General features: G+C 36.7%; 68 protein-coding genes, 1 tRNA gene and 1 pseudogene (1 of these 70 cut by a window edge). 43 read left to right on the forward strand and 27 right to left on the reverse strand.

Annotated features, from left to right (window positions below):
* From V6M85_RS13560 to V6M85_RS13585, 6 genes are all read left to right on the forward strand, one after another.
* Window positions 1-334: the 3' portion of a hypothetical protein gene (locus V6M85_RS13560; protein ID WP_338601200.1), read on the forward strand. Its footprint begins 68 nt before the window's first position; only the last 334 of its 402 coding nucleotides appear in the window; the start codon falls outside the window, past its left edge; the stop codon is at window positions 332-334.
* Complete coding sequence (locus V6M85_RS13565; protein WP_338601203.1) at window positions 331-1,182, forward strand: hypothetical protein; 852 nt, start codon at window positions 331-333, stop codon at window positions 1,180-1,182. Before V6M85_RS13560 ends, V6M85_RS13565 begins: the two co-directional genes overlap by 4 nt.
* Before the next feature lie 154 nt (window positions 1,183-1,336).
* The gene (locus V6M85_RS13570; RefSeq protein WP_338601205.1) at window positions 1,337-1,579 is read left to right on the forward strand and encodes a hypothetical protein; all 243 of its coding nucleotides are present in this window, start codon (window positions 1,337-1,339) and stop codon (window positions 1,577-1,579) included.
* 118 nt (window positions 1,580-1,697) lie between these two features.
* Complete coding sequence (locus tag V6M85_RS13575; protein WP_338601208.1) at window positions 1,698-1,973, forward strand: hypothetical protein; 276 nt, start codon at window positions 1,698-1,700, stop codon at window positions 1,971-1,973.
* 73 nt (window positions 1,974-2,046) lie between these two features.
* Complete coding sequence (locus V6M85_RS13580; RefSeq protein ID WP_338601210.1) at window positions 2,047-2,652, forward strand: hypothetical protein; 606 nt, start codon at window positions 2,047-2,049, stop codon at window positions 2,650-2,652.
* Window positions 2,642-6,229 carry a hypothetical protein gene (locus tag V6M85_RS13585; protein WP_338601213.1) on the forward strand — a complete coding sequence of 1,196 codons (3,588 nt, stop codon included), beginning with the start codon at window positions 2,642-2,644 and terminating at the stop codon, window positions 6,227-6,229. The genes V6M85_RS13580 and V6M85_RS13585 overlap by 11 nt, the downstream gene beginning before the upstream one ends.
* A 321-nt stretch (window positions 6,230-6,550) precedes the next feature.
* Here the strand turns inward: V6M85_RS13585 and V6M85_RS13590 are convergent, their stop codons facing one another.
* The 3 genes from V6M85_RS13590 to V6M85_RS13600 form a co-directional block, all read right to left on the reverse strand.
* Complete coding sequence (locus V6M85_RS13590) at window positions 6,551-6,796, reverse strand: ArsR family transcriptional regulator (protein ID WP_338601215.1); 246 nt, start codon at window positions 6,794-6,796, stop codon at window positions 6,551-6,553.
* Window positions 6,797-7,192: 396 nt separating this feature from the next.
* Entirely contained in the window at window positions 7,193-7,399 is a 207-nt protein-coding gene (locus tag V6M85_RS13595; RefSeq protein ID WP_338601218.1) for a hypothetical protein, read from the reverse strand.
* 8 nt (window positions 7,400-7,407) lie between these two features.
* Window positions 7,408-7,599, reverse strand: a complete 192-nt coding sequence (locus V6M85_RS13600; RefSeq protein ID WP_338601220.1) for a hypothetical protein — start codon at window positions 7,597-7,599, stop codon at window positions 7,408-7,410.
* A gap of 133 nt (window positions 7,600-7,732) precedes the next feature.
* Here V6M85_RS13600 and V6M85_RS13605 point away from each other — a divergent pair, with 133 nt between their 5' ends.
* The 6 genes from V6M85_RS13605 (at window position 7,733) to V6M85_RS13630 (ending at window position 14,499) form a co-directional block, all read left to right on the forward strand.
* Entirely contained in the window at window positions 7,733-9,628 is a 1,896-nt protein-coding gene (locus V6M85_RS13605) for a VirB4 family type IV secretion system protein (RefSeq protein WP_338601223.1), read from the forward strand.
* Window positions 9,629-9,633: 5 nt separating this feature from the next.
* Entirely contained in the window at window positions 9,634-9,783 is a 150-nt protein-coding gene (locus V6M85_RS13610) for a ribbon-helix-helix domain-containing protein (protein ID WP_338601225.1), read from the forward strand.
* Window positions 9,770-10,321, forward strand: a complete 552-nt coding sequence (locus V6M85_RS13615) for a hypothetical protein (RefSeq protein WP_338601228.1) — start codon at window positions 9,770-9,772, stop codon at window positions 10,319-10,321. The genes V6M85_RS13610 and V6M85_RS13615 overlap by 14 nt, the downstream gene beginning before the upstream one ends.
* 747 nt (window positions 10,322-11,068) lie before the next feature.
* Window positions 11,069-12,247 (forward strand): hypothetical protein, encoded by a 1,179-nt coding sequence (locus tag V6M85_RS13620; RefSeq protein ID WP_338601243.1) that lies wholly within the window; start codon window positions 11,069-11,071, stop codon window positions 12,245-12,247.
* A 36-nt stretch (window positions 12,248-12,283) separates the two neighbouring features.
* On the forward strand, window positions 12,284-14,044 hold the full coding sequence (locus V6M85_RS13625; protein WP_338601244.1) for a hypothetical protein: 1,761 nt from the start codon (window positions 12,284-12,286) through the stop codon (window positions 14,042-14,044).
* Between the two features lie 11 nt (window positions 14,045-14,055).
* Window positions 14,056-14,499, forward strand: coding sequence for a hypothetical protein (locus V6M85_RS13630; RefSeq protein WP_338601246.1), 444 nt, complete (start codon window positions 14,056-14,058; stop codon window positions 14,497-14,499).
* 46 nt (window positions 14,500-14,545) lie between these two features.
* Here the strand turns inward: V6M85_RS13630 and V6M85_RS13635 are convergent, their stop codons facing one another.
* Window positions 14,546-14,839 carry a winged helix DNA-binding protein gene (locus V6M85_RS13635; RefSeq protein WP_338601249.1) on the reverse strand — a complete coding sequence of 98 codons (294 nt, stop codon included), beginning with the start codon at window positions 14,837-14,839 and terminating at the stop codon, window positions 14,546-14,548.
* A gap of 55 nt (window positions 14,840-14,894) precedes the next feature.
* Here V6M85_RS13635 and tnpA (V6M85_RS13640) point away from each other — a divergent pair, with 55 nt between their 5' ends.
* The 3 genes from tnpA (V6M85_RS13640) (at window position 14,895) to V6M85_RS13650 (ending at window position 17,238) form a co-directional block, all read left to right on the forward strand.
* Window positions 14,895-15,305, forward strand: coding sequence for an IS200/IS605 family transposase (tnpA, locus tag V6M85_RS13640; protein WP_338601252.1), 411 nt, complete (start codon window positions 14,895-14,897; stop codon window positions 15,303-15,305).
* Complete coding sequence (locus tag V6M85_RS13645) at window positions 15,292-16,596, forward strand: RNA-guided endonuclease InsQ/TnpB family protein (protein WP_338601254.1); 1,305 nt, start codon at window positions 15,292-15,294, stop codon at window positions 16,594-16,596. The genes tnpA (V6M85_RS13640) and V6M85_RS13645 overlap by 14 nt, the downstream gene beginning before the upstream one ends.
* A 114-nt stretch (window positions 16,597-16,710) precedes the next feature.
* Entirely contained in the window at window positions 16,711-17,238 is a 528-nt protein-coding gene (locus tag V6M85_RS13650) for a hypothetical protein (RefSeq protein ID WP_338601256.1), read from the forward strand.
* Window positions 17,239-17,296: 58 nt separating this feature from the next.
* Here V6M85_RS13650 and V6M85_RS13655 read toward each other — a convergent pair whose 3' ends face one another.
* From V6M85_RS13655 to V6M85_RS13665, 3 genes are read right to left on the reverse strand one after another with little or no spacing between them, the layout of a single operon-like run.
* On the reverse strand, window positions 17,297-18,910 hold the full coding sequence (locus V6M85_RS13655) for a helicase C-terminal domain-containing protein (protein ID WP_338601258.1): 1,614 nt from the start codon (window positions 18,908-18,910) through the stop codon (window positions 17,297-17,299).
* On the reverse strand, window positions 18,901-20,289 hold the full coding sequence (locus V6M85_RS13660; RefSeq protein ID WP_338601261.1) for a ParB N-terminal domain-containing protein: 1,389 nt from the start codon (window positions 20,287-20,289) through the stop codon (window positions 18,901-18,903). Before V6M85_RS13660 ends, V6M85_RS13655 begins: the two co-directional genes overlap by 10 nt.
* The gene (locus V6M85_RS13665) at window positions 20,286-20,570 is read right to left on the reverse strand and encodes a DUF4364 family protein (protein WP_338601263.1); all 285 of its coding nucleotides are present in this window, start codon (window positions 20,568-20,570) and stop codon (window positions 20,286-20,288) included. The genes V6M85_RS13660 and V6M85_RS13665 overlap by 4 nt, the downstream gene beginning before the upstream one ends.
* A 107-nt stretch (window positions 20,571-20,677) precedes the next feature.
* Here V6M85_RS13665 and V6M85_RS13670 point away from each other — a divergent pair, with 107 nt between their 5' ends.
* Window positions 20,678-20,956 carry a hypothetical protein gene (locus V6M85_RS13670; protein WP_338601265.1) on the forward strand — a complete coding sequence of 93 codons (279 nt, stop codon included), beginning with the start codon at window positions 20,678-20,680 and terminating at the stop codon, window positions 20,954-20,956.
* Here the strand turns inward: V6M85_RS13670 and V6M85_RS13675 are convergent.
* Both V6M85_RS13675 and V6M85_RS13680 read right to left on the reverse strand, forming a co-directional pair.
* Entirely contained in the window at window positions 20,934-21,356 is a 423-nt protein-coding gene (locus tag V6M85_RS13675) for a conjugal transfer protein (protein WP_338601268.1), read from the reverse strand. The two genes, V6M85_RS13670 and V6M85_RS13675, sit on opposite strands and share 23 nt — an antisense overlap.
* Window position 21,357: 1 nt before the next feature.
* The gene (locus V6M85_RS13680) at window positions 21,358-21,525 is read right to left on the reverse strand and encodes a hypothetical protein (protein WP_338601271.1); all 168 of its coding nucleotides are present in this window, start codon (window positions 21,523-21,525) and stop codon (window positions 21,358-21,360) included.
* A gap of 116 nt (window positions 21,526-21,641) precedes the next feature.
* On the opposite strand from V6M85_RS13680, the gene V6M85_RS13685 reads away from it, so the two are divergent.
* The 6 genes and pseudogenes from V6M85_RS13685 to V6M85_RS13710 all read left to right on the forward strand — a co-directional run bounded on the left by V6M85_RS13685 (window position 21,642) and on the right by V6M85_RS13710 (window position 25,361).
* Complete coding sequence (locus V6M85_RS13685; protein WP_338604831.1) at window positions 21,642-21,989, forward strand: SWIM zinc finger family protein; 348 nt, start codon at window positions 21,642-21,644, stop codon at window positions 21,987-21,989.
* Entirely contained in the window at window positions 21,970-22,167 is a 198-nt protein-coding gene (locus V6M85_RS13690; protein WP_338601274.1) for a hypothetical protein, read from the forward strand. Before V6M85_RS13685 ends, V6M85_RS13690 begins: the two co-directional genes overlap by 20 nt.
* A 252-nt stretch (window positions 22,168-22,419) precedes the next feature.
* Window positions 22,420-22,830 (forward strand): IS200/IS605 family transposase, encoded by a 411-nt coding sequence (gene tnpA / locus V6M85_RS13695; protein ID WP_338601252.1) that lies wholly within the window; start codon window positions 22,420-22,422, stop codon window positions 22,828-22,830.
* On the forward strand, window positions 22,817-24,121 hold the full coding sequence (locus V6M85_RS13700) for a transposase (protein ID WP_338601276.1): 1,305 nt from the start codon (window positions 22,817-22,819) through the stop codon (window positions 24,119-24,121). Before tnpA (V6M85_RS13695) ends, V6M85_RS13700 begins: the two co-directional genes overlap by 14 nt.
* A gap of 10 nt (window positions 24,122-24,131) precedes the next feature.
* Window positions 24,132-24,773 (forward strand): annotated as a pseudogene (locus tag V6M85_RS13705) (IS200/IS605 family accessory protein TnpB-related protein); the annotation flags it as partial.
* A 93-nt stretch (window positions 24,774-24,866) separates the two neighbouring features.
* Window positions 24,867-25,361 (forward strand): hypothetical protein, encoded by a 495-nt coding sequence (locus V6M85_RS13710; protein WP_338601279.1) that lies wholly within the window; start codon window positions 24,867-24,869, stop codon window positions 25,359-25,361.
* Window positions 25,362-25,401: 40 nt separating this feature from the next.
* Here V6M85_RS13710 and V6M85_RS13715 read toward each other — a convergent pair whose 3' ends face one another.
* Window positions 25,402-25,602: a hypothetical protein gene (locus V6M85_RS13715; RefSeq protein ID WP_338601280.1), complete on the reverse strand. Its 201-nt coding sequence runs from the start codon at window positions 25,600-25,602 to the stop codon at window positions 25,402-25,404.
* Window positions 25,603-25,721: 119 nt separating this feature from the next.
* Here V6M85_RS13715 and V6M85_RS13720 point away from each other — a divergent pair, with 119 nt between their 5' ends.
* From V6M85_RS13720 to V6M85_RS13735, 4 genes are all read left to right on the forward strand, one after another.
* Window positions 25,722-26,045 (forward strand): hypothetical protein, encoded by a 324-nt coding sequence (locus V6M85_RS13720; RefSeq protein WP_338601282.1) that lies wholly within the window; start codon window positions 25,722-25,724, stop codon window positions 26,043-26,045.
* Between the two features lie 23 nt (window positions 26,046-26,068).
* On the forward strand, window positions 26,069-26,395 hold the full coding sequence (locus V6M85_RS13725) for a hypothetical protein (RefSeq protein WP_338601285.1): 327 nt from the start codon (window positions 26,069-26,071) through the stop codon (window positions 26,393-26,395).
* Window positions 26,396-26,441: 46 nt separating this feature from the next.
* Window positions 26,442-26,744, forward strand: coding sequence for a hypothetical protein (locus V6M85_RS13730; protein WP_338601288.1), 303 nt, complete (start codon window positions 26,442-26,444; stop codon window positions 26,742-26,744).
* Between the two features lie 184 nt (window positions 26,745-26,928).
* Window positions 26,929-30,030: an ATP-binding protein gene (locus V6M85_RS13735; RefSeq protein WP_338601290.1), complete on the forward strand. Its 3,102-nt coding sequence runs from the start codon at window positions 26,929-26,931 to the stop codon at window positions 30,028-30,030.
* On the opposite strand, the gene V6M85_RS13740 is transcribed toward V6M85_RS13735, so the two are convergent.
* Window positions 30,008-30,451, reverse strand: a complete 444-nt coding sequence (locus V6M85_RS13740) for a hypothetical protein (protein ID WP_338601293.1) — start codon at window positions 30,449-30,451, stop codon at window positions 30,008-30,010. The two genes, V6M85_RS13735 and V6M85_RS13740, sit on opposite strands and share 23 nt — an antisense overlap.
* Window positions 30,452-31,432: 981 nt before the next feature.
* On the opposite strand from V6M85_RS13740, the gene V6M85_RS13745 reads away from it, so the two are divergent.
* Entirely contained in the window at window positions 31,433-31,576 is a 144-nt protein-coding gene (locus tag V6M85_RS13745; RefSeq protein ID WP_338601296.1) for a hypothetical protein, read from the forward strand.
* Window positions 31,577-32,377: 801 nt separating this feature from the next.
* Here V6M85_RS13745 and V6M85_RS13750 read toward each other — a convergent pair.
* The 3 genes from V6M85_RS13750 to V6M85_RS13760 form a co-directional block, all read right to left on the reverse strand.
* Entirely contained in the window at window positions 32,378-32,938 is a 561-nt protein-coding gene (locus tag V6M85_RS13750) for a hypothetical protein (protein ID WP_338601298.1), read from the reverse strand.
* A gap of 10 nt (window positions 32,939-32,948) precedes the next feature.
* Window positions 32,949-33,245, reverse strand: a complete 297-nt coding sequence (locus V6M85_RS13755) for a hypothetical protein (protein ID WP_338601301.1) — start codon at window positions 33,243-33,245, stop codon at window positions 32,949-32,951.
* Between the two features lie 72 nt (window positions 33,246-33,317).
* Window positions 33,318-33,635 carry a winged helix-turn-helix domain-containing protein gene (locus V6M85_RS13760; protein ID WP_338601304.1) on the reverse strand — a complete coding sequence of 106 codons (318 nt, stop codon included), beginning with the start codon at window positions 33,633-33,635 and terminating at the stop codon, window positions 33,318-33,320.
* A 144-nt stretch (window positions 33,636-33,779) separates the two neighbouring features.
* Here V6M85_RS13760 and V6M85_RS13765 point away from each other — a divergent pair, with 144 nt between their 5' ends.
* The 7 genes from V6M85_RS13765 to V6M85_RS13795 are packed head-to-tail and all read left to right on the forward strand — an operon-like array spanning window position 33,780 to window position 35,503.
* The gene (locus V6M85_RS13765; protein ID WP_338601306.1) at window positions 33,780-34,091 is read left to right on the forward strand and encodes a hypothetical protein; all 312 of its coding nucleotides are present in this window, start codon (window positions 33,780-33,782) and stop codon (window positions 34,089-34,091) included.
* Complete coding sequence (locus V6M85_RS13770) at window positions 34,088-34,363, forward strand: hypothetical protein (RefSeq protein WP_338601309.1); 276 nt, start codon at window positions 34,088-34,090, stop codon at window positions 34,361-34,363. The genes V6M85_RS13765 and V6M85_RS13770 overlap by 4 nt, the downstream gene beginning before the upstream one ends.
* A gap of 5 nt (window positions 34,364-34,368) precedes the next feature.
* Window positions 34,369-34,683, forward strand: a complete 315-nt coding sequence (locus V6M85_RS13775; protein WP_338601311.1) for a hypothetical protein — start codon at window positions 34,369-34,371, stop codon at window positions 34,681-34,683.
* Window positions 34,664-34,831, forward strand: a complete 168-nt coding sequence (locus V6M85_RS13780) for a ribbon-helix-helix protein, CopG family (protein ID WP_338601314.1) — start codon at window positions 34,664-34,666, stop codon at window positions 34,829-34,831. The genes V6M85_RS13775 and V6M85_RS13780 overlap by 20 nt, the downstream gene beginning before the upstream one ends.
* A 54-nt stretch (window positions 34,832-34,885) precedes the next feature.
* Window positions 34,886-35,041: a hypothetical protein gene (locus V6M85_RS13785; protein WP_338601316.1), complete on the forward strand. Its 156-nt coding sequence runs from the start codon at window positions 34,886-34,888 to the stop codon at window positions 35,039-35,041.
* 40 nt (window positions 35,042-35,081) lie between these two features.
* On the forward strand, window positions 35,082-35,216 hold the full coding sequence (locus V6M85_RS13790) for a hypothetical protein (protein ID WP_338601318.1): 135 nt from the start codon (window positions 35,082-35,084) through the stop codon (window positions 35,214-35,216).
* Window positions 35,213-35,503, forward strand: a complete 291-nt coding sequence (locus V6M85_RS13795; protein WP_338601320.1) for a hypothetical protein — start codon at window positions 35,213-35,215, stop codon at window positions 35,501-35,503. Before V6M85_RS13790 ends, V6M85_RS13795 begins: the two co-directional genes overlap by 4 nt.
* Here the strand turns inward: V6M85_RS13795 and V6M85_RS13800 are convergent.
* From V6M85_RS13800 to V6M85_RS13810, 3 genes are all read right to left on the reverse strand, one after another.
* On the reverse strand, window positions 35,489-36,766 hold the full coding sequence (locus tag V6M85_RS13800) for a site-specific integrase (protein ID WP_338601322.1): 1,278 nt from the start codon (window positions 36,764-36,766) through the stop codon (window positions 35,489-35,491). The two genes, V6M85_RS13795 and V6M85_RS13800, sit on opposite strands and share 15 nt — an antisense overlap.
* Before the next feature lie 110 nt (window positions 36,767-36,876).
* Window positions 36,877-36,951: transfer RNA gene (locus V6M85_RS13805), tRNA-Val, on the reverse strand.
* 41 nt (window positions 36,952-36,992) lie between these two features.
* The gene (locus V6M85_RS13810; RefSeq protein WP_338601325.1) at window positions 36,993-38,915 is read right to left on the reverse strand and encodes a beta-CASP ribonuclease aCPSF1; all 1,923 of its coding nucleotides are present in this window, start codon (window positions 38,913-38,915) and stop codon (window positions 36,993-36,995) included.
* Window positions 38,916-38,986: 71 nt separating this feature from the next.
* Here V6M85_RS13810 and V6M85_RS13815 point away from each other — a divergent pair, with 71 nt between their 5' ends.
* Window positions 38,987-40,042 carry an NAD(P)-dependent glycerol-1-phosphate dehydrogenase gene (locus V6M85_RS13815; protein WP_338601327.1) on the forward strand — a complete coding sequence of 352 codons (1,056 nt, stop codon included), beginning with the start codon at window positions 38,987-38,989 and terminating at the stop codon, window positions 40,040-40,042.
* Between the two features lie 3 nt (window positions 40,043-40,045).
* Here the strand turns inward: V6M85_RS13815 and V6M85_RS13820 are convergent, their stop codons facing one another.
* Window positions 40,046-40,753 (reverse strand): peptidylprolyl isomerase, encoded by a 708-nt coding sequence (locus V6M85_RS13820; RefSeq protein ID WP_338601329.1) that lies wholly within the window; start codon window positions 40,751-40,753, stop codon window positions 40,046-40,048.
* 680 nt (window positions 40,754-41,433) lie between these two features.
* Between V6M85_RS13820 and V6M85_RS13825 the strand changes: the two genes are divergently transcribed.
* A complete protein-coding gene (locus tag V6M85_RS13825) occupies window positions 41,434-41,652 on the forward strand; it encodes a putative integrase (protein ID WP_338601332.1) in 219 nt (72 codons plus the stop codon).
* Window positions 41,653-41,775: 123 nt separating this feature from the next.
* Here the strand turns inward: V6M85_RS13825 and V6M85_RS13830 are convergent, their stop codons facing one another.
* From V6M85_RS13830 to V6M85_RS13840, 3 genes are all read right to left on the reverse strand, one after another.
* On the reverse strand, window positions 41,776-42,021 hold the full coding sequence (locus tag V6M85_RS13830; RefSeq protein WP_338601335.1) for a winged helix-turn-helix transcriptional regulator: 246 nt from the start codon (window positions 42,019-42,021) through the stop codon (window positions 41,776-41,778).
* 373 nt (window positions 42,022-42,394) lie between these two features.
* Window positions 42,395-42,595, reverse strand: a complete 201-nt coding sequence (locus V6M85_RS13835; protein WP_338601338.1) for a hypothetical protein — start codon at window positions 42,593-42,595, stop codon at window positions 42,395-42,397.
* Window positions 42,596-42,603: 8 nt separating this feature from the next.
* Entirely contained in the window at window positions 42,604-42,795 is a 192-nt protein-coding gene (locus V6M85_RS13840; protein WP_338601341.1) for a hypothetical protein, read from the reverse strand.
* A gap of 49 nt (window positions 42,796-42,844) precedes the next feature.
* Between V6M85_RS13840 and V6M85_RS13845 the strand changes: the two genes are divergently transcribed.
* Together V6M85_RS13845 and V6M85_RS13850 are read left to right on the forward strand one after the other, a co-directional pair.
* Complete coding sequence (locus tag V6M85_RS13845) at window positions 42,845-44,905, forward strand: hypothetical protein (RefSeq protein ID WP_338601344.1); 2,061 nt, start codon at window positions 42,845-42,847, stop codon at window positions 44,903-44,905.
* 132 nt (window positions 44,906-45,037) lie between these two features.
* Window positions 45,038-45,694, forward strand: coding sequence for a hypothetical protein (locus tag V6M85_RS13850; RefSeq protein ID WP_338601346.1), 657 nt, complete (start codon window positions 45,038-45,040; stop codon window positions 45,692-45,694).
* Here the strand turns inward: V6M85_RS13850 and V6M85_RS13855 are convergent.
* Entirely contained in the window at window positions 45,675-45,944 is a 270-nt protein-coding gene (locus V6M85_RS13855; RefSeq protein ID WP_338601348.1) for a hypothetical protein, read from the reverse strand. The two genes, V6M85_RS13850 and V6M85_RS13855, sit on opposite strands and share 20 nt — an antisense overlap.
* Window positions 45,945-47,822, reverse strand: a complete 1,878-nt coding sequence (locus tag V6M85_RS13860) for a VirB4 family type IV secretion system protein (protein WP_338601351.1) — start codon at window positions 47,820-47,822, stop codon at window positions 45,945-45,947.
* Between the two features lie 45 nt (window positions 47,823-47,867).
* Between V6M85_RS13860 and V6M85_RS13865 the strand changes: the two genes are divergently transcribed.
* Window positions 47,868-49,256, forward strand: a complete 1,389-nt coding sequence (locus V6M85_RS13865; protein WP_338601354.1) for an Ig-like domain repeat protein — start codon at window positions 47,868-47,870, stop codon at window positions 49,254-49,256.
* A gap of 14 nt (window positions 49,257-49,270) precedes the next feature.
* Here the strand turns inward: V6M85_RS13865 and V6M85_RS13870 are convergent, their stop codons facing one another.
* On the reverse strand, window positions 49,271-49,759 hold the full coding sequence (locus tag V6M85_RS13870) for a hypothetical protein (RefSeq protein WP_338601357.1): 489 nt from the start codon (window positions 49,757-49,759) through the stop codon (window positions 49,271-49,273).
* A gap of 147 nt (window positions 49,760-49,906) precedes the next feature.
* On the opposite strand from V6M85_RS13870, the gene V6M85_RS13875 reads away from it, so the two are divergent.
* On the forward strand, window positions 49,907-50,071 hold the full coding sequence (locus tag V6M85_RS13875) for a hypothetical protein (RefSeq protein ID WP_338601359.1): 165 nt from the start codon (window positions 49,907-49,909) through the stop codon (window positions 50,069-50,071).
* On the opposite strand, the gene V6M85_RS13880 is transcribed toward V6M85_RS13875, so the two are convergent.
* Window positions 50,058-50,618 (reverse strand): hypothetical protein, encoded by a 561-nt coding sequence (locus tag V6M85_RS13880; RefSeq protein ID WP_338601362.1) that lies wholly within the window; start codon window positions 50,616-50,618, stop codon window positions 50,058-50,060. The genes V6M85_RS13875 and V6M85_RS13880 overlap by 14 nt on opposite strands.
* A 43-nt stretch (window positions 50,619-50,661) precedes the next feature.
* On the opposite strand from V6M85_RS13880, the gene V6M85_RS13885 reads away from it, so the two are divergent.
* Window positions 50,662-50,982 carry a conjugal transfer protein gene (locus V6M85_RS13885; protein ID WP_338601364.1) on the forward strand — a complete coding sequence of 107 codons (321 nt, stop codon included), beginning with the start codon at window positions 50,662-50,664 and terminating at the stop codon, window positions 50,980-50,982.
* Here the strand turns inward: V6M85_RS13885 and V6M85_RS13890 are convergent, their stop codons facing one another.
* Entirely contained in the window at window positions 50,983-51,555 is a 573-nt protein-coding gene (locus tag V6M85_RS13890) for a conjugal transfer protein (RefSeq protein WP_338601366.1), read from the reverse strand. It abuts the gene before it with no gap.
* 44 nt (window positions 51,556-51,599) lie between these two features.
* Here V6M85_RS13890 and V6M85_RS13895 point away from each other — a divergent pair, with 44 nt between their 5' ends.
* On the forward strand, window positions 51,600-51,992 hold the full coding sequence (locus tag V6M85_RS13895; protein ID WP_338601369.1) for a hypothetical protein: 393 nt from the start codon (window positions 51,600-51,602) through the stop codon (window positions 51,990-51,992).
* A 60-nt stretch (window positions 51,993-52,052) separates the two neighbouring features.
* Window positions 52,053-55,181 carry a helicase HerA domain-containing protein gene (locus tag V6M85_RS13900; RefSeq protein ID WP_338601371.1) on the forward strand — a complete coding sequence of 1,043 codons (3,129 nt, stop codon included), beginning with the start codon at window positions 52,053-52,055 and terminating at the stop codon, window positions 55,179-55,181.
* Here V6M85_RS13900 and V6M85_RS13905 read toward each other — a convergent pair.
* Window positions 55,171-55,602: a hypothetical protein gene (locus V6M85_RS13905; RefSeq protein WP_338601373.1), complete on the reverse strand. Its 432-nt coding sequence runs from the start codon at window positions 55,600-55,602 to the stop codon at window positions 55,171-55,173. The two genes, V6M85_RS13900 and V6M85_RS13905, sit on opposite strands and share 11 nt — an antisense overlap.
* Window positions 55,603-56,242: the final 640 nt, after the last annotated feature.

A 56,242-nucleotide genomic window follows, 5' to 3' on the forward strand; every position in this document is an offset into this window, starting at 1 on the left:
GTTTGGTTGGCCTATCGTACTTCGGAATGCCGATATATATACTTTCGACCTTAATGCACTTTTCAACATGTACGTTAATCAGATAGAGAGTTTTGGTGCTAACTTCTCATTATACCAACTGCTAATTCTTCTTATCGCTCTTAAAATTCTATTCATCGTCATGATTTATTGGTTTTCAAAATTAGCTGACAAACTAAAGGTAAGCAACATGAAATGGATAATATTACTTCCCTTTGCATTAATAACATTAGGCGTAGATGTATATGACGTATATGCATCAACACCTCCTTTTGGGCTCTTTATAAACTCTTCCCCTTTTTTCCTTTTTCAATGAATACCAAATATCTTTTAACAATACCTCTTCTAACACTATTTTTAATAACAGCAATAATAACAAATGCTGTATCAGCATCACAGATAGGAGCAAACCAAATAGTGGGCTCATATAAAGGCTCAAATTGGGCTGGTATTGTATATTCAGATTATTGGTCTGGAATTCTTAGTGGTAGTTATAATCCAATAATATCTGTATTTGAAACAATATATCTTGAAAACCTCACAATACATTACATGCAAAATCCCTTAAACGCACCAAATAATGTAGGAATATGGGTTGCATTATCACCATGCCCCGTAACACAAACTGGAAGTTCTAATATTAGTAACACATTATTACAAGCCGGTTATGGCATTATAGTGTATGAAAATAATAGTGTGGAAATACAATGGTTTGTACAAGGATTTAATAAAAATAATTTCATCATTAATTATTCAGGTTTTATACCAACTGGAAATTTTGCTGAGTTATATGTGTCTTTAGAAAACCTTGAAAATGGCACAGCATTAGCACAATTTTACGCATTTTATAATGTTAACAACCAAATAGTATTAGGATGGCAACATGCACAATATGTGTCATGGCCATTCTCAAATCAAAATGCACAATTTGCTTATACTATTTTGGAATCACCAAGAAGGATAGCTCTTAACGCTTATGGCTTTCCAGTCCTATTCTATACTGAGATACCAGTATTAAATGGCGGTTTAATAAAAATTGGATTCATATACCAAGTAACTTATTATACTATATCTGGTCCACGCTATTACCAATATATTGGACCCGGCAGTGGCTCTCAATCTGGTACAGATATACAAGCAGACTTATTCACTTTGCCCATATAGTGGTGACAATAATCAAATGACTGTAGTTCCCTATAATGCATGGCCCTATTCTAACGGTGGATATGATTATACCTATCTATTCTTGCAACCTGATGGGGCCTCAACTATTGCACTATAAGGAATAATTTTTCTTTTTCCTCTCTATTTCTTTCTTGTGATCACTAACGAAAGTGCTCAAAATTGTACAGTAATATATGCAGTTCCGCCTAATGGCCTAAATTATGAGCCACCACCACCGCCATTATGGGTTCAAATGCTACATACTATTATTTTTTACCTACCAGAAATACTTTTAGGAATATCAATACTGAGTGTGATAATAACAATTCACAAATCACCAGAAGTAAAAATAGCAATCAAATCATTCTTCAAAAGAAAGGCAAAAGGCTCTTTATAAACTCTTCCCTTTTTCCTTTAGAGGTCAATAAGGTAATTTATTTACTACTCATAGTTTTTTCTCTTATGAAAACATTTTTAATTCTTTAAAGGCAACCCTTTTTTTCAGGCGAAACACAGTGATTTTAAATGCAGAAAATATAAATGGCTTGACTCCACTAATAAATAATTCTGGTTCATGTAATGGGACCGTTTCGCCAGTAAATAACAATGGCTTTACTTTCGGTACTGTGTTCTCGCCAGGTTCATGTGTTCTAGCAAATAGTCCTTCATTACCATGGTACATAGCCTATTTGCCAGAAATTTTAATAGGAATAGCAGTAATAGGCGGAATAACTTTCTTAGTATTTAAAGGCAAGCTTAAGTTCCTAAGAAAGGCAAAAGGCTCTTTATAAATCCTCATTCTGTTTTTGAACTCAACGACGTGAATACTATTATTAATTGTACCTATTTATTATATTATAAGGAATGTCTCTCTCAGTTAGTGCTTCAACTTCTTACAATATTAATATCATTTCATCAGTCCCAATAAATCCCCATGCAGATTCTTCTTTCATTATTGTATTCCAGTTCATACCTAGCAACAATACTCCTCAACAGTTTGCCATTTTTGTAGGAAACAGCACTAGTGATCTTCAGCACGTTGCGATAGGGTATACAAATCAAACCAAGTACGGATATGCTAAAGTCTCAGTTATCAATGCTCAAATTGAGTATATTAATATAGTTTGGGTAAAGTACAATTATATAATTATTACAATATATCCTTATATAAATCAAACGACAACTAACATAACAACTACGATTAATTTGACTAGCTCATCACAAATCAACTTTGGTTTGCCATCATGGGCTAACTGGGTAATATCAGCTGCGGTTATGTTAATTCTTATCGGTCTGGGGTGGAAGTTTATGGGTACTGCAGGTTTGCTGATTTTTAGTATCGCAGGAATAATCTTACTTTCAGTCTTCTCTCTCATTCCGTTCTGGACAATTTACGTTCTTATTTTCATTTTAGCCCTTATAGGGGCTAAAGTCATAAGTTCCGCTCTAGGTGGTTCAGATGAAGAATGAGTTAGTTATTTCTATTCTTTTAATCTTCATTCTTTCATTATTTCTAGTAAGTGACATTAGCACAGCTTATAGTAGCGTTCCACTCCCACTGGCAATGGCCGTAAACGAAGAAATTTCTACATTATGGAGTACTAGCCCAACTGGTGTCAGTGCATTTCATGAAGCAAGTTCCATACCTAACAGTTTTTGGCTAGATGATAATGCAAAGTTTCTTGAATCGATTGCCCCTTACTGGCAGAGTTATAGTTCGTATGTGAATAGTACACTAAAGTTCCTACAGCAAGGTGATATAAATGGCTTCTTCATTAAGAGATTTGAGTATCCCTTCGGTCAATTTTATGAGAATGTTAGCGGTAGCCTTATCGGATATACTAACGGCTATTATTGGATATGGTATAACCAAAGTAATCCATTTCAGGGACTGAGGGTGTCTACTTATTATAACCCAACTCTAACTGGAGCTTATTTACAAAGTGTTGTTATACAAGAACCTAACGGGGTGCTTGTCAATCCATGCCAAGAAACTGAGAACCCAATAGTAGATGGCGGGTTTAGTGGAAGTGGTGGACAAAATCCACCATGGGAGTTACTTAACATTAGTGTATGGGCAAATAATACATATGTAAAGATACTCAATAATGCGAAAACATATCTCAATCTAACTGGGCCTAAGCTATTTGGTACTCCATCAGAACAATTACAATATAATTTCCCAATAGTGAATGTACTACCAAGTTATATTACATTAATAAAAGGGACTAAGTATCTAGGGCAGTATAATCCTAAAGGCCAGTTCATAGACTTTAACATTACATTATACATACAGTCATCATCTATAAATAGAATATACTTAATCTTTGTTTGGGAAAATGCTTCTGGCTCATTTATTCAAACAAATATGCCAGTTTTCTTCCAAGCAAACGGACAATGGCAAGTTGTAAATATGCCGATTCCCAACTCAGTGTACCCAAAATATTGGAATTTGGGCACTTTGTCTGCTTATCCATTACTTATCGGAATAGGCCTTTACGTACTTGGTGCTAGCCCAAGTCAAACTGGTAATACCAGCGTTTATGTTGGCGATATTGCTACATTATATCCTACAATTTACGCACCTAGATTTAACGTGATCAAAACACAGAACTATATTGCGTTTAACTACAGTTTCACAGATAATTCTGGCAATACATATTGGTGGGCATATCTATTGCAAAAGAACAATTTAATACAAGCATTGGCAGAGATCGCTAACGGTTCTATATTATACTTTGGATTTAACGGCCTTTCTACCATTGGAAGCGGTTACCAATATATGTACACTCAGAAATTTGGATACATAAAGAATTATCAAGACCCATCTAACATATCATGGTCTTACTTTACAAACGTGAACATTGGCCAGTGGCTTCTATTGAATACAAGTTACGCACCGAACTGGATTGGTGACTATAACTTACTTTTCATCTTTCCTTTAGCTAATTATACTCAATTTTCAAATCAATTTGGGTATTTTGGGCAAACTATAGTTTATTACGGGCCACCTTATGAGATTAGAAATACGCTTTACATAAACTCAACATTTGAAACGCCCGCAGGCTATTATCAATGGTTCCAAATTGCTTACTATTCAAACACATCTGGTGTTTTATATGGATTCTATTTCATTCCCTCAGTTGATTGGATTCCAGATCCCAATACAATCGTACAGAATATTTTAGAAGGTCCTTCATATTGGAAATATGCAGTTGTAGGTGAAGATTATTATGAAGGTGAAATTATCTATGCATTGGCACTTTTAGGTGAATATGGAAACACACAAGCCTTAACTATGGCAGAACAATCATGGCAAGCATACTATAACGAATTACAATGGTCACATGGGCAAACTTATCCATCTAGCTTAGCAAGATTTATCCTAGCTACTATTGCGCTTTATAATACAACACACAATTCACTTTATCTTAATGTTCTCAATCAATTAGGCTCTTGGTTATTGCAATATCAAAGCTCAAACAAGTATGTCACATATTATGTTAATACGTGGTATCATCACGATAGTGCAGTAACAACGGTAAATGGCTTCAATTCGTATGGTTACATAATTAATGAAACTAGCCAAATGGATGTAGGTACTGTTATCAGCGGAAGCACAATAGGGATTAATTTCTTTGAGGATATACCGTTAAACACATCTTATGCAATTCAACTTTACAATCAACCTTTCAAAGCTCTATTACCACCAACGATTAGTAATGATTTGAATGTCAGCGGAGTAGTAACTACAACACTTTACTTTAATGGTGGTGGAACATCTACAACAGCAAACGTAACGATAACAATTCAGATAGCTAATGCGGGCAGTGTTTTACAAACTATAGGTTCGGCAACATTTACTAATGTACAAATTCAACCTGGCGGTAGTAGTGGAAGCCCGCCTTTCTATCCGATAACATTCCGCATTCCCGTACAGACTACCATTAATGCCCCACCAACATCTACAATAATAGTAGGAATTAGCGTAAAAGCCCCACAGACAGTTTACATGTTAATTGACTCAACTAACGGACCATCAAACATCACATTCCCAATTGTGTGGCCTAATCCATTCTATGGACTCTTTACAATACCCAGAATGACAAATCCAATCATCAAGTATCCACAGCCTAATTATCATCTTGATGTAAGTGCAATCTCTGGCCAAGCATTAATGGCATTATACATAATGACTAAGAATACAACATATCTACAGCATGCTTTAATGGTTGAGCAATCATTACACTATTCGGAAGAACCTTTACTAGGTTGGGGTGATTTAGCAGGAAACAATATTCCAATTACCTTTAGGCTATGGATTTATAGTAACTATAGTGCAACACAGCCAGATTACTATACTTACATGGATGAATTAATCTCAGAATATGCTGATTCTGTGGGCAATCAAACTCTAGCAAACTTAGCAATTAGTAGAGTGTGGGAAAGAACCACACTAAACTATCCTTATTACATGGCTTATAATGTATCAGCATATGTATTACCAGGGAATGATGGCAAACAAATTAACTCAGAAACACAGCCATGGGGTGCTGTGGCTGAGCAAGATTATATTAGTACATGGGATTATTCACAAATTCAATTGTTCTATGCTAATTTCAATAATGGTAATTACTTAGAGAATCAAACCTGGAATGGCTCAGCCTTAATATTGCACATCTATGCACATTATAGCCAATCACTAACGTTATGGTTCTTAACTGGCATAACGAACTTCAATGTCTTCGTAAATGGACAAGCGATCAATTACGGAGCAAATCATCAAGTCTTACAATTTACAGCAAATCTATCTACAGGGGAGAACATAATCATCATTGTGCCAAATCCAGTAAACCAGATATCTACGAATACGGGAATTAGCACTAATGTTACTACGACATCATCATTCTTTAGCAGTAGCAGTAATGTCTTTCATATTTCTGGATTCTTAGGGTTTGTTATAGGGTTTGTAATATTGATTCTGCTAATCGGACTTTGCATACTTCGTTACAAAATCCCACGTATTCGCTTCAATAGGAAGACGTGAAATTAAAGGTAAATATTATGTCTATTTATCGAGAGCTTCAAGTAGTGACGGAAAGTAACGTTACGTCGGTCCTTTAGATGACGTCGTAAAAACTTACGTCAGTATTAGGAGTGGGGGTTAATCCCCCACAATGGGCCCGCTGGGATTTGAACCCAGGACCTTCGCCTCGTAAGAGCCCATAGAGTTATTGGCATAAGGGATAGAATAACGGGTTTTGTTATGCATTTAGGTTTTTCATAAATAAATATGGAAAGAAATTTTCAAACTACTGATTAAAATCAAGATAGGACGTTATTTTAACGGTTTACTGGGGAGTAAATCTTAATCGTCCAGCTTAAGCTCTTCTTTATATTTCGATTTTAAAGAGTACTTTCTGAAAGTTTTACCTCCAAAGTGACCCCAACCGCGATATACTATTCCTTCTTTCGCAAGCTGTGTTAAATGTACTAAAAGGACATTTCTCTTAATCCCTGTATACCTTTCCAATTCTTCCAAAGAACAAGAACCTTTTTCAGCGAGAACTAGGAGAATTTTTTCCTTAGCTGTAAGGTTTCTTTTGTAAGTCATATTTCCTCACTCTATAATATCACATCTTTTTAAACCCCCCTAAGTAGGATTAAGAAATCTTTAATGCTCATATGACGTCTCAGAAATTGAGCTAGTGTAAAAGGGGGAGCAGGATTAAGAAATCTTTAATCTTGTTTCCATTATTGCATTACCAAGGCTTTACAAGCAAAAAATTGGGGATCCGACCAGGTTTAATTTAGTTTACGGATTTGTTACAGTTTACTGGGGAGTAAATTCTATGTCGACAAAAATCAGCTCTCTAGCCATTTTGCAAAACTTGGGATCTATCTGGGTTAATTTCAGCTTATATATTGTGTTAACATTAATTAACAAAAGTTAACAGCATGCTAACAATTGTTAACAAATTGTTAACATGTGCTTTACTAGGGGTAAATACTAAAACTTATAGCATAATTTAAAGTCCCTTTCAGTTTCTATTAAGATAACATCAATTTTATCTATTTTATCTTTTATTTCAGTCATTGTTTTTTGTATGTCTTCTTTATTTGAGATCAACACGATCTCTTTTACTCCTCTTTCTGTTAAAGACCCTATGAATCTGCTAACATCACTAAATATTGATTTAGACGTGTAGCATTTCATTCTCTTCTCTAAATCACTAAATACAATGACAGTAATAACACACCACCAGCTAGAAGAGTTGCTGAAATTATTTTAACTGATGGAGTATCGAAATTAGGTATTTTAGCGAGATATAGTATATAATAAACAAAGGAAAAAAAGAAGAAAATTATAGCGGGGATTATTAGAAGAATTTTTATTGCTACTGTGGGACTTAACATTTCTCCTCATTGTGACAATATCATATCTTTTTAAACTCCCCCGATTAACATCGAATTTACTCCCCAGTAAACAGAGAAAAATTAAAAGACTGTAACCTAGGGGTATTTAAAGATATGATATTTTTCTTTTGAGATGGCATTATTAGATATCTTTAAGAGTAAAAATCAAAAGAAGACTGAGCAAAAAACCCAGAAGCCAAAAGAAAGACCTCAGAAACAACTTAATGTCTATCAACTTGAGCCTGGGCCTTTCGAAATATTATCAGATGAAGAAAGAGATCAATTAGAACAGAAATTCCTCCAGATCCTTAACGTGGTTGATAAAGGCACAATCTATATACAAGCAAGTAAGACTAAGTACCAATACGAAGACGAAGAGTATGAAGTGCTTTTCAATAAATTTTACCTCATAACAGAGGCAAACCTAGATTATCCAAAAGGTGAACTGACAAGAAAGAAAGTAAAAAGGGCATTACCTAGGTATGTCATTCTCGAGGACAACACTCTAGCGCAAGCAGCAGTTTTCTACAAGTTCCCAGACTTAGCCCCTGAAGGTATGTTATTCGAGTATTTCGGTTTAGGAGACATAGTTATAAAATGGGAATCTCTGGATCCAGTTAGTGCTGCTTCAGCTGTTGACCGTTCTAGGAAGAGGCTAGAATCCCTAGGTAGTACAGATAGTATAATAATAAGGAAGTTAGAGAAAGTGAAACAATTACAAGCTATTGTAGGGGGACAAGCAAAGCTCCTAAGATTATGGGCTTATCTCATTATTTACGGTCAAAATGAAGCAGAGCTTAAGCAAAAATTCATGCAAGCTAGAATAATTGCAAGATCCAGACTATTCGATCTTGATATCCCAGTTTTCTATCAGAAAGCGTTATACAATCTTGAGACATCAGTAGCTTCCTTTATTCCCTTTACAAATACTGTTAAGCCCGTATACGTAGACACAATAACAGCTTCATGGGAATTCTACCCCTTAATTTCTGAAGATCTTATAGACGCTGACGGGATCTTCCTAGGATTTTCAGATTCAGGATCACCAGTACTGTTTAACCCTTATATGAGGAATAACCACAATATTGTGATTTTAGGAGAGACTGGTTCTGGGAAGTCAATGACTCTAAAGATTTTACTAAAGAGGATGAAAGAAAAGTACAAGATTAAGATATGGGGAATAGACCCTGAGAACGAATACGTGAAATTAGCAGAGATATTAGGCTTTAAAGGGATTGTAGTACAACGTGGTACAAAGCTAGGTTTGGATCCAGTTCTAATGGCGAAAATTAACGTCCTTAATCCTGAAGACATTGCCGAGCTATTAGCTGAATTCTATTTGCCTGACGACATTGCATTAAGAAATAGATTAAGAGCTGCTGTGTTCGATGTATATGACGAATCGAGTGATCTATTTGACTTGATAGAGAGAATAAAGAATCAAGATGAACAAATATATAAATATTTAGAGGCTGCTAAGACTCCTCCAGACGTCTATATTTTCGAAGCTGAGGATAAGTTAGAGACTACTGAAAATATTGTTTTTGGATTGCGTGAGATATCTGGGCAAGGAGCAACCAGACTAAAAGCACTCATAACTACCTTATTAGCAGCAATCTTTCAAAGAGAAGCATTCTCAAATAGAGAGAAAGGATTTGTATTTGTAGATGAAGGTTGGCTATTTGTTAACTACCCAATTACGATGGCTTTGTTAGAAAATCTTTCAAGAAGAGCTAGAAAGTACTCGAAAGGACTAATATTTGCTACCCAGCGTCCTGCAGATGTAGTAAATAACGATTCTGGCAGAACGATATTAGAGCAGAGTGCTACAGTATTTTTGCTTAGACAGAGATCACAGTCGTTGCAAGTGTTGAAGCAAACATTTGCATTGAGAGATGAAGAAGCTCAAGAACTTCTTCAAGCTGAGCCTGGTCATGGTATATTGCGTACGGGTAACTATTTGCTAAGACTATACGTTCAGCCATCAAAAGAGGAATTTGAGGCGTTCAAAACTACGGGTGAATGGTGAGAACGATGAGAAAGAAGGCGATCATTACATACGTTGATGAAAATATATACGAGAAACTGAATGAACTTGCTATCCGTAAAGGAGCTTCCATTTCTCAAGTTGTAAGAGAAATTATATTGCACGAATTGAATGGTGATAGAAATGGCGAGAATTAGAGAGAGCTTAATCATTGAAGAATTATCTTTTTTGGACGAAAAACTAGGCGGGAATTCTCTGCTGACATTGAGAAATTTAATGTACTTCTTGTTTGGCGGGTTAATTGCATACAAATTAATAGAGGGAGGAGGAGTGAAGTTAGTCATCGGAGTTATAATTCTCCTTTTCGTACTGGCTCTCATCGTTTATCCAAAAAGGTCACTCACGCTGGAGAACATTCTCATAGGGGCAATATCGTATTATTTAGAGCCTCAAGGTGAAGCAGCGAAAAAGAAAGAAGCTAAGAAGCAAGAAAAGCAGAAGACTACGAAGAATTTAGCCAAAAAGCCATTAGCTATACCGAAGATAGATATCTCGCTAACGGCTTCTGGCATCATCTTGCTAATATTATCATTTATATTATATAATAGAATATCGCTGCTTGCAGTGTTCCCTGGTGTCATCGGGAGTTCATTAATAGCTTCAGAAATAGTATACTTCCTTATGGTGAGACTTGTAAGGCTGAAGAAGAAAGATGAAAAGAAGCAGAACGCATAACAGCTATGTCGAATTTTTTCAGTTTACTGGGGAGTAAACTCCTAGGGGGCACTATTTAAAGATGTGATATTTTTCTACTGAGACAAAATGAGAGTCTCGTACGTAAATGCAATGATTTGGTTTATTCTTGCAATTCTAATAGCTGGTTTTTTAGTGGGTCAACTCGGCGTTATACAATCTCCACCGCCTAATCTTCCGTCTAATCCTCCTTCGTTAAACGCAACAAAGATAAGCTTAAACCTCAAACCTTACTTTTCAGGACTACCAATTACGATTAATCGAACAGCGCTAACAATGAATTTTAGTAAGTCCGTCTTAATCTCAAACGGATCCGGCGAGCCAATCCTCAATGCTATTATACACATTCTAACAATGAATGCGACACAAATAGCCCCAGGTCCATACTGGGAGGTCAGTGATCTCGCTGGCTTTGTTTACATGAATAAAGCAAACACAACAAACTACCTTTCGGCAGTACAGAACTTGACAGATATACATTTTTATAATATATCATTACCATTCTACTCGGCGGAGCCTTTTATTGTGTCATATCCCCCCTCAGATAACGTTACGCCTTCTGTTTCTTCAAAGATCGTGAACTCTTTCACTGTGGAGGCAGTGATACATCTCTCATATACAACTAGTATGTATCTCGTGAAGTCATCATCGCACTCAGTTACTCGTTGTAATCATGAAGGTAATACGACATCGTGTGTGACGTATCATTATGTCACGCGATGGTATGATATGCAAGTTTCAGGTATTGCACAACTACTAGCGAACGGCGTAGTGATCGCAGACCAGAGCTTCTCGACAACATTTACATGGAATGGCGGAACCTACGGACCTGAGACCCTCTACGGAAGCTATACCGTTCCCCCAGGGGTTCAGAAGCAAGTCTATGCTTCATATGAACTCCAAGCGGGGGCGGGAGAGAACAGTTATTGGTCAGGAAATACGCACTACACTAATTATTACCCGACAGGTCCTACTGCTATTACACCCGTAAATACGTTCACCTGGTATGAATATCTAGTGGTTGTTCCGTTACAAATACAAGTTGATAACGGGACTTCTCCCGTCACTACGATCACTTTGCAAAATAGTACATACAAGCAGACATGGACTGAGACTGGGAGAAGTATTTCCGTGAGTCCCGGTATGTTAGAATGGACTAGCGCTCCTTATGATTTCAATGTATCCGTAGTCACTAAAGATCATATCGAATACAATAATCAAACGTTGTATAGAACATGGAACGCAGGCACTATCGAGGTAGACCCCTCATGCTATAGTGTATCTTCAGGTAGTTTCCCTGGGAGCGTAATAGTGAACTATTACTTGAACGTTACAATGAATTCTAACATAGTTCAACAACCGTCCTGGGTCTTCCACCATGTACCGCAACAATACGTGTATAGTTTCAATTTCGCAAATAATTACACCAACGGAGTTGGATACTATTACGCGTTAAGCAAAGCACTATCACAATATTTCGATGACTTCCAGATCTTCGAAATTATACACTCAATTCAATCACAGATGAGGGAAATTAACGAAACAATACTGCCAGTCTATTCATTAGAAATCAAAAGCGGTTCAATATTTGATATATACACACAGATCACAGTCCTACAGTTCACAAACTACTGGCACAACTTTACAAGTCCTAACGGGAGCGTTCTCTTACAAGCATTCGACTATATGAACATTAGCTATATTCTAATCAAAAACGGAACGTACAACTACAGCGGAGTCCTAACTGATGCATTAATTATACCTAACAGACTACCACCAAACATATCAGCATTACTTGTAAACGGGACATATAATTACTATCTCTGGCTGAACTATTCAGAACCACCTATACAATTTATAACATCTCGTCCAATACAAATGCAAACGACATTCTCCCCGATACCATGAGTATAAAAAGATATGATATTGTATTGGTGAGAGGAAATGATTGACCTAGGTACTTTAATAGATTACGGAGTATATGGAGCTTGGTTAGCTGTTTTTGGCGGACTTATTTTAAGTGCAATATACATTGCGTTAGGCAAGGAAGAAGGGAAGAAGCTTCTTATTGGTTCAGTAATTGCAGCATTTATATTAGCCTTTGGTTGGATAATCTTGTCATCATCAATCTCGTATCAAAGTTATAACATACCTGGCTGGAGTGATATTGCTTATATTATCTATGCGGCAGCTGCGACTGCTGTCATTGCATCAGCAATAATGTTTCTCCGTGGTGATTCCAGAGAAGCATTAGGATATTTAGTAACAGCAGCAATATTGCTTTGGGCTATCAATTATGGGCCAGCAGTTCTAGGTGTTAATAATCTAAATCTGAACGCACAACCCCCAAGTGTTGATTTTGGAGGAATAAGTGTTGCTGGCTTTTCATTTGGTGGAGTTCCAGTGAGTTGGTTAGTCGATCTCCCAGACCCTAACACTCTCCCAGGCTTTCAAAGTATGTATACAACAGCACAGAATATTTCCTTAGCCGTACTTGGGATAGCAGCTGCAGGTGCTTTAATATATTATATTTTTGAAACAGAAGATGCGTTTGAAGCACTAAAAAGAACGTCAAAAGATCTCATTGTAGCTGTACTTTTCATATATGCGATTCCAGATATATATTCTCTATTTGCTCAGATCATTAACTACATGTCAAATAGCCTTGTTAACCCACAACCTATCCAAAACGCAATCGCAAATATGGATAATGTGGAAGCAGCTATCATCGCAGGTGGATTTGCTGGGGGATATTTCGTACCTGCATTGGCCGATATAGCTTCAGATTTATTATTCTCATTATTCATAGCAGCAGCTTTAGCTGCAATCAGATTCTTCGTAATTGCTGCAGCAATACTACTAGCACCTCTATTTACAGCTTTGTGGATGTTTCCTCCTATCAGAGGAGCTGCTAAGTTTTTAATGGAGATCATATTAGGACTAGGATTTGCTGGCTTAATCGCTGCTGGTATGTTGTATTTACTTGCAAATATCTTGAATAAGTTCCCTGTGTTGTACTTAGCATCTCCAGTGTTGTTCGGCTTCTTCCCAATGATGCTCGGCTTCGGTGGAGCAACTAGCTTGATTTCAGGAGGAACGAACTTGATACCATTCAGAAGACCTAAATCGCAATCTGGTGGTCAGTCTACTGTAGCTGGGTCAACTACTGCTCAGACACAATTAAAATCTATACAAAGAACAACAACACCGCAAGGTACTTCAGTCACCATTCTCAGAAAACCATCCGCTGCTCCTACAGGAATCGTCGGAAGAATTAGGAATAGGGAACAACAAGTACAAATACAATCTGGTATAGCCCCAGTACCTCAGCAATCATTCTTAGATAAATTAAAGTACAAGACGGACAGAGAGATCTTACCTCCACCTAATGCGATGCAAAAAGCACCATCAGGCAACTTGAGACTTGATATGAACCAGGTACGTGGCATATCACAAATAGGAGGGAACATAACGCCAGCGAGATCCGATATCTGGTCAAAAGTGACAAAACAAGAAAGGATTCCTTATGCAATTGTATCTGGTGTTGCTGCTAACGTGAAGGAAGGCGTAAAGATGACGTTAGATAAAACAATAGATAAGATAGATGCATTTCTGAAAGCACACGGATTAAACTTTAGAATGAGAGAAGCTAAAGAATATATAATAAAGAATATAAAATTAAAGAAACCTAAGATTACTCCATAATGGTGATAAAAATGGCGGAAACAATTGAGTTTCCGGACACAGTTGAGTTAATTAGAAACGATCAGATGCCTGAAAATCTCTATGCCCCTGATGGAACTTTACTAATAAGTGATAATGATTACATGGCAGAAACGCCACTCATCAAGAACAGGAAGAAATGGAGATTATATCCAAATGTGGAATTATACTCATTTGACGGAGAGACTGCTGTTTATAGGAGATTAAGCGATGGTGTCCTGGTCAGAATGACAGATGTTTATGCAATTAATATGGTCGGAATTGTAAGGAGAAATCCAGGGATTACTGTAGAAGAGGCAATTGCTACAGAGCTAAAACAAATTGAGGATAATGAGGGAGAAATAACTGATGAAAAGGAGATGGCAGCAACACTTTCCGTACTTTATTATGCTCTCGCATTAACAATAATACATGACTTAGTGAGATTGCAAAAGTGATTTTCTTTTTTTATTTTGGTTTACTGGGGAGTAAACCGAGTAATTTTCAAGATTGTTCATTGAGAATTTTATCTATTTCCTTTAAGTACTGAGCAACAATTTTCCCCTTCTCAGTCAACTTTACGAATCTTCGTCTAGGGAACTCTTTCTCTCTTTCTTCCTCAATTAACCCCATCTCTTTTAGCTCATTAATTGCCTTCAACACCGCCGAAGAATTTGTCTTCGTCAAATCAATTACCTGAGTTACCGTTAAGAATTCATCACTTAAAACAAGCAACACTCTTTCTTGTACTTCTGTTAATACTTTTCGTTTTGCGTGTTCTGACAAAACGAACGACAAGCCTCGCCCTTCAGGGCGGGGTAAAGTTTTTAAAATCTTCTGAATACTTTAGAGTGTGGAATATAAATCAACTAGGCATGTAAAATACCTCTGCAACTACCACTTCGTATGGATACCGAAATACCGCAGGAAATTGTTAGCGAGTGAAGTAGCTGAATATACTAAAGAGGTACTAAAGTCTATTGCTGAGGAGCTTGATTGCGAGGTAATAGCCCTAGAAGTAATGCCAGACCACATCCACCTCTTCGTCAACTGCCCACCGAGATATGCGCCATCATACCTAGCAAACTACTTCAAAGGAAAATCAGCAAGACTAATACTCAAAAAATTCCCAGAGTTGAGGAAGTACACTAACGGGAAGTTGTGGACTAGGAGCTACTTCGTATCAACTGCTGGTAACATATCAAACGAGACAATAAAGAGGTACATAGAAGAGCAATGGGCGAAAGAGGGTGAAGAGGGCTAACGTGGTTAAACTAGTCCTAGACAAGAAAACACACGAAAGGTTAAAGGAGTTAGCAATAGCCACCGCGAAGTGCTGGAACGAAGTTAACTGGCTAAGGATGCAACAGTTCAGGGAAGGGAAGAGGGTGGACTTCAATGAGACTGAGAAGGCTGTGTATGCTAAGTACAGATCTATACTCAAAGTTAACGCACAACAGGTAGCGAAGAAGAACGCCGAGGCTTGGAGGAGCTTCTTCACACTAATAAAGATGAAAAAGGAAGGCAAACTACCGAGCTGGTTCAAACCAAGACCTCCAAGGTACTGGAAGGAAGATGGTAAGTATAAGCTCGTCCTCGTTATTAGGAACGATAGGTACGTGATAAACGAAGAAAGAAGGGAAATCTACCTAAAGGACTTCCACCTCACCCTCAAGTTCAAGGGCAAGCTTAAGTGGAAGGGAAAACAAGGTAGGTTAGAAATAATATACGATGAGGCTAGGAAATCGTGGTATGCTCATATACCCGTAGAGTTTGAACATGAAGCAGAGAAGGGTAATTTAACAGCTTCTATAGACTTAGGGATAGTTAACCTAGCTACCGTCTACGTCGAAGACGGATCATGGTATTTATTCAAAGGTGGCTTAGTCCTATCCCAGTACGAGTATTATAGCAAGAAGATACAAATCATACAAAAGACCCTAGCAAGGCATAAGCAGAGGAGGAGTAGGAAGCTAAAACTCTTATTTGAGAAGAGGAAAAGGTTCCTCAAACACGCTTTGAACAGTATGGTGAGGAAGACAATGGAGCTGTTGAAGGAGAAAGGAGTAGGTAGACTTGTAGTAGGGCATCCGAAAGACATAGCAAGGCGTCGCGGGAACAAACTAACGGTTAACTTCTGGAATTACGGCTATGTTATCAAGAGGTTTAAAGAGGTTGGGGAAGAAGTTGGTATAGATGTGGTTGAGGTTGATGAGGCGTATACTTCAAAAACTTGTTCCCTGTGCGGGGAAGCCCATGAAAATGGGCGTATTAAACGTGGTCTCTTTAAGTGTCCCCGCACGGGGAAGGTAATAAATGCGGACTTAAATGGTGCAATGAATATTCTACATATCCCCGAGTCCCGAGGAGCTAGGGGGAGAGGGCAACCCCTAGCGAGGGATAGGGGTAATGGGCTGAAGGCCCAGCCCGTGGTCTACCGCTGGACGAATGGAGCGGGGTGGGTGTGTAAAGCACCTACTAGCTATGAAGTTGTGAGGGTGAAGGCGGTAAACCACAAACCTATGAACCGCCCTAGGGGAACCCTCGCCCTTTAGGGCGGGGAGGAAGTCAGATAAACCCAGAACTTATAGGACAATTCTTCAAGTCAATTGAGAATAACAATATAAATAATGAAAACGTTAAATTAGGTAGCATAGGTGGTGAAAAAAATGGATAAGAGGGTAATAATCACAATAGGTATAATAATAGTTGTAATAGCTGCAGTAGCAGGTATTTTATTATTAAATCATAAATCGTCGACAATGCAAGTTTCATCGACTACTAGCAGTTCTTCTACTACGACTACAGCCACTACTACCAGCACTACTACCTCAACAACGACATCTACTACAAGTTCTACAACAACATCTACAACAACGACATCCACAGAGATAAAAGCTCATATAATATATTTCCTTAACATTACAAACACCTCCTTTGGTTCATATTACTATTATGTTGCCGTAGCGGAAAATGTTACAACAAATATAGTAACTTTATCGATCTCTGGTGTGGGTCAGTACCCCGTTACTGTAAAACAGTATAACGGTTATGTATTGCTAATATTTTCTGTGTATAATAAACAAATAAACTGGACGCAAATTCCTTCAGATGCATATTTCTTAATGTTGTCAAATGGGAAAGAGATAAGTTATAACTTTACATATGGAGGACAATGGACTTTCGGTTCTATTTAATTCGATTCGTTTTTTAATTCGAAATTTTTTATTTATTTCGATAAATAAAACAATCCGTTTATCCAAAAAGCTTAATCTCTTTTTCTGAAATACCCAAGTCAGAAAAGTACTCCTTATACCTTGAATCACAGAGATATACTTTTACAAAATCGTTAGGATCCCTGAACGCTCTGCCGATAGTCTGCTTTATAGTAATTAGTGTAAGTTCCTTTGCAACTTCCTCCTCAGTCTTCTTAGTAACCTTAGATAGTTTCTCAATTCTTCTCTTAATTAAAGCATCACTGACATCTGGATAAGGCAAACCAGCAAGCACCATATCACTAAATAAGTTCCTATTACCCTCATCTCTAAACTCCACTCCCTCACTTTCCTTTGCCCTCATAACCAAAAGTACCGCATATTTCCCCTCCTTCATAAGCTCCAGTATTTCCTCATGAGTTATCCTCTTACTCTCCTCTAACACGGGTAAACCGTTAAGGTACTTCTTCACCTCACTCTTAAAATCATAACTGGGAAAGAAAACCAAGATATTTGAGGAAGCCCCATCATAGACCTTTTTTATGATTTCTGCATATTTTTCAGCGTTAGCCCTCCTGTACCTGACCCTCGAATTAACATAACTGCAGTAATAATATTCCGCTTTCCCCAATCTAACTTCAACGTTTATCCTATATCCTTCTAAACCCAAATCCGGCAAAGTACCGCTCATTAATACCCTTTTATCTGCAAAATTGAATGACTCTTTTATCATCTCTATAGTATCTGAAGGGATTACCATGAGCTTTCCGTTGCAGTTAAACGTGTCCCCTTCAGTATTAAAGAAATCGTATACTGACCTCAAATAAGACCTCTTAATAGGTCCTTTTATCATATTAAGGTAAGATAATGAGGCTTTATGGATTTGCAGTAAGACTTCAGCTGAAGGTTTAGGATACAAAGGCAATTCCCTACACCCTCCCTCATCCACTATATTTTCCAAAAACTTACCCAGTTCTACGAGAAATGCCCTAACATCACTCAAATCGTTATTCGTATTGCTCTCTACCTCATCCAACTCCTTCAATGCATTGTTTACAGTCTTTTTGCCTATCTTCTTAGAAAACCACTCATCCCCATTGATCAAATTGTGAGCTTCATCTACAATTACTAAGAGCTCGTCCGGTTTAATACAGTCTTGTGACCCGCATACTATCTTCCTCCTCAGAAAGGGGTTGAAGAAGTACATGTAGGAAGCTACGATAACGTCTACCTTAGTTATTAAAGCCCTAAGAGAGTGGTAGGGGCAAAAGTCTGAAGCGTCTTTACTTAATTGGAGTATTTGCGATGGCTTTAATCCGCTTAAGTCCTTAATTTTATCCCTTAAAACACATTCCCTGCACTCTATGTCCTCAGGTTTGATATCATCGGTAGCATAAGGGCATACGGAGTTCTTTCCGAATAAGTAGGTTATTTTAAGCCCTAATCTCTCCGCTTCCCTCCTCACTGCCTCAAACTCACTATGCGTTCTTGTGAGGAATAGGATCTTCTTATGCAGTGCTTTACCTAACAGTAGTGTAAATAGTGTTTTTCCGGCTCCGGTAGTTACATTGAGAAGGAGCGTCTTTTTAGTCTTTAAAGCGTTCAAAGCTTCATCAAATTTCTGTTTCTGCCATTCCCTCAAAGTTATTTCCATTCACTACACCTTCCTAACAGTTTCCACGGGATAACGTAGATTCCTTCAACCTCATCCGGGATTATAATGCCGTATTTGTTCAAGAAGGCTTCAAGATCCTTCCACTTCTCTGGAAGTCCCTGCTCCAAATCACGTAAAGCTCCTACGTTTATTGCGTAGCATTTCCCTTCAACCTTAATTAGTGCTATTTCTAACGGTAGTTCTGCAAACCCCTTAGTCTTTAAGTCGTTTAGGAAATCATTCTGGGTTTTACTTTCAGTTACCTCTTGTTTTACTAAGAGTTGCCCGTTTAACTGGGGAGTTAACTGTTGTTTTTCTTCTTCCTCTTGTTTTAGTTCCTCATTAGCCTTCTTCCACTCCTCGAGAAGCGGATATTCTTCATTTTCATCTAACTCTCTCTCCTCTTCTTCACTTTCATCCTCCTCTTCCTCATTAGTTTCACCTAAGTCTTCCTTTACCCTGGACTTACTACTTTTCTTGGCTTTTTGCAGTTTCTCTACCTTTTCATCGGTCTTTAATTTGCTAATAGCTTGTGAGACTGCCATTCTATGGTTTACTATCTCCTCCAGTAAGTCCTTCCTTCCATTCAATATTATCTTTCTGCCATCAGTTAGTAATGCGTTCCTCTCATAAGGAGGTAACTTAGCTACTGCGTCTAATAAGCCCATTTCTTGAAGTTTAGTATAGATTTTGTAGGCAGGATCTATTCCCAGTTTTCCTTTTAGGATATAATCGGTTAGCCAAGGTGCATTCTCCTTAATCCTTATATAGTAGTCTAATGTTCTATCATCGATCCTTACGTTATACTTCTTTAGCTCTTCTTTTACAGCATTCCTTAAATCAGTGAGGCTTTGAATTTTTTTCTCATTATTGCTAAAAGTTGAACGGGTACCCCGTTCAACTTTACTCTCATTATTTGTAACTTTTTCAATTTTTTCTCTGTTATTCGAGCTAAGTTGAGTCTGGGGAGACTCAACTTTTGTCTCTTTAGAATTATTATTGTCACTCTGATTATTTTTTAGCATTTTCATCTTTTCCTCTACTGCTTTTTCGATCAATGCTAATGCTTGAGCCCTGCTTAATTGCCTTTGAGTAAGATTTGTAGATACCAGTAAATCGTATTCATCAGCTCTTCCATCAGTCTCGTAAATAGCTACTGGAACTTCCTTAATTCCCAGCTCTCTGGCTATCTTTAGGCGAGTGTATCCGTTAATCAGCTCATAATTTTGATTAGCAATGAGCGGTACTTTTATCCCATTCTTAGCTATGTCCTCCTTAATCTTATCATACATGTTATTTTCCGGTATGAAGTTCTTAAACTCCTCAACTTCCTTAATGAGATCGATAGAAATCGTTTTGTACTCCTTCAGCTTACTCATTGAACCACCTCCGTGATCTTCAGTAACTTTTCTATGTCTTTCCTTTCCTTACTTACAGATTCAGAAAGCTCCTTGGCTCCTTTTTCAGTAATTTTATAGAACTTCTCGTTATCTTCTATTCTTTCAAGCTCTACAAATCCGTATTCTACTAATCTAGCTATTACGTTTGCTACTGTCTGGTATGGTATATTAGTCTCTTTCGATATTTGTCTTCTGCTTTTGCTTTTCTTATCTATTAGGGTTAGGAGTATTTTTGCTTCATTAGAGAGCGGATCTAACATGGTTATTCCATGTTATAGTTTTTAGAACAAATATATAAAGTTACATGTTATAAAATCTAGTGCAAAGAACTTAGTCTTATTACATTATATATAAAGTATAACATGGAATGGATTACACACTTTCAGAGACCGCCCAAAAATTATTGGTCGCATTACTCAAAAAAGACGGTATAACTATAAGGGAATTGATAGATTTAGCCGAAGTTAATAACACTCCCGCACTCAGAGCTTTGGAAGAACTCCAGAAATATAAGTTAATAAGAGAGGAAAGAGAAAACACATTTCCTAGAAGAAGGCTAGTTTATCTAACTGATGATGGAAAATATGTAGCCATAAGAATAAAGGAAATTATGGAAGTATTAGTTAAGAATCATCCACCTTTATGATTAATCTAACGTTTCTGTCAAAACATATCAACATCTTTGAAAAGAAATCTTCCCTACCTAAAATAAGGCTAGGAAAAACTCCTTCATATACACCGAAATCGGCTACTGCAACTGGTATTTCAACATTTTTATTTAGCTCTAAGAAATGAAATTTTAATTTATACCTTTTTGTATGTAAATTTAGATTTGTTAATATGATGGTATCAAAGTAATGATCTTCTAGATTATTAAAACACTCGTTTAACGTTCTCCTATTTATTAAAGAAAATCTACTACCGCTATCTGGTAATGCGTATATCAAAACATCTTCTCCAGACTTAGGACACTCCATCCTTACTTTTATTAAAGGTACTGAGTATCCCTCAGCATTAACGAAAGGGATCTCTATTTCTTTATTCATACTAACTCTTCTCTTGCTTCACTACCGTTAAAATATCATACTGACTCCTTTTATAGCCCTTCTTTTTCATAATCTCCTCAACTTCCTCCCACGAATTGCCCTCAGCCACAATATTCCTATTCTCATCTATTGCCAAATACTTTCTTACGAGCTTAATGTTCTCCGACATACTCTCAAATTAAATACTTACTTCTAAAGCTATAACTTTACTTACTGTTCTATGTTCTATGCTTTAGAACAAATAACTTTAAATACATGTTCTATGTTATAGTTTTTAGAACAAACATGATTTCCACACAAATCCCCTCAAAATCCATGATTAAGAGAATAGATGTTTTTTACACATTAGGTGAAGGTGTAATCGTAAGTGCAGATATAGAAAGTAAGTCCAGACCAAATTTAACACACTATACTAGGCTAGTAATAGACCCCATAACAATGAAAGTTATCAAAAGCAGTTGCGATTGTGAGGGATATACATTCAAACATAAATGCTGGCACATCAGAGCATTAGAGGACTTAACTAGTACTGAACTAAGGAATGAAATAGAGAAGGCAAGGAATGAAATGTTGAGAGAGGAAGAAGAAATTGCAAGTTGGGGTAAAGAGGAGGTTGAGCTGTATAAAAGCTAAGCAAATTGAAGTGGATTTGAAGAGATGGGAAGAGTTAGTGAAGTTAATCCAGATCTACTTTAACTTAGATGAGATTACGAACTTTGCAGTATTCGAATTGGAAGATACTAAAGCGGTAGAAGAGCTGAGTAAAGTGAAGGGACAGGTGAGACAGATAATCGAAAAAATGATAAGTTAGGAGTTTTTATTCTGCTTCGTTCTCTTTTTTGAGATCATCAAACAGTTTGTGTAATTCCTCACTATTATTAAGTATAATAATCTCGTTAGTTTCTGGCTCTATTACCCTGCTCCTTATCTTTTTCATAACTAACACTGGTGTTTAAGGGTAATGGGGGGTCGGGCTTTCATAGGGTTTTATGACAAAACGAACGACAAGCCTCGCCCTTCAGGGCGGGGTAAAGTTTTTAAAATCTTCTGAATACTTTAGAGTGTGGAATATAAATCAACTAGGCATGTAAAATACCTCTGCAACTACCACTTCGTATGGATACCGAAATACCGCAGGAAATTGTTAGCGAGTGAAGTAGCTGAATATACTAAAGAGGTACTAAAGTCTATTGCTGAGGAGCTTGATTGCGAGGTAATAGCCCTAGAAGTAATGCCAGACCACATCCACCTCTTCGTCAACTGCCCACCGAGATATGCGCCATCATACCTAGCAAACTACTTCAAAGGAAAATCAGCAAGACTAATACTCAAAAAATTCCCAGAGTTGAGGAAGTACACTAACGGGAAGTTGTGGACTAGGAGCTACTTCGTATCAACTGCTGGTAACATATCAAACGAGACAATAAAGAGGTACATAGAAGAGCAATGGGCGAAAGAGGGTGAAGAGGGCTAACGTGGTTAAACTAGTCCTAGACAAGAAAACACACGAAAGGTTAAAGGAGTTAGCAATAGCCACCGCGAAGTGCTGGAACGAAGTTAACTGGCTAAGGATGCAACAGTTCAGGGAAGGGAAGAGGGTGGACTTCAATGAGACTGAGAAGGCTGTGTATGCTAAGTACAGATCTATACTCAAAGTTAACGCACAACAGGTAGCGAAGAAGAACGCCGAGGCTTGGAGGAGCTTCTTCACACTAATAAAGATGAAAAAGGAAGGCAAACTACCGAGCTGGTTCAAACCAAGACCTCCAAGGTACTGGAAGGAAGATGGTAAGTATAAGCTCGTCCTCGTTATTAGGAACGATAGGTACGTGATAAACGAAGAAAGAAGGGAAATCTACCTAAAGGACTTCCACCTCACCCTCAAGTTCAAGGGCAAGCTTAAGTGGAAGGGAAAACAAGGTAGGTTAGAAATAATATACGATGAGGCTAGGAAATCGTGGTATGCTCATATACCCGTAGAGTTTGAACATGAAGCAGAGAAGGGTAATTTAACAGCTTCTATAGACTTAGGGATAGTTAACCTAGCTACCGTCTACGTCGAAGACGGATCATGGTATTTATTCAAAGGTGGCTTAGTCCTATCCCAGTACGAGTATTATAGCAAGAAGATACAAATCATACAAAAGACCCTAGCAAGGCATAAGCAGAGGAGGAGTAGGAAGCTAAAACTCTTATTTGAGAAGAGGAAAAGGTTCCTCAAACACGCTTTGAACAGTATGGTGAGGAAGACAATGGAGCTGTTGAAGGAGAAAGGAGTAGGTAGACTTGTAGTAGGGCATCCGAAAGACATAGCAAGGCGTCGCGGGAACAAACTAACGGTTAACTTCTGGAATTACGGCTATGTTATCAAGAGGTTTAAAGAGGTTGGGGAAGAAGTTGGTATAGATGTGGTTGAGGTTGATGAGGCGTATACTTCAAAAACTTGTTCCCTGTGCGGGGAAGCCCATGAAAATGGGCGTATTAAACGTGGTCTCTTTAAGTGTCCCCGCACGGGGAAGGTAATAAATGCGGACTTAAATGGTGCAATGAATATTCTACATATCCCCGAGTCCCGAGGAGCTAGGGGGAGAGGGCAACCCCTAGCGAGGGATAGGGGTAATGGGCTGAAGGCCCAGCCCGTGGTCTACCGCTGGACGAATGGAGCGGGGTGGGTGCAAAAAGCACCCACTAGCTATGAAGTGATGAAAATGAAGGCGGTAAACCACAAACCTATGAACCGCCCTAGGGGAACCCTCGCCCTTTAGGGCGGGAAAGGAGGTCAGTGTAGAGCCTAAGGGTAGTGTTGCTGTTGATATTAACATGAATGAGATTGTTGTTGGTAAGGATGATACTCATTATGTTAGGATACCCACTAGGTTATATGATGTTTATCATTGGAAGTTATTAGCTGAAGCTCTGATGAGGAAGTACCCAAGGAGGTGGAAGGAGAACGAAAGGATACTGAACAGAACAAGGCACTTTCATGCAAAAGCTAGGAGGATAATGGAGGATTTCGCAAGAAAGGTAGGGAAGTGGGTAGTTGATATAGCTAGGGTGTTAGACGCGAACGTTATTAAATTAGAGAACCTGAAGAACCTCATTAAACATGTTGACAAACTATCATCTGAGTTCAGGGACAAATTATATTTGATGCAGTATCGTAGGGTTCAGTACTGGATTGAATGGCAAGCAAAGAAACACGGTATGATCGTCGAGTACATCAATCCAAAGTATTCCTCCGTTTTATGTCCTAAATGTGGTGCTAAGATGAGAGAAGTCGGGTACAGGTGGTTTAGGTGCCCGTCTTGCGGTTATGAGAATGACCGTGATGTTATTGCGATTATGAACCTAAATGGGAGGGGGTCTCTGGCCCTCTCGACTGCTCCTCAAATGAGGGATGTAGTCCCGAACCGATGAGGGGAACCCTCGCCCTTTAGGGCGGGGAGGAAGTCAGCAGAAAATTATTTCTATCTATACACAACAAAAGGAGTATATCAGTGGCAACAATTAATGGGATATTGGATTTATTATAAAGTTGGTAATAATTACATTCCTTATATTACACAAAAAGGTTCTAGGGTAGAAGCTATATGTTTCCTAATCCCTAAGACCGCAGTGCCAGAATATCTTATCTATAACTACTCTGGTATATACTTTAATCTCACAATACCTCCCTACACTAGCTATGAATCAATAGTACGATATGCAAACGTCAGTACAACAGACCCTAATGTTACTGTCTCACTAACATTTCCATATATCAATGAAATTGGAATTAATGGACAATCATTCACGTTAAGTATACCGCTACAGAACATGAATCAGAACACAACAGTAATAGTAGATAATGTGAGTGTGTATCCTATAGTATTCAAGTATAATGTGTCAAAAGGTCTTATAATTAAACCAAGTGAGACTGCCTATCTCAACATTACCGTATTCTATCCAGACGAAAGCTACTACGGGAATATTACCATCGTTATAGACGTAACAAACTATTCTTAGTTTACTCCCCAGTAAACCAAGAAATTTTTTTAGATTTCCTTCACTTTTCTTCTAATTTTCTTATAATCAAATCTTTATAATGTCTGTTGATGATCGCATAAAAGGAGGGGTTCTCGATCTCAATTACGAGTCTAGCTCTTGCTTTTCCCTTAACGAGTTTTAGTAGACGTATTAACTCTTCCGTTTCTCCTTCAAATTCAACTACATATTTTTTCATTATTAGACAAAATCCTGTCATCATAAGCCCTTATCAGGTTTTCCTAAGTAGTTTTGGTATTACATTACGACCGTATTCGTTAATTTTTTCAATTACGTTACATAAAGTAAGATAAATTAAATTATTTTACTTTAAATCATCTGATGATTAGACAACACGCTATTCTGCTTACAGACAAGATGAGATACGAACACGAGATAATGATGAGAGTCAAAGCATTCTACCTTCAGGAACTACAGATAGAGTTGAAGAACTGGCAATTAGAAAGAGCAGTCTATCTGCTGAAGAAGTTAAAAATCAATGTAAACTTTGTGTCACTTGCCTCTATTGTTTATCTTTTGTATAAGTATGAGTTTGGAATAAGACATCTTGATTTCATCCTAGCAATGGACGAAGCAAGATCTAGGTGGAGGAAAATATTCAAGATGGTAAAAAGAAAATATAACTCGTTAAGGGGGAGTATATAAGCTTACTACTTTTATTGGTTGAGATGTACCGCTTGATAAAAACTTCAAGAATCTGGCTCTCCCTACTATCTCTATCAACTATAACAATAAGCCTAGTAGCAGGGGCACAAAGCGCACCAAATTTAAATATCCAACCAACACAATTCCAAGGCGCACAGTATTTCACGACACTCCTAGGGTACGCAATGTATGCTGCCTGGATATTAGTAGCAGGGGCAATAATCTTTGCTGTGTTTGAAGTTGCACGAGGTGCTGGAATAAGTGACGGCTTCAAAAAAATGCTCATGGGCGCTATTATAGGCGCTTTCATATTGACTTTCGGATGGGCCATATTGAGCGGAGCGCTCTAAACTCTCCAATTTTCCCACTATTTAAAGTTACACTTCTTTTTTGTTGATGAGTACCCCAAACATACCAAATCTCTCAAGCTCTAATCTTGCTTCTACAGTAATCCATTATTTAGTAGTATTCTATGACTATCTAGTCAACGGCATAGCACACTTCCTACAAGTAACAATTTTTACACAAGATCCTACTATTGCTACTGAATATGCGTCTCTAATTGCATGGCTAATTCCTTTAACAGCGATATATTTGATTCTATCATTTATGACGGCTTTGAAGAAAATCATAGGATATTTTCTATTAGCAGGTTGGGGTTTTCTTCTGATTATGCTGATCTTAGCGAAGGTGGGGTGAAATGTTTGAGAAAAGAAACGATAGAAAGAATAGTAGAGATAGGGATAGGGGTGATTCTAGTCTCTGCAGGGATCCTATCGTTGATTATGATGCATGCATTGTAGAGCAAATCCGATTCGGAATAAAGGAAAAAATTGCTCTATTCCTCTTGAAGATACTGATTAAGCTCCATCTGGTGAGATGAATGTTTAATAAGTTTTACAAATTCTATGAGATATTCCCAAAGATCGATGTAAAGTACAATACTGACCAACTATTAAGAATCCTAGGCAATAATTTTGCTTTACTATATTATAGGGACGAAAATATATTACACCTCTATCTGCGGACTAATGCTACTGTTGAGAACATTAGAAACCTCTTTGGTGTTAAAGACGCAGAATTACCGCAATTTAATTATTACGCCAGAGCTTTCTTAAAGCATGAAAAACACTTCTATGAGGACTTAGAATTTCAAGACTTAAATAACCTATTAGCCCAACTCCAGCCTGGACAGGGAATTTTTATTATCTTTAAGCTTGAACCATCGCTTCATGAATTGCATTTTGTACGAATTAATAAGCTTCAGAAACTAGCCCAGTATAGTGAGAAGCATAAGATAATAATAAACAACATGAGGGAGAAGATTAAAGATTCCTTGTACCTTATTGACCTTTATTTACTCGATAACGACAGAAGGAGATTAAAGAGCCTCACTGCTTTACTCTCTTCTTATTCTATGTATCCACTATTTTTCGAAATCCCGCTGTTCAAAACAGATGTGACGAAACTCTACACTAAAGACATTTCACTATCATACCTTTATGCTATATTAAACGAAAAGAAATGGTTACATCTTAAAAGATCTTCATTAGATCACCTTCTTATTATACCTAATGCTGCAACAATACCAGTCCTTTCATCCAGAGGAACGCAATTACCAACAATTATCCCAGATAGACCTTCTGGGTTTAAAATTGGTGTTAACCCCGAAACCGGCAAAGAAGTAAGATTAGAATTGGAAGATCTGGTGAGGCATTCTTATATCATAGGTGGAACAGGGGCTGGAAAGACATCTGCCATAGCGACAATAGTAACTAGGTTCATGAAGGCATATCCAGAGAGTGTGACTGTTATTGTGGATCCTAACGGAGATTTCGCCGAACAGCTAGCCAGTAGTATGGCTGACTACGAAAAGCTTATCTACGTAGACCCAGCTCAAGCTACGGTATCTGTTAACCCGTTAAGTCTGCCAGATGAAATACCCCAAGATCAAGCTTTATTATTGGCTGAATCTAACGTAAAGGAGATCTTTGAGCAATTATTTTCATTAAAGGCAGGAGCAGTATATGTCGAATATATCGTCATAAACGCATTAAAGATCTTGTACATGAAAACAAGGAGTCCCACATTCCGCGATTTATACAACGTGATTATGAAGCTGAGGAGTGGAGAAATAGATCTACCCGTTAAGGATCCTCAGTGGGAAGAAAAGTTAGCCCAATTCCAAGAGTTAGAAGAAACTAGTTATATTTCAGCACTATCGAGACTTGAGGAATACGCTACTAATCCTCTATTAGTTAAATTATTCTCTAATGATTCTATCAAAAACGTCCTTGAGCCAGGAAATCTCGTGGTCATTAACGCATCTAATGCCCAAATAGGAAGCAAAGCTTCCTTCCTCATGATCGCGGGATGGATTTACAAATTATGGTACTCAGCGTTAGTGAGAGCAGCATTAAGGCAGAAAAGAATTCCAGTTTTGACTGTAATTGACGAGTTTGAAGTTATCAGTGATTTATCAATACTCGAAATTATCCTAAGCCAGGCTAGAAAGTTTGGAATGCATTTAATACTAGCCCATCAGCATACAGATCAAGTCAAAGACCTTTTGAAATCGATCTTTTCCAATACTGCAATAAAGGTTTTAATGAGGACTGCAGGAAATGATGCTAAGAACTTATCCCAAGTAGATCCAGGGTATGCTAGCCAGATTGAAAGCGTTTTGCCAACGCTATCTCCAGGTGAGGCTGTAATGTTTGTTATGCCGAGAAAATCAACCGATGTTGCTTCTCCCTTCCGCATAAAGTTCGACTACACAGAACTGAAGTTTGACCAGGATAAGTTAGACAAAGTAATAGCTAGGATGAAAGAGAAGTACAAAACAACAATTGAAAACAGAGACGTTACTAGCCTAGTTAATCCTCTATTTAGGTACATCGAAAAGCCTAACGTCCTTGAGCAAGTAGTGTTACACAATATATATGAAGGGTTTGCCGATGGGGAAAAACATTCAATTTATCTTGTAGATTTACTGAAAAGAATAGGGATAGATAGGGATAAAATAGAAAATGTAATAAACAAGCTAGAAGCTGCTGGTTATATTAGCGTAGAGAAAGTGAAGAACAAAAAATTATTACGCTATGGTAAAGGTCTTTTCGGAGATGTAAAAACTGTGGCCCCGTCAAGTGAAGGCAGAAAAATTGCAATGAAAGTTATGCTGAAGTATATGAAGAAAGGCTATTACGTCACTACTGTAAGGCAAAGTAGAGAACTAACAGCAAGACCTGATCTAGTTGCATTACCAATAAATAAATCTACGTATAACGTAGATTATGAGAAAGCGATAGCAATAGAGATAGAAAGCTGTAACGAACTTGAGACTCATCCTGAGCAAGTCATTCATAATTTCAGAAAAGAGAGTGTGAAGGACTTTTCTGAAGTACATTCATGGACACTTGAGACTTGCTTTAACAAATTGCTGGAACTTTATAATCAGCTTTCTGACGAAGAGAAAAAGAAAGTAAAGATATTTGCATTAAAGATTAGAGAAAAAGAAGAGAAGAAAGAATTAGGAAAATCTAATGTCAAAAATAAACAAAGCATAGAAGTAAATACGATTGACTCCCCGGTAAACCAAAATAATGAAAAACAAGTAACGGCACTTTCACAAGACATGAAAAATGCAAAGGAGATAACAGAAACTGGAACAACTGAGGAAGAACAGATAGAAACAACTACGGTTTACTCCCCGGTAAACAATACTGATAAAGAGAACCAAATCACAGCTCCTAGCCATGAAGAGAAGACAATCAGCATAAAAGATGTAACAATACAAGTTGTCACACAAAACTCAGAATACTATATTGTGAAGCTAAACAACAATGCGTATAAAGTAAGAAAGAGTGAGATTGACGACCTTGAAGCAATTAAAGATCTAGTAAGTGAGATTGAGGTAAAAGAAAATGAAATATGGTATAAGATAGGAGACCTGGACTATTACACTATTTCTTTGGAACCTTTATGAACTTCTCTTTTAGCATTTCCTCTTGCTCGGGCAAAAAGAAATAGACATGTTTTTTATCGCCAAGCATTTTCGCCTTCTTAATTATCCCTTGTTTAGCCATATCCCATATTATAAATTGCAAGTAGCTAATATCTTGAGTTTTCACATAGTACTCTTTAACCTTAGGATCCCTAGCTATCAATTTTAGAATTAGCTCTTTTTCATGAATCAGTGGTTCTTCTCTGATTATCTCAATTATCCTTTGTTCAACAATAGTTCTTAACGACTTTGCTTTCTCTGGCATTATAAAAACATAGTAATCTTCATTATTCTTTACCTTCTTTTCCCTCTTCACTACCTTATTTTTCTTAACTTGATTATTGTTTGTTATATTCTGATTTTGATTAACCACATTTTCATTATTCTGGTTACTCTCACTCATTTTTACCCACCACTACAATATCATATCTTTATAAACCCCAGTATGCTATTCTCTCGCTAAGAAAAGACAAACAAAATTAAGATAATTTAAAACAACCAAATTTATCTAGTTAGAGTTTTACGATATATTGTTATTGTTTAAGAATAGTTTTAGGATAGTTTGTTATTGTTTAACGATAGTTTGATTGTGGCACGGGCTTCATCTATACATACACACTCATCAATTTCTTGCTTCGCATTTAGCACAAATTCAACATACATCTTTTGCTCCGCCTTCAGCTCCGCAAACCAGCAATTATAACTCTACTTTCTGATTCTACTCTTTTACTCTAACTCTTTTTCCTACTTTGCTTTTGCTTCTCTACTTCTTTTTTCTAACTAACTTTAACTACTCATTATTTGCTTTACTCTACTTCTTTTCTACTCTGCCTAACTCTCTACTCTAACTTTTGCTCTGCAAATCTTACTATACTTTACTATTACTATGCTACTTGCTATGCTTTAATCTACTACTATGCTTTGCAACTAACTAAGATGCTTTTTACTAACACACTATGCTGCTATACTCTATTACTACTAGCTATGCTTTGCAAAACTATGCTTACTAACTAAACATCAAAACAGATCCACAAATCTAAACTAATATCTGACTGCTAATAACTATGCTTCAGTCAGAAGCTACTAACTACTAAAATCAGCTTAATAGACTTTAAGCTCTTAAGCTGCTTATCTCTTTAACACTATAAGGGCTACCGCCCTTAACCCCAATTCCAGCATAAGCCTAAGCATGCCACTGCCAAAAGCCTAAAGCATCGAGCCAGCATGCTAGCTTTGCCTAAGTATGCATAAGCCTAGCATTGCCTAATGCCTCTTTTGCAGCTTCTGCTTTATAATGCTAGCCTAAGATACTGCTTTGCTCCATAAAGCCAGCATCACTAATTGCTTCAGCCGAACTTGGGGGCGCGATGAAAAGGAAAAGTATTTGCGACTCATATCGCTTCTGAAAATAAGTTCTTACTCTCCAGTAAAAGAAGATTTAAAAAATTTTTCTAGAATAAACAACGATATAGGCGATGATGAAAGAGGTAAGCAGATAATGAAGAAAAGACGACAAGCTGAGCCATGATGAACTTGTTACGCGCTGAGCCCCCCGTTATTTCTTATATCTCATCTTTGTGTAATAAGCTTAACTCATTTTCATGCTTAGCTTTCTCAAAAAAAGAGGCATAACGGTTAATGAAAAATAAAAATGTGGGGGGCGACAGAAGTGACTAATAAATTCTCCAAAAAATCGGATAAAAAGGCTAACGCTAATGAAAATGGTAATAATTTAGGTTGGTTTACTCCCCAGTAAACCATGCTATATACCTATTATATAATAGGTAAGTAATGAATAACACAGCAACCTGGATCCAGGGTTTTAACTTCTTTGTGTTTTTTCTAAGTTTTCAGTTTACTTCCCAGTCAAATAAGAAAAATTCAGTAACTATTATGTACTACTACTAAGCTGAGTAATAGCAAAAAGTAGAGTGAATTGCAGCTGTTTCAGCTGCATAGGATCCTCCTTTTCCTTTCCCTCTCTTCTCGTTCTCTTTATAAAAAATTTGTAAAAAATGTAAAAAATTGTATTAGCTTATAATTAGCTAAAAATTAGCCTACGTAAAAAATCGTATAAAAATTGATTGAGCTTCCGAGCTTTTTAGGTGAGTAGTAGTTATACCAGTTGTTGAATTTTTACTTGGTTTACTGGGGACCAAACTGAAAAAGTATGAGAAGCAGAAATTTTTAGCATTTTAGTCAAAGAAATGTGCCTTTTATTTCATTTTGTTTCTCTCGGTTTACTCCCCAGTAAACTGAAAAAACGCAAAAATATAACATGCTTAGAATATTTAATACAAGAAAGAGAAAAATGGTCGATAGAAATAGATCATAAAATTGCCTTGCTTAATCGTACTTTCCTAGCAACAGTTACAGAAGGATACATATAAAGAATTCCTGCCTTAGCTAACTTTACGAGGGATTCACTTATCTCTTCATAGGAATAGCCCAAAACTTTGCTTAAGATCTCTGCTATATTCCCATCTGGGCCCCCTTCTAAATATTGCTTCTTCATTTTACGCACATAGTCTACCAAGTATCTGATTATATTTTTCTCTACATCGTCTAATTCCCTTCCGAAAAACCTTTCCATTAACTTTTCTGCCTTTCTTATGACTCTGTTAACATCAGAATAGTTCTTAACAGCCTTATCTATAATTTTCCTCACATCACTCCTTAACATATAGATGTTAATCCTCCCTTGCTTTGTTACCGTTATAAAAGAGTTCAAATACCGTTTAAGCCTAGGGTAGATCTCCCTACTTGGCACATCAATAAGCTCGGCAAGATCTTTTGCATACGCAGGCCCTTGTAATAATGCTTCAAATAGCTCAGCAATACGTAATGATCTAAAAGAGAAAGATGAAGAAAAAGTACTAGCTAAGGGCATTAGAGATCACTCAAGAACGAATTATTTCATTTACACGCACGCTCAATTGTAGTAAGTTGCTTGCAACAATTTTTCCTTTTTCTGTTAGTTCCAAGAATGTTTTAATACTTCTCCCGTCCTTTTTTCTCTCTATAGTTATATAGCCCTTTACGGCTAGTATTTCCCTCCAACGCATTACCGTACTTGAAGACATTCCTGTTTTCTTAACTAGCTCCGATTCATGCATTTTCCCGTTAATATACAAAGTAATTAATATCTGCCCGCCTGGGTTTAGGATCGCAGTGAGTTCCTCGATGTTAACTGCCATACTCTTTTCAATAATTAAATAGAGTATTGAGTTATAAAAATCTTTTCACTTTTCAGTTAATGTATAGTAAATTTAAGAAGTGAGTAATACCATATTAGACAAATTTCTTATCTCATCAACGACTTTCTTACCTTTTTCCGTTAGTCTAATTATCTTCTTTTTGCTTCCCACAATAGTTTTTGTTTCAATAACCTCAATCAAACCTTTACTTTCTAGCCATGTTACCCATTTTTGTACAGTACTACTGCTCATCTTTGATACAAGAACTAACTGTGATTGTACAATATTATCATTTTCCGCTATGATAAGTAAGAGTTTCATAGGGGTACTCAAAAACTCTTCTATATCACTCTCACTCATATAATCCCCACTCTCTACTTTTTCCACCATACGTATAATAGTTAGTGTAACATCATAAAAATTTATATTTTCGCCCCACTCTCTCCCCTACTGTACTTTACACATTACACATTTTGATAAGAGTAAATTTTATATACTCTTTTTACTTATTGAAAAGTGTAGAGTGATTCAAAAATGGCACTTCAAGTGGTTCAAATGGGGGATAATTCCCCCGTAAGCGAAGAAGATTTGATTTTTTTAATTAATATGTTGGATCAGTCTGATAGGGAAGAATTCGCTGAAGAGTTTGTAGAAGACTTGGAAACAATGTTGTCGAAGTCTGGCTTATACAAGATCTTGAGTGGGAGGATTCATCTAAGCAATACAAAAATATTGCAAATCGTAGAAAGCAACGATAGAGCGAGGAAGTGGCTAGCAAACAAAATCAGAGAGAAGATGAAAGAGGCAGAGAGGATCCTAGCAAAGATGGAGGCTGAGATGAAATGAAAGTCTTAATTGACTACGAAACGTTAAGCAGATACGCCTATAGTAATTGTTGGTGCGACAAAGATGCTGGCGAATACATAGTTTCTGAATGCACTAGAGACGGAGAGTTTGAGATAGACATCAAAGATATAGAATTAGACAGAACAGATCTTGAGGAGTTAGTGGAGATCTACAAAGATGAGATCCTAGAGATCTTAGGGAAGGAAGAAAGGAAGAAGGAGAAGAAGCAGGTGCTTCAGCAAAGCAAAACTTTAGACAACTGGATGGGGTGAGGAAAATGGCAATCAAACTACAAGAATATGAATTGCAATTTACTGATATTCAAGAATTATGGATGAAAGCTAAGTATTTAGCAGCTAAGATGATATCAAAATATTTCAATTTCGAAATTATTCCTGAAGAGGAAATCCTTATACAAAGCATACTAATACAACAAGGATATGCAATGGTTACTGCTACATACTCAAAGATACCGTTAAGTTTCAGACTTGTAATATTCCAAAAGAAAGTTAAATTAGAAATTACGTCAAACGATCTCATCTTCGAGGAAGATTTAGATGGAGGAAATGAAGATGAGAGTAGTAACATTTAAAGTTGAAGAGGACTTACTACAACAATTAGATCTTTATGCACTTAACAATAGAATAAGCAGAAGTGAAGCGATACGGTACGCTATAGAGATGCTACTGAGAGAAAAACGCGTTCAACAGATCAAAGTAGAAACATTCAGTGTAAGGTGAGAGAATTAAACGTACGATTTATGAACTAATTAATGCATTACTGGGGAGTAAACGATGAAGAACAAAAATAGCAGAGAAGAAGAATACGATTATGACTGCATTAACAAGATTTTGAAAGAATTAGGGATCCCATCATACGAAGGTGATATTGTATTCTTCCTCGTAGCGGAAAAATGCAAAAAGGTGAGCAATCACGACCAGAAGGAATAACAAAAAGATTATGAAACAACTGAGAGAGCTGCAGCAAAGAGTGACTTTGCTAGAAACTAAATATTTAGATCTACTTCAGCAATATATAATACTAAGGAAGGAATTTGATGAAGCTCTTATGGAAGGTGCAAATTACGCAGTAGCAGAGAAAAAACTCAAGAAGCTGGTGAGATGATGGAGCTTAGGCTTACAATTAAACAGTTGGTCATTCCAGGTCTCAGAGTCAGCGGGTTTAAGGACTATTTTATGGTTATTATACCAAGGGCTTACAACAATTACATTATATCAGTGTGTAATGCATATCTGGTCATTAATAATGAGATTTTCCCGTTAGGTACCAAAAAAGTGACAAAAATAACGAATAAGAACTACGCTATATTTTTGCCAAAACCTTTGAATGATAGATGGAAGAAGTTATATGATGAAAAGACGAAAGTAGATCTCGTTCTAGAGTTTTTCTAACTTTGGGGCTTTTTCATCGTATATTCTTTGTAATTCCTCTAGTGAGATTACAAAGTAATGTTCTTGCAATATGCGGAATTGTACCGGGGGAGCTCTTCCCTGCAAAAGATTAACGATGAGGGGACTAACCCCCCTTTTTGCTAGGTAGGAGGCAAAGAAAGACCTCACATCATATAACCTGAACCTTATACCAACTTTATCCATAGCTTCCTTTATCTCCTCTCTTATTCTGTCTTCCCTAAAGGGGAATAGTTTGTTTTTCCACTTCAATAAGTCTATTTCTTGTATTAATGCCAAGTTTTTCACTGAGTCAAAGTACTTCTCGACGAACTGATTTCTGTAGGGTAGATATTTCTCTTTTAACCAATTTGCCGTCTCGACATGTAGAAATGAAATATATGCTCTCTTTGTTTGATTTTCTTTCATTATGTTTATCACTCTCTTCTCTAAATCGATATGCTCTACTGTTAGTACGAACAATTCACCAGTTCGTAGCCCAGTTTCCACTAATAACCTAAAATATGACTTTGCTGCTAAATCGCTTATGTTTTCATAGATTTTCATTAATATATCCAGATCTAGTGGCGGTGGTTTATACTGAGTCTTACTCCTAGGTGTTTTAAAAGAGTCATAGAGCTCTCTAGCTAACTGGGGGCTTCTTAGTCTTACAACTTCTTTAATGAATAATTTTAGTGCTTTCGCAATATGTTCTGCTTTACCCTTAGACTCTTCTTCTACCTCTAGTAGGTATTCATTTAAGTCCTCTGCAGAAAGCTGGTAGTTTAAGTCTGCTAATGCCCTAGTTAAGTAAGCGAGTCTGTCTGAAGCTGTCTTCTTACTTTTCTCTCTCAACTTCTTCTTAAACAACTCAATATCATCAGAAGTTACTATATACTTGCTAGTAGTTGTGTTAAGATAATCCCCCAGGGTTTTAGAAAGGAGCATAAAGAAGACTTCTCTGAACTCTGGATCCTGTTTTACTCTGCTTAATATACCTATAATATCATTTACAGTATACCGACGCGGTGAAAAGCCCTCTAGTACTTCATATACTTCGTCTAATGGGAGTAGGTTCACCACTTTCTCTACAACCTCATCAGGGATTCTGATCTCTCTCCCCCTTTCATCATACCCCCTAATATATACATAAATTGTCCTTCTACTTTTCTGTAGCTTCTCGTATATAGAAGAACCTAGCTTTTCATAAGCCTTCTTTAGTAACAATCTCCTCATATTGTCATCTATGTTCTTGATATCTATCATTTCAAACCCTCCTTGTGAGTATACTCAAAACGTGCGTTATGTATTTTTTCCTCATGCGTTATGCAATGGTAATAAAACCGGCGGAGTTGAATAAAAGTATCGTAAAATTATGGGCCCGCTGGGATTTGAACCCAGGACCTTCGCCTCGTAAGGGCGACGTCCTAACCAGGCTAGACGACGGGCCCCCTTCTACTAATACTGTATATTGTTATCTTTAAAAATTTTCTTAGGCAACTCTGAGGCTATCAAGTATATTGGGCGTATACACGTTAGGTTTATATCCTAACCTGCCCTCCTCTCTTGCTATGAGGCTTGCAAAAGATCTTATTGCATTGACTTCTCCATGATTTAATATTACATTTTTAGGTTTAGGTTCTATATTTTTCAAGAAATTAAGCAGTTGTCTTCTATCCGAATGACCAGAAAATCCCTCTACAGCTTTAACTTCCATATTAATTTGAATTGACTCCACTCTTCCATCTCTATCTAATATCTGTACTTCTTTTGCTCCATCTCTGACTTTTCTACCTAATGTCCCTTCTGCTTGATAGCTCACAAATATTATTGCATTCTTAGGATCTGGTGCCATTGTTTTGAAGAACTCTACTGCCGGTCCACCATTCAACATTCCAGACGTAGCTAAAATTATTGAAGGCTCGCCTTTAGCTATATCCTCTTTATACCCTTCGATTCTCTTAAAGAATTCTGACGTAAAAGGATTTTCATCCTTGTATAATATCTCCTCTCTTACCTCTCTTCCTAACCATTCTGGATATGCGTTATGAATAGCTGTTACTTCGTCAACGAGACCAGTTACGTATATTGGAACTTCTGGTATAAGTTTCTTTTTCATCATGTCGTTTATTATTAACATCACTTCCTGCCCTCTTCCAACTGCCAGCACTGGAATTAGCACTTTTCCACCTCTATTAAGTGTCTTATTTATGATTTCTAACAATTCTAATTCTGACTCATCCCTACTTTTCTGTTCTTGAGCTCCATAAGTGGTCTCCATTATTAAAGTATCTACTCTTGGAAATTCCACATTAGCTTTATCCAGTAATCTAGTCTTAGCATATTTGAAGTCTCCAGTATACACTATATTGTGCTTACCATCACCGATATGTAGATGAGCCATGGCTGAGCCGAGTATGTGGCCAGCATTGTAAAATGTCAACCGTATATCTGGTGATATATCAGTTACTTCACCATAATCAAGGGTGATAGTGTGAAGAAGTTCTTTTCTAACTTCTTTAGCAGAATATGGTAAAGGCTTTCCCTCTTTTTCCGCTACATCTAGTGAATCTAGTTGCATTAAAGCCATTATATCCCTTGTAGGGGCTGTCGTATACACTGGTCCTTCATAACCGTACTTAAAAAGAAATGGAACCATTCCGCAGTGATCTAAATGAGCATGGGTTATGACAACCGCGTCTAGTTCTTCTAACTTTAATTGATCTATATCAAGTTTCGGAAACAGTCTCTCTCCGAACAAGTTAGCACTGGGATTTAAACCTACATCTAGCAATACTTTACTTTCTGGAGTTTCGACCAACACTGCAGATCTTCCAACTTCCTGAAATCCGCCAAGTGCTGTTATCCTTACGTATTTATCTTGGAATACTGTCTCTCTGTGTATTCTTTCACCAAAAACTTTCAATATCTTTGCTCTGTACTCAGTCTCATTATAAATATGCTCTAATACACTATCATACGTTCTTGATTTTATTGGGGGTTCTCTAACTATTTCGGCCTTCCAGAACGTTTCAGCAAATATTCTCTGTTGCAATGATCCGCCCTTGCCTATTACTAGACCAGGTTTCTTTGCCTTAATTAACACCTCACCAAGGTCATCATCAAACTTTATATCGACAATTTGAGCTTCTTGTGGTACAATATTCTTTATTATCTCTATGGTTTCTTTCTTATCTTTCCTTATTGAAGGGTCAGCTTTTATTACTATCCTCTTTTTAATATCTTTTGCTAATTTCTTTACAACCTCACTTTTTTCCATTGCCATTGTTGGCTTTTTTACATATACTGCTATTGTTGGACCCTCGTATTCAATTCTACTTATTCCCAAATCTTTCAGTTCACTGTAAATTAACGATACTATACTCATCCTATTTAGAGATGCCAATCTATTCACCAACTTAAGAAATAGCTATAGCTAAACCTATGTATGCTAATTTTTAATATTTAAAGTTTCTCTCTATATATGTGAACGTAAAAGAGCATATAATTAGCTTACCTAGACGAGTTTTTGTAGGTAACAATATTTTAGAAAATATACCACTTTACTTCTCTCAGTTGGGTGTAAGGTCACCATATTTGATCGTTACAGGCGGTAAGTATACTAAAATGATAACAAATAAAATTTTAGAAAATATACCAAAGGATGTTAAATATGAAGTAGTTGAGATAAATAACGCAACCTTAGAAGAGGTATATAAAGTAGAAGAAGCCATAAAGAAAACTAACCCTAACATACTATTGGGTATAGGAGGCGGTAAGGTTATAGATGTAACCAAGTATGCATCGTTTAGAAATAATTTAGAATTTATCAGTATACCAACAGCGCCTTCACATGACGGAATAACGTCGCCTTTTGCATCGATAAAGGGATTATCTAAGCCAGTTTCGGTAAAAGCTAAAGAACCCTTAGCAATAGTAGCGGATATAGAAATTTTAAGTTCTGCACCACGAAGACTTATTAATGCAGGTATAGGAGATACGATAGGAAAGATAATAGCAGTAAGGGACTGGAGATTAGCATCGAAGTTAAGAGGTGAGTATTATGGTGACTATACCGCGTCTTTAGCGTTAATGTCAGCAAAACACGCATTCCAATGTACTAAGATAATTAATAAGGACTTAAAGTATGGTACAAGAATGTTGATAGAAGCCTTAATTAGCAGTGGCGTCGCCATGGGAATGGCTGGAAGTACAAGACCGGCTAGTGGATCAGAACATCTTTTTGCACATGCAGTTGAATTACTACATCCTGAAGGGATCCTGCATGGCGAATTAGTTGGATTAGGAACAATCATGATGGCTTATTTGCATGGAGTCAACTGGAGGAAAATAAGAAGGAGACTCAAAAAAATAGGATTTCCAGTTAGAGCTAAAGATTTGGGTCTGTCAGATGAAATAATAATCAAGGCTTTAACCATAGCCCATACAATTAGACCAGAAAGATATACTATTTTAGGAGATAGAGGTTTGACTTGGAACTCTGCTGAAAAAATAGCTAAAGTGACAAAAATTATAGATTAAATTTTACGATGATGAAAAAGTAGTTTTAGAATATTGTTGAACGAACTCTACAGTATATTCTGGTAAAACATAATTAATTATTTCATAGGCTAATGAATATATACCAATCTGTAAGTCTTCTAATAAGTAAAGCTCCTTTGGTACAGTTATCCTTACATTCTTCTTACTATCATCAAGTTCTACATTAAAACTATTGGAATACTTTGAGGAAAATCTACGCTCAATTAATGCAAAAATCTTATCTCTAGCATTTTCAAGAACTTTGACGACCTTAACAGTATATACTAAAGTTCTGCCTGCTAATGGATGATTTAAATCTAAAACTACTCTACCTCCACTCACACTCCTTATAACCGCTAGATTCCCATCAGCTAATCGCAAAACCTTATTCGGAGTTGCCGTTATTCCTTGTCTTCTTAACTCACCTAAAGGAACAATTCTTATCTTGTTGTTATCTCTTTCACCATATGCTTTCTCTGGTGGAATTTCAATAGTCTTTTCTTCATTTAAATTAAAATTATACAATGCCTCTTCTAGTCCTTTTATTAGTCTATTTTCACCTAGAATTACAAGCCTAGGACCATAAGATCTTGTCTCATCGTATATGTTAGCCTTCTTAGCTTCTTCCTCATTAGTAGTATCAACTATCTCACCAGTATCTTTAACCCTTGCCGTATATTCGATGTAAATAAAATCGTTATTTTTAAACATTATCTTAGCCCTAAAAATAGTTTAGGAATTAGTTTTTAAAACTACTGAAAAAGAGACTACTCCTCTTAGCGAGTGCAGTTAAATAAGTGAGTTTTTAATACCTTTAATATTCCTATTTTTATACATTACTCCTTCTTCTGTTCCATATTTTAGTAACCTCTCCCTTTATTCATTTTATAAGAGACCTCACATTTAAAAGCACAATATTCGATATTTTGGACTCTTAGAGATTTCCTTTTTTTCCTATAGGTTTTATCAGCCATTAACGTCAACTAGACTAAGTTATAAAAGAGCAATGAAAGAATTTGGAATAAGCGGAAGTCTTATAGCACTATTAGGAGTTAGATACGTAGCAAGTTTAAGTGTTAGAGGAAAATTGTAATACGAGAGCAGTTTCAGCTACTCTAATTAAAGCTGGGTGAGGCGAAAGATACACGGAATTTCGCTAAGGACGAGAATGAGTATATGTTAGTCCTATGGAAATACTGCTGGACATCCCGTAAATTCAAGAATTTGCTTAGTATTTTTTAATCTAATAAGGAATTTTTGTCGGCTTCTTTCAATCTAACATATTTTAAAGGCAATTTTTAGGGGTTGCCAAAGTCTTATAAAGTAAAATTGGCAATCGCAAATTTAGGGCGTAAACGACGAAAGAAAAAACGAGATATAAATATGGTGACGTGATTATACGTGAAAGAAAAGGCAAGTATTATGTTTACAAGCTAGAGAATGTGAATAGTGAGATAAGAGAGACTTACGTAGGTTCTTTAGATAAGGTAGTTAAATATTATGAAAAATTGAAAGTGGAGGGAGTAGGAGATTCCCCCACCCCCACAGTGCCGCGGCCGGGATTTGAACCCGGGTCACGGGCTCGAGAGACTAGAAAATGTTTCAAATAAAACGGGAAATTTTGCGTATAATGTTCCATGTTTAAGCCAATCTTCAATATTAGTCTAAAATAAAAGCAGAATAAAGCTATATCAAAATCCCTTGATTGTTCTAGGTTTACTGGGGAGTAAACCCTAATCATCTAGTTTTAGCTCTTCTTTGTATTTTGATTTCAGAGAGTACTTTCTGAATCTTTTTCCATCATAATGAAGCCAGCCTCTGCTAATTACCCCTTCCTTAGCAAGCTGTGACAGATAGACGTTAAGAACGCTTTCTTTTAGCCCTGTATGTTTTAACAACTCTTCAAATGTGCATACACCTTTTTGCGTAAGTACAGCAATTATTTTCTCTTTACCCGTCAAATTTCCTTTGCGTGTCATTATGATAATTTAACGTTAAGCAGGTTTAATAAGTTATTAATATACTTACAACGTCTCAGAAGTTGGGCTAGTGACTACAGGGGGAGTAGGTTAAATAACTCATTAATTTTGTTTTCATTCTCGCATTACCAAGGCTTTACAAGCAAAAAATTGGGGATCCGACCAGGTTTAATTTAGTTTACGGATTTGTTACAGTTTACTGGGGAGTAAATTCTATGTCGACAAAAATCAGCTCTCTAGCCATTTTGCAAAACTTGGGATCTATCTGGGTTAATTTCAGCTTATATATTGTGTTAACATTAATTAACAAAAGTTAACAGCATGCTAACAATTGTTAACAAATTGTTAACATGTGCTTTACTAGGGGTAAATACTAAAACTTATAGCATAATTTAAAGTCCCTTTCAGCTTCTATCAAGATAATATCAACTTTATCTTCTATTTCAAGGCTCGCTATTTTTCCTATGTCTTCTTTATTCGAGATTACTACAATCTCCCTAACTCCTCTCTGTATTAATAATATTACCAATTTGCTAACATCACTAAATATTTCTCTAGATGTATAACATTTCATTCTCTTCTCTAGATCGCCAAATACAATGACAGTAATATCGCTGCACCCCCTAGAAGAATAAATGAAATAATTCTGATCGCTATACTTTCAAATCCTGGTGCTTTTATCGAATATAGTATGTAATATATTACAGAAAAGAAAAAGAATATTATCGTAGGAACTAATAACAGAATTTTTATTGCTAACAAGGGACTTAGCATTTTTCCTCATAAATAGGGGTTTTTAAAAACCCCCATTTTCAGAGGAGTGATGGCAAACATCTTCGGAATGGATATAAGAAGATTCAGCGTCTTGTTCATAGCACTAATAATAATCATAGCTATCTTTAACAGTTTCAGAAATATACAGAACATTCAGCAAAACTACAACATTTCTATAAATACAAATACAATCGAAACGGAAAATTTGCCTAGCACGTATTATTCTTATATTTACAACAAATCAATATATCTCAGTCCTAACATCAACGATTTGAAGTATGTTTATGCATCATTTGCAGACGTACAACCACCGAATTATACTTTAGACGTTCAGAATTACAAGATCCCTATTTTCTTCAATCTCTCTGTACGTAATGTATCGTTACTATCACTACTAATCAATTATTTATCAAGAAATGCTTCGATGATAACTCCTTACGCTTACGGAGGGCTACTCAGCATAGCGTCCTCTGCTTTTATGAATATTACAAATCAATCATCAGTCATAATCACCCCGTTACCCTTGAACGCCAATGATACTGAAAACTACTCTAAATTTGAAATCATAATTATTTATGCGAAGAATTTCAAACCACCGGCAAGCTTTCAGAAAGGCTGGTCATATCCGCCAAACGATAATATAACATGGGGGCCTCTCAGTTCAGAAATTGTAAATACTTACACATTGACAGCATATGTCATTATTACGTATTCGATAAACTACTTTTTAGCAAGCAGTAACTCACACGGATCTCTTTCATGCCCAGGCGATCACAGATACAATTACCTTTATTACGATGCAAACGTTTATTACGCCTTCTACTACTATGTGAATGAAAACGGATCAACTTCACTATATGCAGTAGTTTCAAACACACAAACAATACCATACACTGGAGGAACAATCGGGCCAGTAACAGAAAGTACCACCGCTGCCGTGCCAGGGAATTCAATAAATGTTCAAGCTACAGCAGGACTTACGTTCATAGAAAATGAAACTGAGACTATACAAAAAATATATAGATCTTGTAATGAATCTAACCAAACAATAGCTGGAAACGCATATAATATAACGTATAAATATTATCCCATTTTATCTTCAATTACAAATATTTCAAATACATATATATTCTATGAATATAATGTTACCCTTCCACTGCAGATTACAGTATTTAATGGAACAAACCCGACAACTCACATATATGAAAACTCAACGCATGCAATCAACTTCGGTGCTAGAAAGATTAACGTGAACATCTCTTACCTCGTCTGGTCATCAGCTCCAGAAATATACAGCATAAAAATAAAGACAAATGATACAATAAACATAACTACATTATATATAAACAGACAATGGGATGCAGGAATACTAAATATAATACCAAATGATGTCGTTCAGACTAGTGGTTCTTCATACTATTATTATTTAGATTTCAGTATAGAGTCAAATATCGTAAAATCACCCCCAACTTGGATTGACGAGAAAATGATATACAATAAGTATGCGGCAATTGATTACTTCTATTTAGAGCAAAACGCTAGCCTAGCCACTACTTTGATGAATTATATTAAAGACACAATAAACCAGAGCGATATGCAATACATGAAATTTGAGTATTTCGTTTTAGCATCACAGTATGTAATGTATGCTTTTAATACATCTATAGAAGCCTGGAATAATTTGTTGGAACTAGAAAGCATGGGTAATATAAGTTGGGCCCTAGTAAATGCGAAAATTCTTAATTTATCTACGTATCCGAATTTGAGATATATATCAGGGCTTTTACAATTTTATAATATATCTAGAATACCAGAAATTTATAATTCATCAATCTACTTTAACATATCTGGAAATAATGAAGTATATCTTGTAGACATCTATAATGCATATTATGAACAATGGGATAGGATCCCATTTGGCAATCCTTACAGCTTCGGCAACATTTCATTCTATACATTTCAGAATACATCAATTCCTTATGTTGGCGAAGAAATATACTTCTATAACGCTGATTTCATTCCAGAAATAATATATGCTATCTTCTCTTATTCCAATCCCTCGATCGCGGAAATTACTGCAATTTGGAACGGGACTGCTTGGATAAGTTAAGTCTTTTTTTCCTTGTTTACTCCCCAGTCAAATACGATAAATTGAATTTTATCTCAGTTTACTGGGGAGTAAAACATAATACCAGTTTTATTTGCAAAACCCTGAAGATTTTTAAATAATACATTCTTCAGGATGAGTTGCCCACCTGATAAAGTAATCTTTGACGAAGAAAGAGCAGAACGTATATGTGCAGAGACTGGAGAAGTACTAGAAGACAGGATTGCTTATACTGACTCATACTACAATAATACGTATTCAGAGCTTCCCCCTACTAAGGAGAATTTTGATAGAGAGAAAAGAAGTAAATGTATCAGCATAGAAAAGCTAAAACAAGAAATTCTCTCTCACCTAAACGAAAAGGAAAAAGAACTTTTCTTTAACATTATAGACAGAATTAAACGGATTGATGTTGAAACGCTTGTAGCTGCCTACGAATATATCAAAGAAAAGAACGGAGAGAGGACAACTACACTAAGAGAGTCTCTTGGTCTTGGGTCTTATGCAATAAGAAATAAGAAAAGGTATATTAGAGCCATACTGAGAGGCTATGATCCAGTACTTGACTATATAAATTCCTTGCCAGACCGAGAACTTGCTTTGAAGGTTTACGAGTACTTGAAAAAGAAAAATATAGTTTCAGGGTTAGGGGCAAAGAGAAGGATACAAATCCTTAATAGATATTTAAAAAGTAAAAAGAAGCTAGAAAGTTTATTGAAAGAGGAAGAGGAAGAAAGAAAAAGAGAGGAAATATCCAGAACCGTCTTAATTCTTACCCTACTGAGATTTTAATAACTATCTCCCCGTCTTCTTTTAGCTTCTCTTCCACTATATCTTCTGCTATTTTTCTATTTAGTTTTCGTACGACAAATGCAGAGTCTCTCAATAGATATCTGATGTAATAAGCGTCTCCAACAGCTGATGCTTGTAAATATGCCTTGTTATCCTTGTTTATTAAGATAATAACTCCAGAGGGAAGTACTTCATATTTTATGCCTCTTTCTTCTGCGATTTTCTTTAACAGATTAATGGTACTTGTCATTTACTCAGTCCTCCATTTCATTTTCTCCTCTTCAGTCAAGAGAATTTGTATGGGTGCCCTTATGTTGCCCGAAAGCAAAATCCCCTTACCTCTACTAGCCTTCAAGATCAAGTCTATTTCCTCATCACTTGCTTTAGCTAACGCTTTCAAGTCCTCCGCTGATTCCCTTTCCTGTTTTAATAATAATTTATTGTTCGCAAGCTTGAACGCTTCGTCACTATACTTGTTTAGCTTATAATGTTGTATCAGCTGAGTCATTGTAATCATTGACGTCCTTAAAGCCCTGGCTGTCCTATAGATGAGCGCAATTATTTCTGATATTGGCTCGCTTTCAAACAAGAAGTGAGCTTCGTCTATCAACAAGACTTTCTTTACATCCCTCGGTAACCTGTTTATCATACTATATGCATATAGCATGAGTAAGGCTGAGGCTATTCTTTTCTTTCTCGCGTCCTCTGTTTTTAGACCTAAGATCACAAACTTCTTACCTTTCAAATCGATCGGCTCACCTAGGTAAATCTTCTTATCTGCCCCCGTTACCATATTGAGCAAATAGTTATACAGCTTCCTATACTCCGTAGCAGATTTTTTATTTGCAAAGTCTTCAACGTTCTCCAACAGCTCTTTTAATGTCTTACTTTGTTCAATAAGAGATACAAGTAGACCGCGAAGCTCGTGTGGGATCCCGTACTGTTCTGTTATGAAATCAGCGATATTACCAGAACTGACAACATTCTCGGCAACGAGACGTATTGGATCTAAGCCTAGGTCTCTATCGTCACTAAATACAATGTTTAAGTCAGCCAAATCTTCAAAGAACCTATTGAAATTAGCCATAGGATCTATGATAAAGATATAGATATCTTCGTAGACCTTCAATGACCTATATATCAATGCTGATGCTGATGTGGTTTTCCCAGCGCCAGTAGTCCCTATGATGCACCAATGCGGGTTTTGTCTTCCATTTACAGACGCAAAATAATCTATTGCAATTGGATTACCCTTATCGTCAACACCAAGGAAGACAGACTTATCACCTTCAACGAGACTAGTACCAGCAAGTGGGTATAACTTCGCTGTGCTGATACCAGATGAGTAACGATACGAAATATTTGACCTCAAGTAATATAAATCACCTTGAGCACAACAAGGGATATCGAGCAATATGCCGTTTTCTTGAGCTTTTTGCACGACTTCCTTTGTCGCTGTGTCTAGTTCTTGTTTAGTGTCAGTATGTACAACTATCAAAACTCTGAACTTGAAAGTATCAGAAGCCAGTTCATCAATATCCTTTTTCAGTCTTTCTGATCTAGTCAACATCTCTTCGATAGACGTGCTAGCACTTGCATATCTACTCATTCTGGCCTTCTTGACCTCTAAAGATGTAAGATAGTTTCGAATCGACGATGTAGGGACTTTGTTAAACTGTAAGAAGACTTCAAACATCTTAGGTGTGATTTTTTCAGGGTAAAATGACAATGCTGCTTCACGTATTTTTGTAGAAAAGGAATATCCCACAAGGACTCTTGCAAACCCTTGCTCAGTCTCTATATACTTGTCATATTCTCTGATTAACTTGGGTCTCTGTGGTTCACTAGTGGGCTCCAAGTTCATGTCTTTTTCAGTAGCGAGTACGTACTCTGATTGTACAATATCAAAGTGCTCTCCAAGGAATTCATATACTGAACGAAACTTCCTCGAGTAAATATATCCCCTCTCTGCTTGCGATAAAATACTTGCTAACTCTCTGAGTTTGTTATCACGTTCATTGATATCTAAGAGCAAATATGGCGTACCATACAACTTATAGTACTTCATTTTTCGTGGTTGTTGCTGTTGTGATGTTTGCTTTTTTAGAATTGAATTAAAGATGCTCATCCCAGTAACTGTGGTTTTTAAAAACTATGTTTGTTAGGAGATGAAATGAAGAAAGCATTAGCAGTATTGTTACTAATACTACTAACTCCAGATCTCCTAGGTCTAATAGCTATAGCACAAACTCCGAGTCCTTCACCTGGTGGAAATTTCATAACAACATTGCAATTGTCCCTACCCCTACTCCTTATACTCTTAGCAATTTTAGCAAATCGATATGATGAGAGGTACGCACTAGCACTGTTTGCTGCTGCATTAGTTACTGCGCTATTTCTCACTCAAGCAAAATATTCAGGTGGTTTCTTCGCGCCAGGGTCAGAAACATTTATACAATTCAACATTACAGGCCCTACTAATGTATATACTGGTCAAAGCTACACGTGGAACATTCAGAGCGGGGGCTATACTCCTTCATGGAGAATAATTAATATGAGCACGTCAACTATTGTTGCTTCAGGTAAGGGAACGAGCATTCAATGGACATCACCAGCACCAGGCAGATACGTCATATTAGCTACATACACAAGTATTGGGAACAATAGTGTGTACGGATACGGTGTTTTAGTCGTAAATGTCCAAAACCCGCCGTCTATACTGGGATGGATAGAGAGTGCAGTTGTCAATGCAATAAAGAGCGTAATTCAAGCATTAGTACAAGGTTTTGGTCAAGGCTGGATTCCTGCTCTCGATTTCGTTGTACCTTTAAACGAACTTGTTTATGCGCCATTGCCAGACTCTTTCGCAACTACTTTGTTCTACGAAATTCAACAGCTCAGTTATGGTATCGCAGCACTAATGCTTGCAGCTAGCGTTGCGTATAATGCGTTAAGAGGATATTATTACGACATTGTAGACCTCGGTAGCGATGTTATCTATAAGTTGGGTGTTTATGCATTGTTCTCTGGAGCAGGGCTAACGATTTATGAATATGCTGCCGGCTGGATTAACTTCATAATCGAACAGACAATATCAACTCAATTAAATGCTGCTTCTTCCGAACTATTTACGGCTCTTATGACATACATAACTAGTTGGGTAGCTACAAACGTAGTACCACTTGGGTTTGGTAGAGCCCTAGCGAACTTGGATACAGACATTCTAATGTTTTATTTTCTCTTCATAGCTTTAGCTGTAATCAGATATTCGATTTTAATGGCAGCAGTATCTTTAATTCCTTTAGCCTCGGCTATGTGGCTGTTTGAGTGGACAAGAAAGATAGCTAATATCGTCATCGATTTGATAGTTGGACTAATAATGTCGGGTGTGATTGCAGGATTTGCAATAGCGTTTTTAGAAGAGCTAGGGTTTGGAATAATATTATTCATAGCCGGCCCGGTAATTGCTGGAGTTGATCTTGCAGTAACACTGTTCTTAACGTTTACTTCGTTAAGACCTCATGAACATTTAGCTAATGCATATAGAAAAATAGTTAGCTAAATAAAAAATCAAATCTATACCTTAAGATAAACCTTTTTTATATAATCAACAACTGTACGTGGATCAACTACTTCATTAATTTCTATCTGCTTCCCGTCCTTAGTAATTATCTTAATTGTGCCGAATTCTATGCTTTCTGGATTAGGTCTAGTTGCGTCCAATACTGTGAAAGTCCTTAATCTATTATAATGCCTCATGAACGTTCTAAGAACTAGGATATCATTAATTTCTGACCATTGTAAGAAGAATTTGTTGTCTTTCCATATTCCTTTTTCGTTAAACCAATACCACGAAGAAAAAAGCCCTTTCCCAGCTAGAAACTCTACCCTCTCTTTTGGCTCTTTTTGACGAATCTTAATGCCCATCGCATAGAAGATTGCTGCAAAGAATCCAAGGAATCCCGTAGCTGCTATGTTTGACGAGATAGCTGCTATTATGACTAAGATAGTTAGAAATCCTGCAACGACAAAAGGAATTAAAGCAGATTTTGTACTGGGTCTCATACCACTATCTATCTATTTCTTTTTTCTGGTTTATCTTTTTTATGTTGCCCTTAAGCCAGCGTTCTGGCATCCGTAAAAATTAAGGGATGCCAGACGCTAGCATAACGTTAAAGAAAAAGATAAAAATGCAAAATGAAATATTATGTTGTGATTATCTTAAAGACAAAGGACAAGAGTACAATAAAAAGAATCGTAGAGATAGCAGAGAAGCGAAATGATGTCCAGCTAGAGTTAATAATTTATACTGAAAATAGATCATTAAGAGCAGCTTTACAAGCCTGGTACAAATTAGAAAAGATTAAGATGGAGTAAGCTTGCTCTTCTGTTTTTCTTTTTTCATTCTTTGTGTCTGTATTATTAAAATTTCTGAGAGTATCAACGCTGTGCCTATCGAGAGTAGAATTAATGAAACTAATAGGCCTTGAAATGAAACGCTTAGAAAACGAATTCCAGCAAAATCCAGTATTACCCCTAACAAGAGTGTGATTATATCTACTTTATACTTCATAATAATTCGTAAATTGAAATGTATAAGCTTCTTTTGTGATACTTTACTTTTGATTGTAGGATTCTTCGATACTGGAGTCTTTGTTGATAACAAGTAATACCTTAGGAAATAGTAAACGTACTGAAAAGGATTCATAGACTTCTCCTCATAAAAAATAACATACATCGCAGGGACTAATGCTGCCATCGAGATAAACATATTCCTTGAAAAGAACATTATCGCCACTAGTGCTGACGGAAAGATTACTGCTAGCTCCTTCATGCTGACTTGCTTTATGAACAATGGGAAGCTTTTTTCATCTAATCCATTAATAGTTTGAACCCATCCGAAATCAAGTTCTCTGCTTTTCATCAGAATATGGGGGTTTTTAAAAAGATAATATACTGAAAAGGCCATGAAGGGCCTTATAACAAAAATTGTATCAAAAGTCAAAAACGTAGTAAATACAACAATCCAAGCAATCAAAAACGGAGCAAGTGCTACAGTTAAAGCAATAGTTAGACCAGTACTACAATATCGTAAGGGCAATACTGAGGCTGCAATAGGCGGTGTTGTAGCAGGACTTGCCCTACTAGGTGGTGCACTATCGCAAACTTTTGCTGGCAGCTTTACAGCATTGCTAGGCAATAATGCACAGTATCTTGCCGATTTCCTCGGTATATTGGGATTCATAGCGTTGATGGGCGGCATAATGGAGTACAGAAAAAGGAAGTAATCAGAGTATGTCTTTCAAAAAAAGGTAAATTATATTTTTTCTCTCGTTATAGTATTCGTCTTTTATTCTTACCCAATCAGGTGCATGAGAATCGAACAACCAAGCCTTAAGCCGTTCAATCCTGTTTTTTGGCCTCTCTGGATGTTTTGGTTCATATCTTGTATTGTATACTTTGTACGCATATAGGTCAGCAGATCTCTCTAAATGCATAAAAAAGAATCTGAATGACAGTAATAACACAGGTAGCAAGAAGGGGTAGGACTGAAAGGCTATACTAAATAGAATACCTAATAAAAATAGTGCTGTATAGACTTCTTCTCTTTGTCTTAGATGGCCGTACTCATGATAGATTACTGAATCGTTAACGTGATCTGAGAGCAGAATTATAGCATTTCCAAAGAAAATACTCGTGACAGCTATAGCATTATCATCATCCTTTTTGTCCTTATACCTGTAAAACTTTATATCACAACACTCATAGAGAAAAGTGGATTTGCGGAATAACAAAAAATTTCTTATTTCATTGATTGAGAGAAAGAGTACTATTGTAAAGGGAATTAAGAGGAAATTCATCAATTCTCAGTATATTTAAAAAGTAAGCTTATAATGTGGGGTAGATGGGGTTAAAGGAAGCTCTAGCTCTGGTTTATCTAATCTTCTTGCTCTTGGAAGTAATCTCAGCTTCAGCTATAACTACTAATAATCTTAACATAACTCAAGAAGCTCAAAAAATCCCACCTCCGCCAAGTAACTTGTTCCAAGAAGTGTTACAATATATAGCAAATGGATACAATTACCTCGTCAATTTTATCCAAAACATCTTACAACAGACATTATTAAAACAGGATCCAACTCTGGCTAGCACTTATGCGAACATCATAGCATGGTTAGTCCCGCTGACAGCTCTCTATATTTTATTATCGCTTGTGGAAGTAGCTAGGAAATTCTTGGGATACATAATCATAGCGGGCTGGCTGTTTCTGATAGTGATGATGTTTTTAGCCCACTAAGTTTACTGGGGAGTAAACCATGAAGTCATTAGAAGATTTTTAAAGCTACATTTTTTTAGAATGAAATTCTACGAACTATTTCCAAAATTAGATCAATACAATAATATCTTAGACATACTAGGACATACCTTCGAATTGATATATAGAAGAGAGGACAAACTACGGTTTTTTGCTCGCACTAGTGCAGAGACAGACGTCTTACGCAAATACTTCGGCGTTAAAGAGGCAGAAATAAATGATAGACTACCTCTACGTGCTCAGGTCTTTTTCAAAAAAGAGAAAGACTTCTATTGGGGGGCAGAATTTAATGATTTCACAAACTTCTTAACGAAACTGAAAAACGGGGAAGAGATTAGGATATGGATAGTCCTGGAGCCAAGACTGAACGACATCTTTCTAAAACGCTCTGATAAACTGAAGAGAAACCAAAGTGCAATAGGGAGGAGACAAAGAGAAGTCCTAGCTTCACGTCTTGAGAGCTTCGCTAAAGATAACATCTATTACGTACAGATCCAGCTGGTAGCAGATAAAGGAAGACTGAAAGAGCTAGGTAGAGAGCTGTCTAATTATATACTGACGAATAGTAGGAAACTGAAGCTTGCCATAGAGAAAAATAAGGAAGATAAAATGCCAAGAGTACCTAGGTTCCACTCACTTTATTATAAGAAGTGGATCTGGGCTGATCAGAATGTTATCAACAAGATAGCAGTAATACCTTCACCTACAATACTTCCAGTAGATTTCGCGATCGGTGGATTGTTACCCGATTTGCCTCCCAATAGACAGGGTTTTAGAATAGGGAAACTTACATACAGCGGTAAAGAGGTTCAGTTAGAGCTAGAAGATTTCTTCCGACACAGTTATATTATAGGGGGCACAGGTGCTGGTAAAACGAGTTCAATGAGAATGATACTGAAAAGACTGAAAGAAGCATATCCAGATATTGTCGAAATCATAATTGATCCTCACGGAGATTTCGCTGAAGAAATGGTCTCGTTCTACTCAAGCTACACCAACAAGTTCAATCCAGATGAGCAGTTGTTCTATTTTCATCCGATCGAAGCCCCAGTTAGTATTAATCCTCTGGCACTTCCCAAATTGCCTAATGTAGAGCAAGCGGTACTCTTAGGTTTCTCTAACGTTATGGAGATTTTTGAGAAATTGTTCATGCTCAAGGAGTCTGCAGTATACGTGAAATACGTAATCCAAAACTCCCTATCAATCCTATATCAGAAAACACCTGAGCCTACATTTTACGACTTATATAAGGTTATAATTTCGTTAAGGAACGGAACTTTAGACCTCCCAATAAAGTCAAAAGATTGGGAAGAGAAGCTAGAGATGTTCCAAGACCTTGATGATACTACATTTGTCTCAGCCCTATCAAGGATAGAAATGTTATCAACCAACCCACTTTTACGTAAGATCTTTTCAACATCAAAAATCCCCGATGATACGCTTTTCAGAAAAGGTAATGTAATCGTAATAAATGCTTCTAAGGGAGCAGTAGGTGACGAAGTATCATTTCTTATCATGGCAGGCTGGCTGTTTAAGATTTGGTACTATGCACTAGCCAGAGCACAATTAAGAATGGAAAGGATCCCAATTATCGTTGCGATCGATGAGTTCCAGAATGTCGCTGATCTTTCGCTAATAGACACTATCTTAGCGGAGGCTAGAAAATATTCTCTTCATCTCCTTTTGGCTCATCAACATACAGGGCAAATCGATATGAATTTGCTAAAATCGTTAATGAGCAACACAGGTGTAAAGATTCTGATGAAGATGCAAGGGTCTGACGCTGAAAAATTCGCAGAGATCTTTCCAGAGTTCAGAAATGAATTGCTTAAAGTATTACCAGCACAGTCAGTAGGGCAATGCGTTCTTATCATCACTCCGAGAAAGCCAGGGGATAAGACAGTACCTGTTCAAGTAAATCTTGACTTTGAGGAGCTGACAAGAGACCAAAACAAGCTGCAGAGAGTAATAGAAAGAATGAGGCAGTTTACAGCAGAGAAAATAGAAGAAAAAGACATAATAAATCTAGTTAATCCTTTGTTTAAGTACATAGACAGACCTAACGTTTTAGAACAAGTGATACTATACCGAGTCTACAAGAGTTTCACAGATCATGCAAAGCATTCAATATACCTAGTAGACTTACTTAAACAATTGGGGATTGATAGGGACAAGGTAGAAAACATAATAAACAGAATGGATAGGGCTGGATATGTGTCAGTAGAGAAAGTTGGTAACAAAAAACTGTTACAGTATGGAAAGGGTCTTTTTGGAAATGTGAAAATGGTAGCGCCAGGTGAAGAGGGTAGGAAACTTGCAATGAAGGTAATGTTAAGGTATATGAAAAAGAACTACTATGTAGTCCCTTCAAAACAAACACCAGATTTAACATCAAGACCTGACCTTGTTGCAATGCCATATGACGTATCAAACTATACATTAGATTATGAGAAAGCAGTAGCGGTAGAAATAGAGAGTTGTAATGAACTAGAGACTCACCCTGAGCAGGTGGTTAGAAATTGGAGGAAACCTAGCACAAACGACTTCTCTGAGATACATACTTGGACTTTAGAAGAGTGTTTCAACAAACTACAAGAACTCTATAATCAACTCTCTGATGAAGAGAAGAAAAAAGTAAAGATATTTGCATTAAAGGTAAGGAAAAACGCTGCAGAGAAGCAACAATCTAATACTATGAGAGAAGAGAATAGAAAAACTGAGAAACAAAAAACAGAAGAATCATCAGTTTACTCCCCAGTAAACCAGAATTTCCAGAACAACAGAGATAGGGAAGGACATTTTTCACAGCAAAGCGAAAATAAGGAGGAGCAAGAGATGCAGCAAAACATGGTTTACTCCCCAGTAAAAGAAGACAGAGTTTCACAGCAAAGTGAAAAAACAGCTAGCAAACAAGAAGAGATGCATGAAAATAGAAAAAGTGAAGAAAAAACGCAAGAAGAAACTATTACAATAAAAGGAGTAGTTATCAAAATACTTAATGGTAACATTATAGAAATAAACGGGAAGAAATACCAAGTTTTAGAGTCAGACATTGATCTTTTAAAGAAGTCAAAGAATATCGCAGAGTCTATTACCGTGAACGATAACGAGATAGTACTGAAAGTACTTAACTACAAAAAAACTATTCTCTTAAAAGAAATTACTTCTTAAACATGTTTAGTTGCTCGGGCAAAATATAATACGTATGTTTTTCATCTCCCTTTAACTTAACCTTAAGTATCTTCTTTTTCTTTGCTAGATCATGAATCAAAAACCTGAAGTACTGCGTCTCATGGTTCTCTTCATAGAATTTCCTAGCTTGCTCGCAGTTAAAAACTAACTCAAGTACTAAATCTTTCTCTTTAATAAGAGGTTTTCTTTTGATAGTATCAATGATACAATTTATTATTCTTCCTTTAAGAGTTTCTAATTTATCTGGAATATCTAAAACTATAAAATCTTCATCCTTTTTAGATTTAGAAGATTTCTGTTTATTTTTCTTTTCTTCTTGTTTATTCTTTGTTATAGTAGTATTTTCTTGCTGATTTTCATTATTCTGGTTATCTTGAGATACATCTGAATCTATACTCATTTTTCCACTCTAATAATAGTACATCTTTTTAAACCCCAGTAAATTCTATCCCTAAAGAAAATAGTAATACTAATTGAATTTAATATAAATGCTTTCTAGCGCAGACTATTTGCTTTCCATTGCTTCGAAATGCTTTTAATTGCTCCGAGTTTCATCTATATACCCCCAATCCCCCATTTTTTGCAGAGCAAATACCTAAAATTCGACAATAAAACAACACAGCCATCTTTTGCAAAGCAAAAACCACTATTACTATTCAGAAACTCAAACTCTCTTTTACTACTCTTCTTATACTCCGCTTCTTCTAACTCACTTTACCAACCCAGCTTTACTAACTCTTCTTTTCTAATCAAACTCTGCTTCTCTGCAATTCTTTTCTGCTTCAGTAACTCTGCTTTACTATTCTCAGCATTTCTTAAAACCAAAAACCTCTATCTATTCTTCTACCTGCTTACTCTCACTATTTTACCAGCAGCTCCACAAATCTGATCTTATTCAAAAATTAGCCTTTAACCCCAGAACCTACTAAACTTAACTAACCCAGACTAAAGCCTATCATACAACTTACAATAACAAATCTATAAGGGGCTACACCCCTTAACCTTGTTTGCTATCCTAAAGCCTAAACAATCTACCTTTA

Origin of the sequence: Sulfolobus tengchongensis (genome assembly GCF_036967215.1) — an archaeon.
GTDB lineage: Archaea > Thermoproteota > Thermoprotei_A > Sulfolobales > Sulfolobaceae > Saccharolobus > Saccharolobus tengchongensis_A.

Coding starts and splice junctions, on each gene's coding strand:
- V6M85_RS13685 (WP_338604831.1), top strand. CDS start 21,642: ATGATTTCCACACAAATCCCCTCAAAATCCATGATTAAGAGAATAGAT.
- V6M85_RS13830 (WP_338601335.1), bottom strand. CDS start 42,021: ATGACACGCAAAGGAAATTTGACGGGTAAAGAGAAAATAATTGCTGTA.
- V6M85_RS13585 (WP_338601213.1), top strand. CDS start 2,642: ATGAAGAATGAGTTAGTTATTTCTATTCTTTTAATCTTCATTCTTTCA.
- V6M85_RS13605 (WP_338601223.1), top strand. CDS start 7,733: ATGGCATTATTAGATATCTTTAAGAGTAAAAATCAAAAGAAGACTGAG.
- V6M85_RS13865 (WP_338601354.1), top strand. CDS start 47,868: ATGAAGAAAGCATTAGCAGTATTGTTACTAATACTACTAACTCCAGAT.
- V6M85_RS13785 (WP_338601316.1), top strand. CDS start 34,886: ATGAAGAACAAAAATAGCAGAGAAGAAGAATACGATTATGACTGCATT.
- V6M85_RS13665 (WP_338601263.1), bottom strand. CDS start 20,570: ATGTTAGATCCGCTCTCTAATGAAGCAAAAATACTCCTAACCCTAATA.
- V6M85_RS13750 (WP_338601298.1), bottom strand. CDS start 32,938: ATGCCCTTAGCTAGTACTTTTTCTTCATCTTTCTCTTTTAGATCATTA.
- V6M85_RS13670 (WP_338601265.1), top strand. CDS start 20,678: ATGGATTACACACTTTCAGAGACCGCCCAAAAATTATTGGTCGCATTA.
- V6M85_RS13795 (WP_338601320.1), top strand. CDS start 35,213: ATGATGGAGCTTAGGCTTACAATTAAACAGTTGGTCATTCCAGGTCTC.
- V6M85_RS13740 (WP_338601293.1), bottom strand. CDS start 30,451: ATGAGTGAGAGTAACCAGAATAATGAAAATGTGGTTAATCAAAATCAG.
- V6M85_RS13845 (WP_338601344.1), top strand. CDS start 42,845: ATGGCAAACATCTTCGGAATGGATATAAGAAGATTCAGCGTCTTGTTC.
- V6M85_RS13880 (WP_338601362.1), bottom strand. CDS start 50,618: ATGAAAAGCAGAGAACTTGATTTCGGATGGGTTCAAACTATTAATGGA.
- V6M85_RS13905 (WP_338601373.1), bottom strand. CDS start 55,602: ATGAGTATAGATTCAGATGTATCTCAAGATAACCAGAATAATGAAAAT.
- V6M85_RS13775 (WP_338601311.1), top strand. CDS start 34,369: ATGGCAATCAAACTACAAGAATATGAATTGCAATTTACTGATATTCAA.
- V6M85_RS13765 (WP_338601306.1), top strand. CDS start 33,780: ATGGCACTTCAAGTGGTTCAAATGGGGGATAATTCCCCCGTAAGCGAA.
- V6M85_RS13580 (WP_338601210.1), top strand. CDS start 2,047: ATGTCTCTCTCAGTTAGTGCTTCAACTTCTTACAATATTAATATCATT.
- V6M85_RS13850 (WP_338601346.1), top strand. CDS start 45,038: ATGAGTTGCCCACCTGATAAAGTAATCTTTGACGAAGAAAGAGCAGAA.
- V6M85_RS13870 (WP_338601357.1), bottom strand. CDS start 49,759: ATGAGACCCAGTACAAAATCTGCTTTAATTCCTTTTGTCGTTGCAGGA.
- V6M85_RS13840 (WP_338601341.1), bottom strand. CDS start 42,795: ATGCTAAGTCCCTTGTTAGCAATAAAAATTCTGTTATTAGTTCCTACG.
- V6M85_RS13780 (WP_338601314.1), top strand. CDS start 34,664: ATGAGAGTAGTAACATTTAAAGTTGAAGAGGACTTACTACAACAATTA.
- V6M85_RS13620 (WP_338601243.1), top strand. CDS start 11,069: ATGCAAGTTTCAGGTATTGCACAACTACTAGCGAACGGCGTAGTGATC.
- V6M85_RS13755 (WP_338601301.1), bottom strand. CDS start 33,245: ATGGCAGTTAACATCGAGGAACTCACTGCGATCCTAAACCCAGGCGGG.
- V6M85_RS13655 (WP_338601258.1), bottom strand. CDS start 18,910: ATGGAAATAACTTTGAGGGAATGGCAGAAACAGAAATTTGATGAAGCT.
- V6M85_RS13680 (WP_338601271.1), bottom strand. CDS start 21,525: ATGTCGGAGAACATTAAGCTCGTAAGAAAGTATTTGGCAATAGATGAG.
- V6M85_RS13610 (WP_338601225.1), top strand. CDS start 9,634: ATGAGAAAGAAGGCGATCATTACATACGTTGATGAAAATATATACGAG.
- V6M85_RS13565 (WP_338601203.1), top strand. CDS start 331: ATGAATACCAAATATCTTTTAACAATACCTCTTCTAACACTATTTTTA.
- V6M85_RS13760 (WP_338601304.1), bottom strand. CDS start 33,635: ATGGTGGAAAAAGTAGAGAGTGGGGATTATATGAGTGAGAGTGATATA.
- V6M85_RS13855 (WP_338601348.1), bottom strand. CDS start 45,944: ATGACAAGTACCATTAATCTGTTAAAGAAAATCGCAGAAGAAAGAGGC.
- V6M85_RS13590 (WP_338601215.1), bottom strand. CDS start 6,796: ATGACTTACAAAAGAAACCTTACAGCTAAGGAAAAAATTCTCCTAGTT.
- V6M85_RS13770 (WP_338601309.1), top strand. CDS start 34,088: ATGAAAGTCTTAATTGACTACGAAACGTTAAGCAGATACGCCTATAGT.
- V6M85_RS13900 (WP_338601371.1), top strand. CDS start 52,053: ATGAAATTCTACGAACTATTTCCAAAATTAGATCAATACAATAATATC.
- V6M85_RS13800 (WP_338601322.1), bottom strand. CDS start 36,766: ATGATAGATATCAAGAACATAGATGACAATATGAGGAGATTGTTACTA.
- V6M85_RS13630 (WP_338601246.1), top strand. CDS start 14,056: ATGGCGGAAACAATTGAGTTTCCGGACACAGTTGAGTTAATTAGAAAC.
- V6M85_RS13710 (WP_338601279.1), top strand. CDS start 24,867: ATGGGATATTGGATTTATTATAAAGTTGGTAATAATTACATTCCTTAT.
- V6M85_RS13895 (WP_338601369.1), top strand. CDS start 51,600: ATGGGGTTAAAGGAAGCTCTAGCTCTGGTTTATCTAATCTTCTTGCTC.
- V6M85_RS13835 (WP_338601338.1), bottom strand. CDS start 42,595: ATGAAATGTTATACATCTAGAGAAATATTTAGTGATGTTAGCAAATTG.
- V6M85_RS13735 (WP_338601290.1), top strand. CDS start 26,929: ATGTTTAATAAGTTTTACAAATTCTATGAGATATTCCCAAAGATCGAT.
- V6M85_RS13730 (WP_338601288.1), top strand. CDS start 26,442: ATGAGTACCCCAAACATACCAAATCTCTCAAGCTCTAATCTTGCTTCT.
- V6M85_RS13725 (WP_338601285.1), top strand. CDS start 26,069: ATGTACCGCTTGATAAAAACTTCAAGAATCTGGCTCTCCCTACTATCT.
- V6M85_RS13675 (WP_338601268.1), bottom strand. CDS start 21,356: ATGAATAAAGAAATAGAGATCCCTTTCGTTAATGCTGAGGGATACTCA.
- V6M85_RS13860 (WP_338601351.1), bottom strand. CDS start 47,822: ATGAGCATCTTTAATTCAATTCTAAAAAAGCAAACATCACAACAGCAA.
- V6M85_RS13615 (WP_338601228.1), top strand. CDS start 9,770: ATGGCGAGAATTAGAGAGAGCTTAATCATTGAAGAATTATCTTTTTTG.
- V6M85_RS13595 (WP_338601218.1), bottom strand. CDS start 7,399: ATGAAATGCTACACGTCTAAATCAATATTTAGTGATGTTAGCAGATTC.
- V6M85_RS13885 (WP_338601364.1), top strand. CDS start 50,662: ATGAAGGGCCTTATAACAAAAATTGTATCAAAAGTCAAAAACGTAGTA.
- V6M85_RS13660 (WP_338601261.1), bottom strand. CDS start 20,289: ATGAGTAAGCTGAAGGAGTACAAAACGATTTCTATCGATCTCATTAAG.
- V6M85_RS13650 (WP_338601256.1), top strand. CDS start 16,711: ATGGATAAGAGGGTAATAATCACAATAGGTATAATAATAGTTGTAATA.
- V6M85_RS13600 (WP_338601220.1), bottom strand. CDS start 7,599: ATGTTAAGTCCCACAGTAGCAATAAAAATTCTTCTAATAATCCCCGCT.
- V6M85_RS13890 (WP_338601366.1), bottom strand. CDS start 51,555: ATGAATTTCCTCTTAATTCCCTTTACAATAGTACTCTTTCTCTCAATC.
- V6M85_RS13715 (WP_338601280.1), bottom strand. CDS start 25,602: ATGATGACAGGATTTTGTCTAATAATGAAAAAATATGTAGTTGAATTT.
- V6M85_RS13720 (WP_338601282.1), top strand. CDS start 25,722: ATGATTAGACAACACGCTATTCTGCTTACAGACAAGATGAGATACGAA.
- V6M85_RS13625 (WP_338601244.1), top strand. CDS start 12,284: ATGATTGACCTAGGTACTTTAATAGATTACGGAGTATATGGAGCTTGG.
- V6M85_RS13820 (WP_338601329.1), bottom strand. CDS start 40,753: ATGTTTAAAAATAACGATTTTATTTACATCGAATATACGGCAAGGGTT.